Below are 56386 nucleotides of genomic sequence, written 5' to 3' on the forward strand. Positions count from 1 at the left end.
CCAAGGCCGCCGAGCGGGCGGGCTCGGGCCGGGTCCGGCTCACCCCGCAGCAGAAGCTGGTCGTGCTCGACGTCCCGGAGGCGCAGCTGGGGACGCTCCAAGCGGAGCTGGCCGAGCTGGGCCTGGAGTCGAAGCCGTCGCCGTGGCGGCGCAGCGTGATGGCGTGCACCGGGCTGGAGTTCTGCAAGCTCGCGATCGTCGAGACGAAGGCCCGCGCGCAGCAGCTCGTCGCGGACCTCGAGAAGTCCCTCGCGGACATCCAGGACGGCCTCGACACGCCGGTGACCGTGCACCTCAACGGCTGCCCCAACTCCTGCGCGCGGATCCAGACCGCGGACATCGGCCTCAAGGGCCAGATCGTCACCGACGCCGACGGCAACCAGGTCGAAGGCTTCCAGGTGCACCTCGGCGGCGGGCTCGGCCTCGACGCCGGGTTCGGCCGGAAGCTGCGCGGCCACAAGGTGACCGCGTCGGAGCTGACCGGGTACGTCGAGCGCGTCGTGCGGGCGTATGTGGCCGGGCGCGAAGACGGTGAGCGGTTCGCGCAGTGGGCCGCGCGCGCCGAAGAAAGTGCTCTCCAGTGACCTCCACCGAACGCGCCGTGCCGTACCACTGCCCGTACTGCGGCGACGAAGATCTGCGACCGGAAGAGAACGGCGGCTGGCTTTGTTCGGCCTGTCGCCGGGTTTTCTCGGTCAAGTTCCTCGGACTGTCCCTTCCGGAGGTGTCCCGATGACCGCCACTGCCGACTACAAGACGCTCGCCGAACGCGCGTCGAAAGAACTCGCCGAAGCGACCGCGGACGAGGCGATCCGCTGGACCGTCGAGACGTTCGGCGACGACTTCATCGTCGCGTCCAACATGCAGGACGCCGTGCTGATCGACCTCGCCACGAAGGTGAAGCCCGAGGTGGACGTCCTCTTCCTGGAGACGGGCTACCACTTCCCGGAGACCATCGGCACGCGCGACGCCGTCGAGGCGGTGTACCCGGGCGTGAAGATCGTCAACGCCCAGGCCGAGCAGAGCGTCGCCGAGCAGGACGCGGAGTACGGCGAGAAGCTGCACGACCGCGACCCGACGCTGTGCTGCAACCTCCGCAAGGTCGTGCCGCTGCGCAAGACCCTGGCGAACTACTCGGCGTGGATCACCGGCGTCCGCCGGGTCGACGCGCCGACCCGCGCGAACACCCCGATCGTCACCTGGGACGACCGCAACGGCCTGGTGAAGATCAACCCGATCGCGGCGTGGACCGACGACGAGTTCAACGGCTACATCCGGGACCACTCGATCCTCGAGAACCCCCTCGTCTCGATCGGCTACCTCTCGATCGGCTGCGCGCCCTGCACGGCTCGCGTGGAGCCGGGTCAGGACCCCCGCAGCGGCCGGTGGGCCGGGCAGAGCAAGACCGAGTGCGGACTGCACGGCTGAGGAAGGGACGCATGACGACCTTGGAGCCCGCGACCGATGCGGCACAGGACAACCTCGCGGCCTTGGAGTCCGAGGCCATCCACATCTTCCGGGAGGTGGCGGGCGAGTTCGACCGTCCGGTGATCCTGTTCTCCGGCGGCAAGGACTCGACGCTGCTGCTGCACCTGGCGATCAAGGCGTTCTGGCCGGCGCCGGTGCCGTTCCCGCTGCTGCACGTCGACACCGGGCACAACTTCGACGAGGTCATCGAGTTCCGCGACCGCGTCGTCGAGAAGCACGGGCTGCGCCTGGTCGTCGCGAAGGTCCAGGACTGGATCGACGACGGGCGCCTGGAAGAGCGCGCCGACGGCATGCGGAACCCGTTGCAGACCACGCCGTTGCTGGACACCATCGCGGAGAACAAGTTCGACGCGGTGTTCGGCGGCGGCCGCCGTGACGAGGAGCGCGCCCGGGCGAAGGAGCGGATCTTCAGCCTCCGCAACGCCTTCGGCCAGTGGGAACCGCGCCGGCAGCGGCCCGAGCTGTGGAACCTCTACAACGGCAGGCACCGCCCGGGCGAGCAGGTCCGCGTCTTCCCGCTGTCCAACTGGACCGAGGCCGACGTCTGGAACTACATCGCCCGCGAGAAGGTCGAGCTGCCGTCGATCTACTACGCGCACCAGCGCGAGGTGTACCTGCGCGACGGGATGTGGCTCGCCGAAGGCCCGTGGGGCGGACCGCGCCCGGGCGAGGAGGTCCGCGAGCGGACGGTCCGCTACCGGACCGTCGGCGACGGCTCGTGCACCGGGGCGATCGAGTCCACCGCGGCCACCGTCGAAGACGTCATCGCCGAGGTGTCGGCGTCCCGGCTGACCGAACGCGGCGCCACTCGCGCCGACGACCGGATGTCCGAGGCGGCCATGGAAGACCGCAAGCGTGAGGGGTACTTCTGATGAGTTCGCTGCTTCGCCTGGCCACGGCCGGGAGCGTGGACGACGGAAAGTCCACGTTGGTCGGCCGGCTGCTGTACGACACCAAGTCGGTGCTCGCCGACCAGCTCGACGCCGTCACGCGCGCGTCCGTCGACAAGGGACTGTCCACACCGGACCTTTCCCTGCTCGTCGACGGCCTGCGCTCGGAACGCGAGCAGGGCATCACCATCGACGTCGCCTACCGGTACTTCGCGACGCCGAAGCGGTCTTTCGTACTGGCCGATACGCCGGGACACGTGCAGTACACGCGCAACACGGTGACCGGCGCTTCCACCGCGCAGCTGGCCGTGCTGCTGGTCGACGCGCGCAAGGGCGTCATCGAGCAGACCCGGCGGCACGCGGCCGTGCTGGCCCTGCTCGGCGTGCCGCAGCTGGTGCTCGCGGTGAACAAGATCGACCTGGTCGGCTACGACGAGGCGACGTTCACGGTGATCGCGAAGGAGTTCGCTTCGCACGCCGAGACGCTCGGGTACCCGCGGGGTTCGGTGCTCGCGATCCCGGTCTCGGCGCTGGAGGGCGACAACGTCGCGACGCGCTCGGAGCGGACGCCGTGGTACTCCGGCCCCAGCCTGCTGGAGCACCTGGAGGACGTGCCGGTCGCGCCCGACCCGCACGACTCGGCACTGCGCTTCCCGGTGCAGTACGTGATCCGCCCGCGGACGCCGGAGTACCTCGACTACCGGGGCTACGCGGGCCAGATCGCCGCCGGCACGGTCCGCCCGGGCGACGAGATCGTCGTGCTGCCGCAAGGCATCCGCAGCCGCATCGAGCGCATCGACACCGCGGACGGCCCGCTCGAAGAAGCCGGCGCCGGAACGTCGGTGACGCTGCTGCTGGCCGACGACATCGACATCTCCCGCGGCGACCTGATCGCCGCCGCGGACGCGCCGCCGCGGGTCACCGACGAGATCACCGGCACGCTGTGCTGGCTGTCGTCGAAGCCGCTCAAGGCGGGCGCGCGCGTGCTCGTCAAGCACGGCGCCCGCACGGTGCAGGCGCTGGTGGGCGAGCTGCACGCGCGGTTCGACGAGCAGAACCTGTCCAGTGTGGACGCTCCGTCCTCGTTGGAGCTGAACGACATCGGCCTGGTCACGTTGACGCTGGCCGAGGAGCTGGGCGTCGACGACTACGGCGTCAGCCCGCGCACCGGCGCGTTCCTGGTCATCGACCCGAAGGACGGCGACACCCTCGCCGCGGGCCTGGTGGGTCAGCGCTTCTCGTGACACCGCCCCTGGTCGCCGTCGCGCACGGCAGTCGTGATCCCCGCTCGGCGTCGACCGTGCGGGCGCTCGTCGACGTCGTGCGCGCGCGGGCGCCCGGGCTGCCGGTGCACGAGTCCTTCCTGGACCTTTCCTCGCCCAACGTCACGGACGTGCTGCGGTCGCTGTACGCGGCCGGGCACCGGACGGCGGTCGTGGTCCCGCTGCTGCTGGGCAGCGCGTTCCACGCGCGGGTCGACCTGCCGGCATTGATCGACCAGGTCGTCGCCGAGTGCCCGGGCTTCCGCGTCGAGGCGTCGGCCGTGCTCGGCGCCGACCCGGCGCTGGAGGCGGTGGCCCTGGACCGGCTGGCCGCCGCGCCGCGCCGGCGGGGCACCGGCGTGCTGCTGAGCGCGGTCGGCTCGTCCAACGCGGCCGCCAACGCCGTCGTCGCTTCCCTGGCCGCACGCTGGGAACAACAGCTGGGTGTTCCGGTGAGCGAGGCGTTCGCTTCGGCCGCCCAGCCGGACATCCCCGCGGCCGCCGCCCGGCTGCGTGCCCGCGGCGCGCGGCACCTGGTCGTGGCGTCGTGGTTCCTGGCGCCGGGCCTGCTGCCGGACCGCATCGAGCGGCTGGCCCGCGAGGCCGATCCCCGCGCGCTCGTCGCGGCGCCGCTCGCCGACGATCCCCGCGTCGCCGACGTCGTCATCAGCCGGTACGCCACCGCGGTGAGCGGCTTGCTCCGCCAATACGCCTAGCTCAGGGCGCTCGCGACCGCCAAAAGGCGAGTCTTTTTCACATTTCTGTTACCCAGCGCGCATGGGAACGGTAAATCCTTGACGCGCTAGTTAACTTGCCGGTAACTATCTAAACGCTGCGCGGCTTTCTTTCCTCCCCTCCAAAACCGCAGGTAGGTGGATACAAGTGAAAGCACTTCACCTTTCCCAGCTCGGCGTTCTGGTCGCGGTCGCGGCCCTCCCGATCGCTCTCGCCGCCCCGGCTTCGGCGGCCACCACCGTCACCTTCGACTGCCAGGCCGACGCCCCGATCGTCGGGCCGCAGCAGGTGTCGCTCAACCAGGACACCGACGTCACCGCGCCCGCGACGGTCGCGCCCGGCGGCGCGTTCGACGTCGTCATCGACCCGGCGCCGAACACCGTCCCGGGCGACGTGAGCGGGAACAAGGTCAAGAACATCAACACGTTCGCGCTGAAGTTCCCGATCCCGGCGAACTCCAGCTTCGTCAGCGCGGACCTCGCGGGCGGCTCCGGGCTCGGCTCGACCGCGCCCACGATCGCCGTCGCGAACGGCGTCGCGACCCTCAGCTTCCCCGGCCCGATCGCGGGCGGCGCGACGTTCGAGCTGCCGACCGTGACCGCCCACCTGACCGCCGGCCAGTCGGGCACGATCGAGACGAAGCTGTCCGGCACGAGCTACAGCGACCCGGGCCTGACGTTCAAGGCGGTGGCGAGCACGATCATCGGCGACATCACCGCGCCGACGGCCTGCTTCCCCAACCCGAGCCCGGTCTTCACCACGACGACCATCGGCTGAGTGCCCGGGCCACCCCGCGGGTTCCCGCCCGCGGGGTGGCCCGCGTAACACCGGTGGCGCGCGGGGGATGTGCAAGGGTGTCGGTCATGGCTGACGAACTGGTGCACTACGACGTGGTGGGCGGCACCGCCACGATCACCCTGGACTCCCCGCACAACCGCAACGCGCTGTCGGCGCAGCTGCGCCGCGAGCTGTCCGCCTCGCTGGCCGCCGCGGCGGCCGACGACGCCGTCCGGGTCATCGTGCTCACCCACACGGGTCCGGTGTTCTGCGCGGGGATGGACCTCAAGGAAGCCCGCGGCGCCGGCGCGGGCGACCAGGGCGTGAACGAGTTCCCGAAGATCCTCGAGCAGCTGTGGACCAGCCCGAAGCCGGTGGTCGCCCGCCTGGCCGGCCCGGCCCGCGCCGGCGGCATCGGCATGGTGGCGGCGTGTGACATCGCCGTCGCGGTCCCGGAAGCGACGTTCGCCTTTTCGGAGGTCCGCATCGGCGTGGTCCCGGCGGTGATCTCCCTGACGGTCCTGCCGAGGCTGAACCCCCGCGCGGCGCACGAGCTGTTCCTCACCGGCGACACGTTCGACGCGCGCCGAGCGGTGGAGATCGGCCTGCTGAACTCGGCGACGTCCGACCTCGACGCCGAGGTGGCCCGGTTCGTCAAGGCGCTGGCCGCGGGCGGCCCGACGGCCCTGGCCGAGACGAAGGCGCTGCTGAGCCGCCCCCGCCCGGCGACGCCGTCGGAAGGGTTCGAGGAGATGATCGGGCTGTCGGCGAAGTTCTTCGCGAGTGAGGAAGGGCAGGAGGGCATCCTGGCCTTCGCCCAGAAGCGCAAGCCGAACTGGGTCCCCCAGGACTGAAGCGGTCACGCCGGAACCCGGGCCTGCTCGCGAGGAAGCAGTGCGAGCAGGCCCGTCACCCCGCCGCACGCCGCGGCCACGACGTACACCGGCGTCAAACCCCCGGCCTGGTAAGCGATCCCGAGCACCGCGACGCCGAGCGTCTGCCCGAACTGCCGGGTCGTCGTCAGGATTCCCGCGGCCATCCCCGTCCGGCCCGGCGGCGCCGCCGAAGCGATCGCCGCCCCCGTCGCCGGCCCCGCGATCCCCACCCCGATCCCGGTCACCGCGAGGCCGATCGGAATCCCGGCGACCAGCAGCACCAGACAGCCGGCCGCACCCAGCAGCACCCCGGTGCCCAGCAGGACCCGCGGCGGCAACCGGTGCAGCACCTTCCCCAGGAACGTCGACGTCAGGAACGACGCCACCGCGAGCGGCGCCATCGCGAGCCCGGCCTCGACCGGCGACAGCGAAAGGGCCAGCCACAGGGACACGTACACCAGCGCCGCGAAAGTCACCGTCGACGCCGCCGCGCACGCCACCACCGTCGCGAACCCGCCGTCGCGGAACAAACGCAGGTCCAGCAACGGATCCGGGCGCCGCTCGACGAGTCCGAACGCGACGAACGCCACCACCGAAACCGCCAGCGCCCCGATGGTGACCGGCGACGTCCACTGGCCCGAGCCACCCAATGTCAGCCCGTGCACCAGGCTCGCCGCCGCCACCGCGAACCACGCCGCGCCCGCGAAGTCGAACCGGCCGCCCCGCACCGGCGTGTCCCGCCCGATCGCGAACACCGTGAACGCCATCGTTACCAACGCGAGCGGCACGGTGACGAAGAAGATCGCCGCCCAGCCGAAGTACTCGGTCAGCACCCCGCCGACCACCGGCCCCGCAGCTGCGCCGAGCCCGTTCACCGCGAAGAAGACGCTGATCGCGGTCCCCCGCGAGCGCCCCTCGTAGCCGGCGGTGAGCAAGGCGAACCCGGTCACCGCGAGCGCCGCACCACCGACCGCCTGCACCCCGCGCGCCGCGATCAGCGTCCCGATGTCCGGTGCGAGCCCGCAAGCCAGTGACGCCGAGCCGAACACCGCCAGCCCGGCGAGGAACACCCGCCGCGGGCCCCAGCGGTCGGCGAGCGAGCCCGCCGCGAGCATCAGCACCGCCAAGACGAGCGTGTAGACGTCGGGCACCCACTGGAGCTGTCCCACCGACGCCGACAGGTCGGCGCCGATCCGGGGCAGCGCCACCGTCACGACGGTGGTGTCAAGCAGGAACAGGAACGAGCCCGCGCAGATCGCGAGCAACGGCCACCACTTGCGCATCGAATCTCCCTTCGTGTGCCTCGAAGGGTGCGGTCAGCGCGCCGATTGCCACCAGGAAAGTCGATAAATCCGCCGGATACCGTCAGCACTTACGATATTCGCATGGATACCGTCATCATGGACGATCTCGACCGCGGGCTCGTCCACGCCCTGCAGATCGACGGCCGCGCGCCGATGCGCACGCTCGGCCAGGTGCTCGGCGTCTCCGAGAACACGGTCGCCCGCCGCTACCGGCGGCTGCGGGACGCCGGTCTCCTCCGCGTCACGGGCGCGGTCAGCGGCGGCGAAGCGGGCTACACGACGTGGACCCTGCGCCTGCGCACGACACCCGACGCCGGGGCCGCCGTGGCGGACGCGCTCGCCGACCGGACCGACGTCTCGTGGGTGCACCTGCTCTCCGGCGGCACCGAGATCTCCTGCACCGTCCACGCACCGGACACGGCCGGGCGCGACGACCTCCTGCTGCGCAAGCTGCCGCGCGCCAACCGGGTCACCGCCGTCTCCGCGCACGAACTGCTGCACACGTTCGCGCTCCCGGACGGCTGGTGTGGGCTGCACTGCCTGTCACCCGAGCAGGTCGAACGCCTGCGCCCGCCCCCACCGGAAGGCACCGGCCTCGCACCGGAACCCGGCGACCGGGCCCTCCTCGACGCCCTCGCGCGGGACGGGCGCGCCGGCTACACGGCGCTGGCGGCGGCGACCGGCTGGTCCGACTCGACCGTGCGGCGCCGGATGGAGGTGCTGCGGCGGCACGGCACGCTGACCTACCACCTCGACGTCTCCCCGGCCCGCCTGGGATTCCGCTCCGAAACGCGGCTCTGGCTGGCGGTGGCGCCGGCGAACCTGGCCGAGGCGGGCGAGGCGCTGGCGGGCCACCCGGAGACGTCGTTCGCGGTCGCCACCACCGGCACCACGAACCTCACCGCGATGGTGAACTGCCGCGACGGCGGCGACCTCTACCGCTACCTCACCGAGCGCGTCGCCGGGCTCCCCGGCGTGCGGACGCTCGAAAGCGCGCCGGTCATCCGCACGGTCAAGCGCGCGGGGACGCCGCTCAGGCGTCCGGCAGCACGACCGTGAGCCGCCACGAACCGGCGCTGCGGCCGTTCGGCCCGAGTGCGCGCTGCGCGTCCGAGAGCACGCTGCGGATCGCCAGGTAGGTCTTGGGCTCGGCCTTGCGCAGCGCGTCCGAGCCCGGCCAGATCAGCACGTGCTCCCCCGGCGGCAGCCAGGACAGGTCGGTCAGGCAGTCGTAGAGGGCGTCGAGGTTGTTGCCGAAGTGGTCCGGAAAGGACAGTGCCTCGGCGAACGCGGCCAGCGTGCCGGCCTTGTCCACGGTGGGCCGCGAGTTCACCAGGTGCGGGTACGCGCCCCTCGCGAAGGCCTCTTCCGCGGCGGCCTTCGCCTGCTCCGAGGCGCTCATCGGGCCGGGTCCACGACGACGAACGACGCGTAGTGGTCGCCGGTGTAGTACAGCTCGTGGGCCTGGCCCGTGATCAGCCGCCGCGCGCCGCGGTCGGCGCTGCCGGGGGTCTTCACGGTGTACTCGTGGTAGTAGCCGGACTTCTTGCCGGGCAACCGCTTCTCACGGTTCTCGAACACGACGTCGTCGTTGCGCGGGTACGGGTACGGCCCGCCCTTTTCGATCAGCTTCCACGTGTCGCCGGCCTGCGGGGGCAGCGTCGAGAGCGCCTTGAGCGGCAGCCCGGAGTCCGCGCCCGGCACGGCCGCGCCGCCCTTCGCGGGGGCGGTCGCCGAGCTGCTCGTGGAGGTGCCCGGCGCCGGCTTCGAGTCGTCGCTGACGGCGTCCTTGACCAGCCAGCCCCCCAGCACCAGTACGAGGAGCCCGATCAGGGCGGCGGTGATCCGCCTACGGTTGAACATGGTGCGCCAGCCTAGGACGGGGTGTCGGAGCGGTCGTCGTCACGCCCCGGAGCGAGCCTGCGGGCGAACAGCCCGACGAGCTTGTCGAGCACCCACGCGGCGGCCAGGCACAGCGGTACGACGACCACCATGACCAGCACGAACTGGACCGGGAACCAAGCCTGGGCGAGCCACAGCTCGACCCCGTCCCACCAGTCGGCAAGCCCGTTGAACACGGTGTGAGCCTACGCGCGGTCTACTGCCGCCGCGCTTCCGGGGAGGTACGTTGCTGGACATGTTCGCCGTGTACGCGCAGGAACCCAACGCCGAAAGCCCCCTGGACTCGCTCGTCGTCGGCGAGCGCCCCGAACCCGACGTGCCGGACGGCTGGGTCCGCGTGCACGTCAAGGCGGCCAGCCTCAACATGCACGACCTCTGGACGCTGCGAGGCGTCGGGATCAAGCCCGAGCAGTTCCCGATGATCCTCGGCTGCGACGGCGCCGGGACCCTCGACGACGGCTCCGAGGTCGTGATCCACTCCGTGATCAACGCGCCGGGCTGGCAGGGCGACGACACCCTCGACCCGAAGCGGACGCTGCTCACCGAGAAGCACCAGGGCACCTTCGCCGACCAGGTCGTCGTGCCGGCCCGCAACGTCGTCCCGAAGCCCGCCGGGCTCAGCTTCGCCGAGGCCGCGACCATGGGCACGGCCTGGCTGACCGCCTACCGGATGCTCTTCGTGAAGTCCGGGCTGCGGCCCGGCCAGACGATGCTCGTCCAGGGCGCCTCCGGCGGGGTCTCGACGGCGCTGGTGCAGCTCGGCCGCGCGGCCGGGTTCCGGGTATGGGTGACCGGCCGCACTGAGGAGAAGCGCGCGCTCGCTTCGAGCCTCGGCGCGCACCAGACGTTCGAGTCGGGCGCGCGGCTGCCCGAGCGCGTCGACGCCGTGTTCGAGACCGTCGGCAAGGCGACCTGGTCGCATTCGGTCAAATCGCTCAAGCCGGGCGGGATCATCGTCGTCTCCGGCTCGACCAGCGGACCGGACGCGGGCGCCGAGCTGCAGCGCGTCTTCTTCCTCCAGCTGCGCGTCTCCGGGTCGACCATGGGCACCCGCGACGAGCTCGCGGACCTGCTCGCCTACCTCGACCTGACCGGGGTGCGGCCGCAGATCGGCGCCGAACTGCCCTTCTCCGAGGCCCCTAAGGGGTTCCGGGCGATGCTCGACGGCGACACCGCCGGCAAGATCGTCTTCACCCGCTAGACCCACGCTGAGCTGGGCGGATCGTCTTGTTCCGCCCGGCTCGGCATTAGGTGAATCCCTAACGTACTCAGTTCGAGATCTGGTCGTTAGCACCTGAATTTGACCAAAACCCAATGGTCGCAAGGTATTCTGTAGTCATGACCGCGACGAAGCGGCCCGACTCGGCTGGACCGGGCGGCCGGTCCAGCAGCGACCCGGACCCGATCCGGGTCTCCTTCCGGCGCTACGCCGGTGTCCGCACCCGCGTCCTGGAGGTCGGCGAAGCCGGCCCGGACCCGGACCTCCCCCGCCGCTCGCTGCGCCGCCGCGCGGCCACGCCCCACGTGCGGCCGAGCGCGCCGCGCCTGGTGCTGCTGCACGGCTACTGCGACAGCGCCGACACCTGGCGCCCTGCCCTGGAGCAGCTCGCGGCCGCCGGGATCCCGGCGGTCGCGGTCGATCTGCCCGGTTTCGGGGACGCGCAGCCGCTGCGGCCCGGCCCGATGCTGCCCCAGCTCGACGCGTTCACCACCGCCGTCGTCCGCGAGCAGGCCGTGCTCGGCTCGGTCGTGCTGGCCGGCAACTCCCTCGGCGGCACGATGAGCCTGCGCGCCGCGCAGAACAGCCGTCTCCCGATCTCCGGCGTCGTCTCGATCGCCGCACCCGGCTTCGTCGACTCGTGGCTGATCCGGACCGTGGCGCGCTACCCGTTCCCCCTGCGGCTCTACTCTGCGCTCCCGGTCCCGGTCCCGGGCTTCCTGGTGCGCAAGGTCGCCGAGCAGCTCGTCCCGCGGCTCCTCTACGCGAACTCGGGCGCGGCCGACGCGCTCCAGGTGCAACGCTTCACGGCCCTGTTCCCGGACTACCGCGCGACCAAGAGCCGGCTTGAGCAGGCCCGGCAGCTCGTCGCCGAGCTCGCCGACGCCTACCGCCTCGACTCGGTGAAGGTGCCGCTGCTGGTCGTCGCGTGCGGCAAGGACAAGCTCGTCACCGCCGCGTCCGGGCGGCAGCTGCACACGCTGGTGCCGCACAGCCGCCTGCTGGTTCGCGAGGACTGGGGGCACTGCCCGCAGCTGGACGACCCGGTCGAGATCGCGGAGCTGCTCACCTACTTCGCGGCGAGCGCGGTCCGGACCACCCAGGCCAAGCGCGCGGTCGAGACGGTGAGCGAGGACACCGCGGCGGGCTGAACGGCTCACGCTGTCTTCACACCGAGATCGCGGTAGGTTCCGGCGTTGGGTCCGTGATCCGGGCCCGTCCACCGCGACGTTCGGGAGATGATGATGTCCTCTCCAGTGGGTGCCGGCTCCGGCATCTTCCGGCGAAAGCCGATCGACCAGATCCAGGACACCTCGGAAAGCGGTGGCCTGAAACGCACCCTGGGCCTGTGGCAGCTGACCGCCATCGGCATCGGCGGCATCATCGGCGCGGGGATCTTCGCCCTCGCCGGCAGTGTCGCCCACGGCGACGACTCGGCGGGCATCCCCGGGGTCGGGCCGGCCGTGCTGATCTCGTTCCTCATCGCCGGCGTCGCGAGCGCGGCGGCCGCGTTCTCCTACGCCGAGTTCGCGGGCCTGATCCCCAAGGCCGGTTCGGCCTACACGTACGGCTACGCGGTGCTCGGCGAGGTCGTCGGCTGGTTCATCGGCTGGGACCTGCTGCTGGAGTACACCGCGATCGTGGCGGTGGTGGCCATCGGCATCTCCGGCTACTTCAGCTTCCTGCTCGGCCAGCTCGGCCTCGACCTGCCCGCCTGGATGCTCGGCGCCCCCGGCACCGGCCCCGGCCACAAGGTCGACCTCTTCGCCATGCTGCTGTGCCTGCTGATCGCCTACCTGCTCAACCGCGGCATCCGCAGCGCCGCCCGGTTCGAGACGGTGATGGTCGGGATCAAGGTCCTGATCGTGCTGGTGGTCATCCTGGTCGGCTTCTTCTACGTCAAGACGGGCAACTACACGCCGTTCGCCCCGGCCGGCTTCGGCGGCGCGGTGACCGGCGCGGCGACGGTCTTCTTCGCCGTCTTCGGGTACGACGCCATGAGCACCGCCGCGGAGGAGTCGAAGGACGCGCAGCGGCACATGCCGAAGGCGATCCTCTACTCGCTGGGGATCTCGATGGTGCTGTACGTGCTGGCCTGCCTGGTGCTGACCGGCATGCAGAAGTACACCGAGATCGACCCGAAGAGCGGCTTCTCGACGGCGTTCAAGTCGGTCGGCCTCTCCGGGCTGGCCACGGTGATCGCGATCGGCGCCATCGTCGGCATCCTCACCGTGCTGTTCACGTTCCTGATGGGCGCCACCCGCGTCGGCTACTCGATGAGCCGTGACGGCCTGCTCCCGCCGTGGTTCGGCAAGACGAACCCGAAGCGCCAGGTGCCGAGCCGGATGACGTGGATCCTCGGCGGCGCTTCCGCGATCATCGCCGGGGTGCTGCCGATCGGCGAGGCCGCCGAGCTGACGAACATCGGCATCCTGCTCGCGTTCGTCGTCGTCTGCGTCGCGGTGATCGTGCTGCGCTACAAGCAGCCGAACCTGCCCCGGACGTTCAAGACGCCGGGCATGCCGGTGGTCCCGGCCGTCGGCATCGTGTTCTCGATCTGGCTGATCACGTTCCTGCAGCCGGCGACCTGGATCCGGTTCGCGATCTGGTTCGCCATCGGCATGGTGATCTACTTCCTCTACAGCCGCCGGCACTCGCTCCTGAACCACACGCCGGCTGCTTCGTCCGCTTCGGACGTCGAGAAGACGGACTAGCGGATGCGGTCGAGGCGTGCGGCCGCGTCGCGCGCCTCGACCTTCAGCCGTTCGAGGATGACGGCGGCCGACGCGTCGTAGGCGAGCGGGTAGGTCTGGCCCGCCCACAGCGAAATCGCCTCCGGATCGCCGGCCTTCGCCGCCGCCTTCCGCACCGGCCCGGCGAGGCTGTTGAGCTGCGGGTAGGCCGCGGGCGCGCCTTCGGAGAGCGCGTCCATGAACCTGTTGACCAGCCCGCGTGCCGGGCGGCCGCTGAAGGCGCGCGTGAACGCCGTCTCGCGCTCGGCCAGCGCCAGGGCCTTGCGGTGGGCCTCGGAGGTCCCGGCTTCGTCGGCGCGCAGGAAGACCGTGCCCAGCTGGGCGGCGACGGCTCCCGCGGCGAGCACGGCGGCGACGTCCGCGCCGTGCACCAGGCCTCCGGCCGCGACCAGCGGCAGGTCGACGTGCGCCGCGACGAGCCGCAGCAGCGCGAGAACGCCGTATTCGGCGCCACCGCCCGGCAGGCGCGCGTCATCGGTGAACAGGGACCGGTGCCCGCCCGCTTCGAAGCCCTGCAGGACGAGCGCGTCGGCGCCGAGGTCCGCGGCCCGCCGCGCGGCTTCCGGGGTCGTCACCGTGACGACGACCGTGCTGCCGGCCTCGCGGAGCCGGACGACGTCCGACGGCGGCCCGAAGGTGAACGACACCACGGGAACCCGCTTCTCGAGCACGACGTCCAGCTTCGCGGGGTACGCGTCGTCGTCCCACTTCGGTTCGCCGAGTTCGACGTCGTATTCGCGGGCGAAGGCCTGCAGGCGCTCCTGGTGCGCGGAAACGTCGGCGCCGGTGTCGGGCTGCGGGACGAAGAGGTTGACGCCGAACTCGCGGCCGGTCAGCTCCCGCGTGCGGTCGATCTGCGCGGCGAGCGCCGCGGGCGTGAGCATGCCGGCCGACAGGAAGCCGAACCCGCCGGCCTCGCTGACCGCGGCGACCAGCTCGGGGGTGGTCGGCCCGCCCGCCATCGGGGCGGCGATGACCGGGAACGTCAGCTCGTCGAACATGCTCCCGAGCGTAATGGCCTCAGCCGGGCAGCAGCATCGTGTAGAGCTTCTTGATGAGCCCGTCTTCGACGAGGGCGACGTCGATGCCGCGCACGACCGGCGGTCCGCCCGCCGGACCGAGCTCCCAGGCGAGGTGGCCCAGGTCGTGGTTGACCAGCACCGGCCCGGCCGCGGCGAACACGAACCCCGGCGACTGGTCCAGCAGCCCCTTGGCCTTGGCGTTCAGCTCCTCGTGGCCGGTCGCGCTGCCTTCGGGATCGACGAACACGACGTCGGCGGCGTAGGTCGCCGCGATCGCCTTCGCGCGCCGTTCGTCGTCGCGTTCGTTGAACACCCCGAGCAGGTTGGCTTCCATCAGCTCGGCCACCGTCGCCATCACACGCTCCTCGTTCCGGGGGACGCCCACCATATTACGTGACATTTCACGTAAATGTCACGGGTGGTCGTCCGGGCGGGGCAGGGTGCCGTGCTCGACGAGCGCGTCGTAGACGCGGTCCAGCAAGGTCGCCAGCTGGGGCATCCCGTCCGGCCCGAGCGTGTCCAGGAACGCCTTCCGCACGAACTCGATGTGGTCCGGCCCGGCTTGGCGCAGCGCCTCCCGGCCGGCCTCGGACAAGGCGACGTCGACGGCCCGGCGGTCCTCGGCGTTGGCACCGGTCTCGACCAGTTCGCGTTCCCGCATCCGCTTGAGGTGGTGCGAAAGCCGGCTGCGTTCCCAGCCGATGCGGATCGCGAGGTCGGTGACCCGCATCCGGCCTTCCGCCTCGCTCGTGAGGGCGACCAGCACGTGGTAGTCGGCGAGCGAGATCCCGCTGTCGGCGCGCAGCTGCCGGTTCAGCTCGTACTCCAGGCGCAGGTGCACCTTCATGTACGCGTACCAGGCGGCCGTCTCGGCGGCCGTCAGCAGCGCGAACGGCGACTCCGGCGCGAGCTCTTCGGCCATGGCGCGAGCTTAACCACCCGACTTGGTCTAGACCATCGCCCGGGGAAATGCGACGATCCGGGCAGGTGCGACGGCGATGTCGCGCCCTTCCCGCCAGGAGGTCCCCCGGTGAAGACTCCCTTCGCGCGGCGGCTCGGCCGCGCGCTCGCCGTGCTGGCGCTGATCGGCGCCAGTACGACCGCAGCCCAGCTGGCCCCGGCCGCGGCGGCCACCCCGGCGCTGCAGTCGATCGTGCCCGTGCCTGCCTCGGTGACCCCGGCGGCCGGCGTCACGTTCCCGCTGGTCTCGACGACGAAGATCGTCACCGAAGCCGGCTCGGCGCCGGCCAAGGACGTCGGCACCTACCTGGCCGGCGTGCTGCGGCCGTCGACCGGCTTCGCGCTGCCGGTGTCCGACGCGCCCGCGTCCGTGCCGTCCGACAGCATCGCGCTGCTGCTGAGCGGCGCGCCCGCTTCCGTCGGCACGCAGGGCTACCAGCTCGTGGCGACGGCGTCTTCGGTCACCCTGCGCGCCCAAACGGCGGACGGGCTCTTCGCGGGCGTCCAGACACTGCGTCAGATGCTGCCGGGCCGGGTCGAAAGCCCCACGGCCCAAGCGGGACCGTGGACCGTCCCGGGCGCGACGATCGTCGACTACCCGCGCTTCGGCTACCGCGGCGCGATGCTCGACGTCGCCCGGCACTTCCACCCGGTGTCGACGGTGAAGCGGTACATCGACGAGCTGGCCCAGTACAAGATCAACAACCTGCACCTGCACCTGGCCGACGACCAGGGCTGGCGCATCCAGATCGACAGCTGGCCCCGCCTGACGACCTACGGCGGCAGCACGCAGGTCGGCGGCGGCGCGGGCGGCTACTACACGAAGGCGCAGTACACGGACATCGTGACCTACGCGGCCTCGCGCCACATCACGGTCATCCCGGAGATCGACATGCCGGGCCACGTGAACGCGGCGCTGGCGTCGTACGCGGAGCTGAACTGCAACGGCGTGGCGCCGGCGCTGCGGACGGACACGGCGGTGGGCTACAGCTCGCTGTGCATCTCGAAGGACATCACGTACACGTTCGTCGGCGACGTCCTGCGCGAGCTGGCGGCGTTGACCCCGGGCCCGTACCTCCACATCGGCGGCGACGAGGCGTCCTCGACGTCGGCGGCGGACTACGTGACCTTCGTGAACAAGGTGCTCCCCCTGGTGGCGGCCACGGGCAAGTCGGTGGTGGGCTGGCACGACATCGCGAAGGCCTCCCTGCCCGCTTCGGCTTCCCCGCAGTTCTGGGGAACCTCCACGTCGGACGCGGGGGTGTCGACGGCGGTCTCCCGCGGCAGCAAGGTGATCCTGTCGCCGGCGAACAAGGCGTACCTGGACATGAAGTACAACAGCTCGACCCCGATCGGCCTGTCGTGGGCGGGCTACATCGAGGTCCAGGACGCGTACGGCTGGAACCCGGGCGCGTACCTGTCGGGGGTCGGCGAGTCGGCGGTCCGCGGAGTGGAATCGCCGCTGTGGGCGGAGACAGTGGTGACCCCCGCGGACATCGACTACCTGGCGTTCCCGCGCCTGGCGGCGCACGCCGAGCTGGGCTGGTCCCCGTGGTCGACCCACGACTGGACGGCGTTCCGCACCCGCCTGGGCGCGCAGGCCCCGCGCTGGGTGGCGCAGGGGATCAACTTCTACCGGTCGTCGCAGGTTGCCTGGGACACCGGCGGGACGACGAACCCGGGCGCGTGCGCGGACCCGGCTTGGGCGGCGTCGCAGGTGTACACGGGCGGGAACGTGGTGTCGCACAACGGCCACAAGTGGACGGCCAAGTGGTGGACGCAGGGCGAGGAGCCGGGGACAACGGGCCAGTGGGGAGTGTGGACCGACAACGGCGCCTGCTGAAGCGTCTTGGCCCAGCCCGGGATGGGGTCAGCCCTCGTGACCCTCCGGGTCCCGGTCCACGAGCTGGTCGAAGAGGCGCGGGGTGCCGCCCACTCCGGGTGTCCACCACCGCGTTCCGGCGATCGGACGGCGATTTCCCGTCGGCGTGTGGCCGGCGCCGGGTTGTGCGGACGGTCAGCGCCGCACCGCACCCGGTGAAACCGGAACACAGGGTTCGCCCGGCGGGTTAAGTTGAGGCATGAGCGTTGATCTCGAGCAGGTTCGCGAGCTGTCGCTGCGGGAAAACGGCCTGGCCACCGTCGCCACGACGCGGGGCGACGGCACCGTTCACTCCTCCGTCGTCAACGCCGGTGTCTTCGCCGACCCGGTGACCGGCGCGCCCGGTGTCGCGTACGTCGCCGTCGGGCGGGCGCACAAGCTCGCGCTGCTGCGGCGGGCCGGGCACGCCACCGTGACCTTCCGCCGCGGCTGGAACTGGGTCTCCGTCACCGGCGCGACCCACCTCATCGGGCCGGACGACCCCGACCCCGCCTTCGACCCCGCGGGCCTGCCGAAGCTCCTGCGCGACGTCTTCGTCGCCGCCACCGGCACCCACGACGACTGGGACGAGTACGACCGCGTCATGGCCGAAGAGCGGCGGGTCGCGGTGTTCGTCACGGCGGACCGGATAATCGGCAACCCCTGACCCGCCCGGCCCGAGGAGTCGACCCGTTGCCCGAGTCCCCGCCCCGCGTCACCACGCCGGTCAAGGTCCTGATCGGCGTGCTCCTCGTCGCCGACGCCGGCTTCGGCGCGGCCCTGATCGCCGGCCTGGTGCGCGACCTCTCGCCGTGGCTGATCGGCGGCGCCTACGCGGCGACCGTGCTCCTCGCCGTCGTGGCCTTCCGTCTGTCGCGCGCCCGCACGCTCAAGCGCGGCTTCGCGGGCCTTCGCGACCTGACCGTCGGTGAGGAGGGCCTCCGCGTGCCCGCGGGCACCCTCAGCACGCGGCTGATCCCGTGGTCGCAGATCGCCGACGTCTCCACCCGCCGCTCGGCCCGGTTCGGCGACGGCTTCCTGCGCGACGCGCTCTGGGTCGACCTGATCACCGGCGAAGGCGTCGAGAGCTCGGTGCAGCGGTACGCGCCCCGCGGCCGCCTCGCACCGGCGCCGCCCCAGAGACGCCAGTTCGAGCAGACGGCGATCCTCGACCCGGCCCTGTTCGACGCGGTGGTCGACCGCGTCCGGAAGGAGCTGCGCCACCGGCAGCTCCACGCCCAGCTGCGCGGCACGCCCCGCATCCGCTGACGGTCAGCCGAGCCTCCCCAGGAGGTCCTTCGGCACGATCCGCACCGGGAACGGCCGCTCGGCCTCGAACGGTTCGTCACCGGCCGCCTTGCCGACCTGGTGGTAGTGGCCGTCTTCGTCCAGCTCGAACACGGTGAGCGCGGGCTCGACCGGATCGATCACCCAGTAAGCGGCCACGCCCAGCCGCTCATAGACCGCCTTCTTGGTGTTGAGGTCGTGGATCGCGGTACTCGGCGACAGCACTTCGACCGCCAGTACCGGCGGCACCGGGAGATCCTTCTCGGTGAAGTCTTCGTCCCGGCCGACCAGGACATCCGGCTGCAGCTCGATCTCGTCACCGTGATGCACCGCGAACGGCGCCCCGACGACCTCGAACTCGGGCGGGCACGAAGCCTCCAGGACGCCATAGAGCCGGTAGGCGATCTTCTGATGTCTTCTTCCCGGCGCGGGGCTCACGATGAGCACCCCATCGATGAGCTCGTAACGTCGGCCGTCATACGGGATCCCCTCGAGGTCGCGCACCGTCAAGGGGCCCGAATCGGTGGGATGCTCGATGTCCGCCATGACCGTCATGGTGCTCTCCTTTCGCTCTTCGCACCAGAGCGAACCAGACAGCACCGACAGAAACCGCCTCGAACACGGGTTCGGCGCCCATATTCACGCGGTGGCGTGAATATGGGCGCCGTTGTCACATCAGTGGAACAGTTACTTCTTGTTCTTCCCGGAGTCCTCAGTGGACAGTGCGGCGACGAAGGCCTCCTGCGGGACCTCGACCCGGCCCACGGTCTTCATCCGCTTCTTGCCTTCCTTCTGCTTTTCCAGCAGCTTGCGCTTACGCGAAATGTCACCGCCGTAGCACTTGGCCAGAACGTCCTTGCGGATCGCGCGAATGGTTTCGCGGGCGATGATCCGGGCGCCGATGGCCGCCTGGATCGGCACCTCGAAGTTCTGCCGCGGGATCAGCTCGCGCAGCCGGTTCACCATGCGGTTGCCGTAGTTGTAGGCGTCGTCCTTGTGCACGATCGCGGAGAACGCGTCCACGGCCTCGCCCTGCAGCAGGATGTCCACCTTGACCAGGTCCGCCGCCTGCGTGCCGGCCTCTTCGTAGTCCAGCGACGCGTAGCCGCGCGTACGCGACTTCAGCGTGTCGAAGAAGTCGAAGATGATTTCGCCCAGCGGCATGTTGTACCGCAGCTCGACGCGGTCCTCGGACAGGTAGTCCATGCCGAGCAGCTGTCCGCGCTTGTTCTGGCACAGCTCCATGATCGTGCCGATGAACTCCGACGGCGCCAGGATGCTGACCTTGCTGACCGGCTCCAGCACCTTGTCGATCTTGCTGCCGGTCGGCCAGTCCGACGGGTTGGTGACGTGGATTTCCTTGCCGTCGTCCAGCACGACGTCGTAGACCACGTTGGGCGCCGTCGAGATCAGGTCGAGGCCGAACTCGCGCTCGAGCCGGTCGCGCGTGATCTCCAGGTGCAGCAGGCCGAGGAAGCCGCAGCGGAAGCCGAAGCCCAGCGCCACCGACGTCTCCGGCTCGTAGTCGAGCGCGGCGTCGTTCAGCTGGAGCTTGTCCAGCGCCTCGCGCAGCTCGGGGTAGTCGGACCCGTCCACCGGATACAGTCCGGAGTAGACCATCGGCTTCGGTTCGCGGTATCCGGCCAGCGCTTCCTTCGCGCCGTTGCGCTCGGACGTCACGGTGTCGCCGACCTTCGACTGGCGGACGTCCTTCACGCCGGTGATCAGGTAGCCGACCTCGCCGACGCCGAGTCCCTTGCTGGCCTTCGGCTCCGGCGAGATGATGCCGACTTCCAGCAGCTCGTGGGTGGCGCCGGTGGACATCATCTTGATGCGCTCGCGCGGGGTGATCTTGCCGTCGACGACGCGGATGTAGGTGACGACGCCGCGGTAGGTGTCGTATACCGAGTCGAAGATCATCGCGCGGGCCGGTGCGTCCGCGTCGCCCTGCGGCGCCGGGACCGACTTCACGACCTCGTCGAGCAGCGCGCCGACGCCCATGCCGGTCTTGGCCGAGACCCGCAGCACGTCGTCCGGCTCGCAGCCGATGATGTGGGCCAGCTCACCCGCGTACTTGTCGGGGTCGGCCGAGGGCAGGTCGATCTTGTTGAGCACCGGGATGATCTGGAGGTTGTTCTCCAGCGCGAGATAGAGGTTGGCCAGCGTCTGGGCCTCGATCCCCTGCGCGGCGTCGACCAGCAGGACGGCGCCTTCGCACGCCTCCAGCGCCCGGGAGACCTCGTAGGTGAAGTCGACGTGGCCCGGGGTGTCGATCATGTGCAGGACGTGGTCCTGGCCGTCGACCTGCCAGGGCAGCCGGACGTTCTGGGCCTTGATCGTGATCCCGCGCTCGCGCTCGATGTCCATCCGGTCGAGGTACTGAGCGCGCATGGCCCGCTCTTCCACGACGCCGGTGAGCTGCAGCATGCGGTCGGCCAGGGTGGACTTGCCGTGGTCGATGTGCGCGATGATGCAGAAGTTCCGGATGAGCTCCGGAGGCGTGAAGGTCGTGTCGGCGAACGTCGTCACTCGAATGAGTCCTCGGAAAGTCGGGGATGGCCACCTCTATGCTCCCATGGCCCTCCGGGTGCCAGTGGGGGTCATCCCCGATGCGGGCTTCCGTGATCCGTGGTGCCCTCGAAGTATGAGCACTTCGCACCAGCCGGCACCCCCTCCCCAGCCGGAGACCAGCGGCTTCGCCCGCGTTCTCGACCGTGCGTTCGGTCACCCCTCCGGCCCGCTCGGCCGCCTCGGCGGCTGGGTGATGGCGCGGGGCAACGCCGCCACCGAGCAGCGCGTCGTCGACCTGGCCCGGATCGAACCGGACGAGACCGTCCTGGTCGTCGGCCCCGGCCCCGGCGTCGGCCTGGACGCCGCCGCGCGGCTGGCCGGGCGCGCCATCGGTGTCGACCCCTCCCCCGAGATGCTCGGGCTCTGCCACGAGCGCTGCGACGACCGCGCCGAGCTGCGCGAAGGGTCGGCGGCCCGCACCGGCGAGCCCGACGGGTCCGTCGACGTCGTGCTGACCGTCAACAACGTCATGCTCTGGGACGACCGCGCGGCCGGGTTCGCCGAGCTGCTCCGCGTGCTGCGGCCCGGCGGGCGGCTGCTGCTGTCCGCGCACGAGAAGTGGCTGCCCGTGAGCAGGCACGTCCTGGCCGACGAAGCCGCCGAAGCGGGCTTCGCCGACCTGCAGACGTGGACCTGGGACCCGCCCGGCTTCGCCGCGCTGGCCGCGCAGCTGCGCGCCGTCAAGCCCGTCTAACGGGTGTCCACCCGGATGGGGTGGCCCTCGGGCACCTCGACCAGCACGATCCGCGTGCCTTCCGGGTCGGCGATCCAGGCCTCGTCGAGGCCCCAGGGCTCGCGCTGGGCGCCCCGCACCGGCTCCAAGCCCCGTTCCTTGAGGTCGGCCAGGGTGCCGGCGAGGTCGCGGACCTGCAGCCAGAGCACCAGATCGGGCGACGCGCCCGTCTCGCCCCGGCCGGAGACCTCCAGGGAGCCGTGGCCGAGGAAGAACACCGTGCCGCCGGGGAACTCACGCTCCACGGCCAGGCCGAGGGTGTCGCGGTAGAACGCCGTCGTCGCCTCGGCGTCGCGCGCGCGGACGATCAGCCTGCTCTTCAGGACTTCCATCCGACCATCCCTACCGGACGCGCTCAGGCCGCCGCAATCGCGGCGATGCCGGACAGCACGATCACCGACCCGACGAGCCGCCGCACGGCGTCGCTTTCGCCCAGCACCAGCCAGGCGGCGAGGCCGCCGAGCACGATGCTCAGCTCCCGGGCGGGCGCGACCAGGCTGACCGGCGCCATCGTGAGGGCGAACAGCACGAGGATGTACGCGATCGGCGAAAGCAGCCCGACGACGAACACCTCACGGCGCTGCTCGCGCCAGATCCGCGTCACCTCCGCGCGACCGGCCAGCGCGCCGGGCAGGAGCAGCACGCTCTGCAGGACCGAGCCGAGGCCGAAGTAGACGACCGGCGGCACGCCGAGGCCGGTCACCGAGTGCGCGTCCCAGAGGGTGTAGCCGGCGATGACGGCCCCGGTCAGGAGGCCGTAGAGGATGCCGGCCTTGACGGCCTTCGGGTCGCCGCTCCGGCGGCCGGTGCTGATCACGAGCACCCCGGCGATCACCAGGAACGCGCCGAGCAGGCCGAGCCGGCCGGGCCGTTCGCCGAGCACGAGGACGGCGGCCAGCACCGACAGCAGCGGCCCGGTGCCCCGCGCGACGGGGTACACGACGGAGAGGTCGCCGACGCGGTACCCGCGCTGCAGCACGATGCCGTAGACGATGTGCAGCACCGACGTGACCACCGCGGCCACCAGCCAGCTCCACTGTGGACGGTCGTCTTCCACGACGAGCAGCACGACCGTGACCGGCAGCAGCACGACGGCGGAAGCGGTGTAGTAGAGCCAGACGAACTGGGTGCCACCGGAGGAGATCCGCTTGGCGGCCAGGTTCCACGCGGCGTGCACGACGGCGGCGACGAGGACGAGCGAGAGGGCGGTGGTGTTCATGGGACCCTTCGGGTTTTCGCGCGCGCGAAAACCGGGTCCTCCAGGCTTTTGCCCCGTCAGATGAACGACCGGCCGTCCGGGCCCGCCGATGGTGCCGCTCGGACCAGACCCGCCGGTCCTGGTTGTGTGGAGCGGGAGCGCGGACCGGCGGCGGAACCCTAGGCACTGCCGCCGCCCACGGTACTCCCGGCTCCGGCCGCCCGCGGCCCGGCTGTTAAAGTGGTCGCTCGCTGCCCGTGCGGCATTCCGTCATGGAGGAAACCCGCTTTCCGCGGGGCCACTTCAGCGCGGCGGCGATCTCACCGAGTGAAACAGGAGTTGCCCTATGGCCAACATCAAGTCGCAGATCAAGCGCATCACGACGAACGAGAAGGCGCGTCAGCGCAACCAGGCGATCCGGTCCTCGGTGAAGACCGCGATCCGCAAGGTTCGCGAAGCCGCCGAGTCCGGCGACAAGGCCAAGGCCGTCGAGCTGCAGCGCGACGCCGCCCAGAAGCTGGACAAGGCCGTCTCGAAGGGCGTCATCCACGCCAACCAGGCCGCCAACAAGAAGTCGGCGCTGGCGAAGCGCGTCAACGCGCTCTGAGCTGGTTGATTTCTGGGCTGTTTGATTTCCAAGAGAGCCCCGGCTTCGGCCGGGGCTCTCTTCATGCCCGGAGCTTGCGCGGCGCCGGCCCATTCCCGCGAGCGGCAGAGCCGCACCCGCCGGTCGCTTGCCGCGAGCCCTGAGCAGTACCCGCGTACGGCAACGCCGACCGCGCGAGACCCCGTCATGACCGCCCGCGCGGGAGCCGCGGTGGGCGCGGCGGGAGCCGGTGGGCGCGGCGGGAGCCGGTGGGCGCGGCTCGTTTCACCGCCGTCAGCGGTCGCCCTTGGCGGCCGCTACCTCGAGGACCGCGCGCTCCAACGCGTAGCCCGGGTCGGCCGCCACGCCCTTGACCTCGGCGTTCAGCCTCGCCACCACGCGCATCGCCGTCGCCAGGCCGTCCTGGTTCCAGCCTCGGACCTGGCCCTGGGCCTTGCGGATCTTCCACGGCGGCATGCCCAGCTCGCCGGCCAGCTGGTTCGGGTTGCCCCGGCCCGCGCCCGAGACCCGGGCGATCGTGCGGACCGCATCGGCCAGCGCGTCCGCCACCAGGACGTGCGGGACGCCCAGCTGCATCGCCCAGCGCAGCGACTCCAGCGCCGCCGAACGGTCGCCGCTCACGGCCTTCTCCGCGACCGCGAAGCCCGTCACGTCCGCGCGCCCGCGGTGGTAGCGATGGACTGCGTCCGCGTCGACGGTTCCGCCGGCGTCCGCCACCAGCTGCGTCGCCGCCGAGGAGAGTTCTCGCAGGTCGGACCCCACGGCGTCGATCAGCGCGGCGACTCCGCCCGGGTCGATCTTGCCGCCCGCGCGGCGCACCTCGTGCCGCACGAACTGCTCGCGCTCGGCCGGCTTGGTCATCTTCGGGCACTCGGTCACCTCCGCGCCGGCCTTCTTCAGCACCGCCGGGAGCGTCTTGCCCGCCTTGCTGCGCCCGCCGCCGGTGTGCACGACGACCAGCACGACGCCGTCCGCCGGGTCCTTCAGGTAGGACGCCACCGCGTCGGAGAGCTCCTGCGAGATGTCCTGCGCCGACTCCAAGACGATCACGCGACCCTCGCTGAACAGCGACGGGCTGACGAGTTCGGCCAGCTCGGGAGCTGTGAGATCCGACACCCGGACGCGAGTCAGCTCGGCCGTGGCGTCGAGCGCGCGGGACGCGGCGAGCGTCTCCCGCACGGCGCGCTCGATCAGCAGTTCTTCCTCACCCAGGACCAGGTGCAGCGGGGCCGGGGCGGTGGCTTGCGCGGTCACGGGTGGATCCTCTCACTTGCGGTCTCGTGCGCCCGCTCCGGTGATGTCGAGCGGCCACCATGGCACAGCGTGAGCGCCATGTCGTACGGTGTCCTCGAGGCGGCGCGCTTCTTGGCGCGCACCGACAACCGAATACCGCTCATCCAGAGGGGCAGAGGGAACGGCCCGACGAAGCCCCGGCAACCGGCGTACAGCCTGTCATCCCGCGATCGCGGGATAGCTGACGACCACGGTGCCAATTCCGGCCCGCTTCGGCGGGGCAGATGAGGAAAGGAACCTCGCGATGACCGCCACCCTCGGAACGACCTCCACCACGAAGACCCCGGATCTCGGTCCCGCCGTCGAACTGGTGTCGAAGGAAGAGGGCCACCGGCAGCCGCTCGCCCCGGAGTTCGTCTCCGCCGAGGACTTCTCGCCGCTCGAGGTCGCCTACGACTTCGGCCGCGTCCGCCGCGAAGACATCGAGGCCGGCCCCAAGAACATCTGGCGCTACAAGAAGCTCCTCCCGGTGCCGTCCAACATCGAAGAGATCCCGAACACCGAGCCCGGCGCGACCCGGCTGATCCGCGCCGACCGCCTCGCCAAGGAACTCGGCCTCAAGCGCTTGTGGGTCAAGGACGACACCGGCAACCCGACGCACTCCTTCAAGGACCGCGTGGTCGCCGTCGCGCTGGCCGCGGCCCGCGAGTTCGGGTTCGAGGTGCTCGCCTGTCCGTCGACCGGCAACCTGGCCAACGCGACGGCCGCCGCCGCGGCCCGCGCGGGCTGGCGGTCGGTCGTGCTGATCCCGAAGACCCTCGAGCGCGCCAAGATCCTCACCACCGCGGTCTACGACGGCGACCTGATCGCCGTCGACGGCAACTACGACGACGTCAACCGCCTCGCCACCGAGCTCGCCGGTGAGCACCCGAAGTGGGCGTTCGTCAACGTGAACGTCCGGCCGTACTACTCGGAAGGCTCGAAGACGCTGGCCTTCGAGGTCGCGGAGCAGCTCGGCTGGCGCATCCCGCCGCAGATCGTCGTGCCGATCGCCTCCGGTTCGCAGTTGACCAAGGTGGACAAGGGTTTCCGCGAGCTGGGCCAGCTCGGCCTCGTGGACGCCAGCCCGTACAAGGTGTTCGGCGCGCAGGCCACCGGTTGCTCGCCGGTGTCGGCCGCGTTCCGCGCCGGCCAGGACGTGGTCCAGCCGGTGAAGCCGGACACGATCGCCAAATCCCTGGCGATCGGCAACCCCGCCGACGGCCCCTACGTGCTCGACATCGTCAACCGCACCGGCGGCGCGATCGAGGACGTCACCGACGAAGAGGTCGTCGAGGGCATCCGGCTGCTGGCCCGCACCGAAGGCATCTTCACCGAGACCGCGGGCGGGGTCACCGTCGCGACGGCGAAGAAGCTGGTCGAGACCGGCAAGCTGGACCCGGACGCCGAGACGGTGCTCCTGATCACCGGCGACGGCCTCAAGACCCTCGACGCGGTCGAGAACCACATCGGCCCGAAGGCGACCGTGCCCGCGTCCGCCAAGGCAGTGAACGAGGCGCTCGGTTACTGACGTCCCCGCCGGGGCGGGTTCGCTGCCCGCCCCGGCGAGTGCCTCCTTTCGGGGTCTTATTGCGGACAGGGCGACTTCGCTCAACGGCGAGGCAGACCACGTGCTGGGCCGCCCGCTACGGCTGCGCCACCCGCATCGGTCCGGCCAACGCCGCAGGCTGTTCGTCAAAGCGATCAAGAAGCTCGATTACTGACCTCCGCAGCCGGGCGGGCTTGCGGAAGCCCGCTCCGGCTTCAGCGGCGCGGCGGGCCGCGCGGCTCGCCCCGTCGCGCTACCGCCGGGCCTGCCGGGTCGCCGAGCACCGCGGTGTCGCCGTCCATGTCGGTCCGGGTGACCAAGGCTCCGAGCGCCGTCAAGGTGTCCATTGTGGACTTGTTCGGGTGCCCGTAGGTGTTGCCCGCGCCCACGCTGACCAATGCCACCCGCGGCCCCACCGCCGCGAGGAATGCCGGCAACGAGTAGCGCGAGCCGTGGTGGGGGACCTTCAACACCTCCGCTTTCAGGTCGTCGCCGTCGGCCAGCAGGTCGGCCTGGGCCGCCAGTTCGACGTCGCCGGTCAGGAGTACCCGGCCGGCCGGGGTCCGTGCTCGCAGGACGACCGAGCTGTTGTTGATCGTCGTGCCGTCCTGCAGACCGGCCGAACGCTCCGGCACGTAGCGCGGGCCGAGCACGTCGAGCGACAGCCCGGGCCACGCCAGCCGCTCCCCCGGGCTCAGCTCCACCAGGGGCACCCCCTGCCGGCGAGCCTCCGCGGCGACCTGCCGCCACGCCCACTCCGGCGCCCGCCCCGGGCCGACGGCGATCCCGCCGACCGCCCGGCCGTCGAAGACCGATGTCAGCCCGCCGATGTGGTCGGCGTGCAGGTGGCTCAGCACCAGCAGCGGGATCCGGTCGACCGCCAGCCGGTGCAGGCACTCGTCGACCGGCCCCGGCTCGGGTCCGGTGTCCACGACGACCGCGCGTCCCGGCTCGGCGGTCGCCAGCACGACGGCGTCGCCCTGCCCGACGTCGCACTCGACCATCGCCCAGTTCGGCGGTGGCCACGCCGGCGCGAGCACCCGGACCGGAACGAAGACCAGCAGCGCGCCGACGACCAGCGCCGCCATTACCAGCCGCACGCGCCGGCGCCGGGCGGCCAGCACCAGCACCGCCAGCACGGCGGCCGCGAGCAGCCCGCCCGACCAGCCGCCGGGCCAGGCGACGACCGCGCCGGGAGCCCGCGCGCCGTGGCGCGCCACGGTGATCAGCCACCGGGCCTCCGGGTCGGCCAGGTGCACCAGGACCTTCCCGGCACCCGGCCACCAAGGCCCGATCACCGTCGCCAGCACGCCGAGCACCGTCGCGGGGGCCACGACGGGCGCGGCGAGGACGTTGGTCAGCACCGAAACCAGGCTCACCGTGCCCGCCATGCCCGCGATGACCGGCGCCGTCACGAGGAAGGCCGCCAACGGGATCGCCAGCCCTTCGGCGAATCCCGGCGGGACACCGCGACGAGCCAGCGCGACGGCCCAGCGGGGCGCGAGGAGGACCAGCCCGGCCGTGGCGAACACCGACAGCGCGAACCCGAAGTCCGTCGCCATCGCCGGATCCGTCACCACCAGCGCGGCCACCGCGAAAGCCAGTGCGGGCAACGCCGAGCCTCGCTTGCCCAGCGCCAGAGCCAGCAACGCGACCGCCGCCATCACCCCGGCCCGCAGCACGCTCGGCTCCGGGCCGACCAGGACGAGGAACCCCACCAGGCACGCACCGGCCGCCACCGCCGACAGCCGCGGCCCGAGCCGCACCAGCCGCAGCAAGAGCAGCACCGCGCCGCACGCCACGGCCAGGTTTCCCCCGCTGACCGCGGTCAGGTGAGCGAGCCCGGCGGTGACGAACTCCTGCTCGACCCGCGGCGACAGCCCGCTCGTGTCGCCCAGGACCAGCCCCGGCAGCAAGCCGGCCGGTTCCTCCTGCAGGACCTGGCACAGGTCGTGGAGTCCGGCGCGCAGCCCGGCCGCGGTCCGCTGCCACCACGGCGCCGGCCCGAGGTCTCCCGGCGGGCCGCGCACGGACAGCACCGCGACGGTCAGGTCCGAGCCGCGCGGTGACATGAGCAGGCCGCTCGCCGTCACCTCCTGGCCCGGCAGCAGCGAAGCCCACTGGGCGACCGGCGCCAGCAGCAGGACGCGTCCGGACGACGTCACGGGCCGACCGTCGACCGACGCCGTGCGGACGTCGGCCGTCAGCACCACCGATCGGGCACCGGCCTGCTGATCGGCGTAGCCGGCGCTGCGCACGGGCTTCGGCCGCTCGGCGACGACGACCCGCAGCGACGCGGGGAGCCCGTCGGCCGAGGCCGCGCGGAGGTCGTCGCGCTGCGCCTCCCGGATCCGCCAGGCGACCGGGCCCGCGGCGACCAGTCCCAGCACCAGCAGGGCAGCCGCCGCGCCGAGCACCCGGGGACGCCCCCGCGCCCGCCAGAGCAGCAGCCCGGCGACCACCGCCGAAGCGAGGCCGAGTGCCACCGCCGTCCACCAGCCCAGCAGCAGCCCGCCGAGGGCGGCCAGCCAGCACGCCAGCGCCGCCGGGACGAGTCGCATGTCCTGCCGGGTGTCGGTCGTGGGCAGGGTGCTCATCCGACCGTCACCTTCTCCCGCAGTTTTTGAAACTTGCTTTCGCCGATGCCGCCGACGTCGCGCAGTTGCTCGACCTTCGTGAAGCCGCCGTGCTCGGTGCGCCACTGGACGATCCGCTGGGCCGTCACCTCGCCGACGCCGGGCAGCGTGTCCAGCTGGTCTGCGCTCGCCGCGTTGAGGTCGACCTTCGCGTCCGCCGGGGCACCGGCCGGCGCGGCCGCGGGCGCCGGGATCCCGACCGCGAGCTGCTCGCCGTCGGTCACCCGGCGGGCGAGGTTGAGCGCGCTCAGGTCCGCGCCGGGCTCGGCCCCGCCGACGGCCCGCAGGACGTCCGCGACCCGGGCGCCCTGGACCACGGTGACCAGGCCGGGCGACCGGACCCGGCCGATCACGCTGACGACGAGACCCGCCTGGGGTGCGGCCCGGGCCGGTGCTTCGCTCGCCGGTTTCGCGCTGGGCAGTGCGGGCGGGGGCTCGGGTACCGGCGGGCCGCCGAAGAGCGCGACCGAGCCGAGGACGATCACCACGACCGACACGAGGACACCGGCGAACGCCCACCGGCGGCGGCCGGCACCGGCCGGACCGCCCGGCAGCCAGCGCCGGACCAGCCGGCCACCGGGCCCGACCGTGCTCGCGTCGGGCGAGAGCTGGTCGGCCAGCCAGGCGAGCCGGTCGTTGACGGGGAGGCCCGGATCCCGGGCGGGCTGCTCGAACACACGATCGACGTTAGGGCTCGCGGGGTGGCGTCCGACAGGGGTGCCGCCGCGTCCTGTGGACAACCGGGGTGATGTGGACGGATCCACCCCGCCCGGGCCGGGAACGGCCGTTTCCGTCGTACCCGGGTGGCATGCTGGAGGGTTCGGCGCGCCGGCGGGCTAGCTGCGGGACGGGACCGTCCGCTGGACGACCACCCCGAGCACCCCGGGCCCGGTGTGGGCTCCGATCACCGCCCCCAGCTCGGAAACCACGCACCCCGCCGAGCGCGGCACGGCCTCTTCCAGCCGGTTCGCCAGCTCGACCGCCCGCTCCGGCGACGCGAGGTGGTGAACGGCCAGCTCGACGTCGTCGTCCCGGGCGGCCTGGGCGGCGAGCTCGACCAGCCGCGCGAGCGCCCGGTTCATGGTGCGGACCTTCTCCAGCGGCAGGATCCGGCCTTCGGACATGTGCAGCACCGGCTTCACCGCCAGTGCCGTGCCGAGCAGCGCGGCCGCCGGCCCGATCCGCCCGCCGCGACGCAGGTGGTCGAGGGTTTCCACGACGAACAACGTCGACGAGCAGCCGGCCGCGGTCACCGCGGCGGCTTCGACGGCGGCCGCGTCGGACCCGGCCGCGGCCGCGGAGGCGGCGTGCAGCGCGGCGAACCCGAGCCCCATCGCGGTGGTGCGCGAGTCGACCACGCGGACCCGGTCCGGCCCGACTTCCTGCGCGGCCAGCACCGCCGCTTCCCAGGTGCCCGACAACTCGCGCGAGAGGTGCACCGAAACGATCGAGTCCGCGCCGTCGGCGAGCGCCGCGCGGTACTCGTTGACGAACTCCGTGGGCGTCGGCCGGGACGTCGTGACGATCTTGTGCTGGCTCATCGCCTCGGCGACCGCCGCGGGGCCGGTCTCGACGCCGTCGAGGGAGACCACGCCGTCGACCAGGACGTGCAGCGGCACCACCCGGACCGCGTGCCGTTCGGCGAAGCCCTCCGGCAGGTGGGCGGTGGAATCCGTGACTACGGCGACCGACACGCCGTCAGCCTACGTGGCCGGGGGCCAGCACCGGCTTCATCAACACGGACATCGCGTCGCCCACCGCGGCGTGCCCCTGCCAGCCCCAATGCATGCCGTCGGGGTTGCCTTCGCCGCTCAGGACGTGCTCTCCGACAACGGCTTCGAGGTCCAGCAACGGCACCCCCGACCGCGCGCCCCAGGCCGCCATCGCGGCCGCCGCGGCCGGCCGCGCGGTGTGCACGCCACCGTAGGCCGCCGCGCGGTGCACCGAGGGCAGCATGCTGAAGATCGGCAACTCCGGCCGCAGGACGCGCAACGCGCCCACCGCCGTGTCGAGGTACTGCACGGTGAGCTTGGCCGGCAGCACGACGGGACGGCCGCGGAAGGCGACCGAAAGCCGGGGCTGCGCGTCCAGGTAGGCCTTGCGCACCACGCGTCGCACGGGGTCGGGCCGCAGGTACTTCAGCCCGGTGCGCAGGTACGTCGGCAACGGCGAAGGCAACGTGTCCATGCTGCCGACCGCCAGCACGACCGCGTCGACGTGGTGCAGATCGGCCCAGACCCGCGGGTCGCCGGTCAGCGACCACCAAGCGTCGCGGGCGGTCCAGCCGATCCCGGCGACCAGGTCGGCGGTGCCGCCCAACGCGGCCGCGGCCACGTTGGGCCACAGCCGCGGTTCGTCCGCGGCGCAGGGTCCTTCGGGACCGTGAAAGCTCAGCGAATCGCCGAACACGAGCAGGCGCGGCCCCATCGGCTAGCCGTGCATCCCCGCGTTGTAGGCCTGCAGCCGCCACTTCCCGTCGCGCGCGCCCAGCTCGACCCAGTGGCAGTTCGAGATCCCGCCCAGCGACGGCCAGGTCTCCACCGGCAGGTTCAGCAGCCGCGCGGTGAGCGCCGTGATCAGCCCGCCGTGCGCGGCCAGCAGCACGGTGTCGCCCACCGCAGAGTTGGCCTGCTGCAGGTCGCTGACCACTTCGCCCGCGCGGTCGGCGACGTCGAGGCGGTTCTCCCCGCCCGGCGGCGCCCAGGTCGCGTCCTTGCGCCAGCGGTCGCGTTCACCGGGGTAGGCCGCGTCGACCTCCGCGCCGGTGAGCCCCTGCCATTCGCCGAGGTGCGTCTCGCGCAGCCGCTTGTCGATCCGCAGCGGGACGCCGATCGCGTCGGTGAGCACGGTGGCCGTGTCGGTGGCGCGGCGCAGGTCGGACGCGATGACGAGGTCCGGGGAGAACCGGGCCAGCGCGGGGACCGCGAACCGGGCCTGGTTCCAGCCGACCGGTGTCAGCGCCGAATCGAGGTGTCCCTGCATCCGCCCGGCGGCGTTGTAGTCCGTCTCGCCGTGGCGCCAGAGCACGAGCCGCCGGGGGCTCACGGGACGTCCGGGTCCTCGTCGGCGGGCGGCTCTTCGAGACCGGCCACCTCGATGCGCGGGCAGTCCTTCCACAGCCTTTCGAGGCCGTAGAACGTGCGCTCCTCGACGTGCTGGACGTGCACGACGACGTCGACGTAGTCGAGCAGGACCCAGCGGCCCTCGCGGGCGCCCTCGCGGCGGACCGGCTTGTGCCCGCTCTCCCGCAGCTTCTCCTCGACATTGTCGACGATCGCGCCGACCAGGCGCTCGTTGGACGCGGAGGCGATGACGAAGGCGTCGGTGATGACGAGCTGCTCGGACACGTCCAGCACGACTACGTCGCTGGCCTTCTTGTCCGCCGCCGCGTGTGCGGCCGCTACGGCCAGCTCTCGTGCCTCGGACGTGGCTGCCACGGTGCTCCTTCACAGATCGGGTTCGCCCGAGAAGAGTACCCGCCGCGACCAGCGGTGCTTCAGTCGCTCTTCCGGTAGAGATCCTTCTTCGCGATGTAGCGGACGACGCCGTCGGGAACGAGGTACCAGACCGGCTCCCCGCGCTCGACGCGATCGCGGCAGCCGGTCGACGAGATCGCCATCGCGGTGACCTCGACGAGGCTCACCTTGCCGCTGGGCAGGTGGTGCGAATTGAGCCGGTAGCCGGGCCGCGTGACGCCGATGAAGTGCGCGAAGTCGAACAGCTCGTCGGCCTTGTGCCAGGTCAGGATCTGCTCGAGGGCGTCGGCGCCGGTGATGAAGAAGAGCTGGTCGCCGGGGTACTCGGCGTGCAGGTCGCGCAGGGTGTCGACGGTGTAGGTCTGGCCGGCGCGGTCGATGTCGACGCGGCTGACCGAGAAGACCGGGTTGGACGCGGTCGCGATGACCGTCATCAGGTAGCGGTCCTCGGCCTTGGTCACCCGGCGGCTGGTCTTCTGCCAGGGCTGACCGGTGGGGACGAAGATCACTTCGTCGAGCCCGAACCGGGACTGGACCTCGCTGGCCGCGACGAGGTGGCCGTGGTGCACGGGGTCGAACGTGCCGCCCATGACCCCGATCCGCCGTGGTGACATGACTCGGGAGCCTATACATCGCGCGCGCGAGGCGTCGGGTGCTGTCCGCCACCTCGCCCGACCGGGTCGCAGATGTGATTCAGGTCACATAACCACCCGTATTCGACACGAACGGTCCGTTCGCGCCGCCGCCGATTCCCGGATCGTCGGTGCCATGGGGTAGACGTGGGGACGTGGACACGACCAGCACCACCCCAGCCCTCCGCGACCGCGCCGAGACCCTCCTCCGGGCCCTGGCCGGCGATTCGGCGAAGCTGCGCGAAGACCAGTGGACGGCCATCGAGGCCCTGGTCGCGCAGCGACGGCGCGCGCTGGTCGTGCAGCGCACCGGCTGGGGCAAGTCGGCGGTGTACTTCCTGGCCACGGCGCTGCTGCGGGAACAGGGCAGCGGGCCGACGGTCATCGTCTCGCCCCTGCTCGCCCTGATGCGCAACCAGATCTCGGCGGCGGCGAAGGCCGGGATCCACGCGGCGACCATGAACTCCGCGAACGCGCAGGAGTGGGACCAGGTGCAGGCCTCGGTCGCGGCCGGCGAGGTGGACGTCCTCCTGGTCAGCCCCGAACGGCTGAACAACCCGGACTTCCGCGACAACGTCCTGCCGAAGCTGACCGCGAGCACCGGGCTGCTGGTGGTCGACGAGGCCCACTGCATCTCCGACTGGGGGCACGACTTCCGGCCGGACTACCGGCGCCTGCGCACGCTGCTGGGCGACCTGCCCGACGGCGTGCCGGTGCTGGCGACCACGGCGACGGCGAACGACCGCGTCGTCACCGACGTCGCCGAGCAACTGGGTCTCGGCACGGGCACGGACACGCTCGTGCTGCGCGGCACCCTCGACCGGGAGAGCCTGCGGTTGTCGGTGTGCCGGCTGCCGACGTCGCAGGCGCGGCTGGCCTGGCTCGCCGAGCACCTGGCCGAGCTGCCCGGGTCGGGGATCATCTACACGCTGACCGTGGCGGCGGCGCACGACGTCGCGTCGCTGCTGAAGGACCGTGGTTACCCGGTGGCGGCGTACACCGGCAAGACCGACCCGGCCGACCGGCAGGCGGCCGAGGACGACCTGCTCGGCAACCGCGTCAAGGCGCTGGTCGCGACGTCCGCGCTGGGCATGGGGTTCGACAAGCCGGACCTCGGGTTCGTCGTGCACCTCGGGGCACCGTCGTCGCCGATCGCGTACTACCAGCAGGTCGGCCGCGCCGGGCGTGGCGTCGAGCGCGCCGAGGTCGTGCTGCTGCCCGGCGAGGAGGACAAGGCGATCTGGGCGTACTTCGGGTCGCTCGCCTTCCCCGACGAGCTGCGGGTGACGCAGGTGCTGAACACCCTCGCCTACGCCGACCGTCCCCTGTCGACGGCCGCGCTCGAGCCGTCGGTGGAGCTTTCCCGGTCACGGCTGGAAATGGTGCTCAAGGTCCTGGACGTCGACGGCGCGGTGCGGCGCGTGAAGGGCGGCTGGACGAGCACGGGTCAGGACTGGGAGTACGACCGCGGGCGGTACCGGCGGGTCGCGGAGGCCCGGGAGCGCGAGCAGGCCGCGATGCTCGGCTACCTGGCGGCCGACGGCTGCCGGATGGAGTACCTGCGGCGCCAGCTCGACGACCCCGAGGCGGCGCCGTGCGGGCGGTGCGACAACTGCACCGGCAAGCACTGGGACACGACGGTCGCCGACGACGTCGCCGAAGCGACCCGGGAACGGCTGCAACGGCCGGGCGTCGAGGTCGCGCCCCGGAAGCAGTGGCCCACCGGGATGTCCTCTTTGGACGTTCCGGTGTCCGGCCGGATCTCGGCCGACGACCAGGCCGAGCCGGGTCAGGTGCTCGGGCGGCTCACCGACGTCGGGTGGGGCAACCGGTTGCGGGAGCTCGTCGGCGCGACGGCGGCGGACACCGACGTACCCGACTCGGTGTTCAAGGCCTGCGTCCAGGTGCTCGCCGGGTGGAAGTGGGCGGAGCGTCCGGTCGCGGTGGTGGCGGTGCCGTCGTCGACGCGGCCGCAGCTCGTGTACAGCCTCGCGACGCGGCTGGCCGACGTCGGCAAGCTGGACTTCCTGGGCGCGCTCGACGCGGACGGGCCCCCGCCGCGTCAGGCGAACAGCGCGCAGCGGCTGGCCGACCTCTGGCGGCGGATGAGCATGCCGGCCGACCTCGCGGCGACGCTGCCGGCCGGGCCGATCCTGCTGGTGGACGACGTCATCGACACGGGCTGGACGATGACGCTGGCCGCGCGGCTGCTGCGGCGGGCCGGGGCGCCCGCGGTGCTGCCGTTCGCGCTGGCCAGCACGGCGTAAGGGAGGAAGTCACCAATCCGGACGGACGACTCGCGTACCCGGACGGACGACTCGCGTACCTAAACGGACGACTCGCGTGCCTGGAGGGCCGGGTCGCGTGGCTGGGCAGTCGGGTTGCGTGGCTGGAGGGTCGGGGCGTGCCTGGAAGTCGGGGTGGCGGGGTAATCGGGCAGTGGGGATCTTTCGCACCGCGAACGAATGTGGCAAAGTCCCGTTCCACCTTCGGGTGACGTGGAGGCCGCCATGACCGAGTCCACCGTGCAGGCATCCCAGCGGCACCGGCTGCCGGTGCGCAAGCTGTTCGCGGCGAGCGCGGGCAATGCGCTGGAGTGGTTCGACTGGACGATCTACGCGACGTTCAGCATCTACTTCGCCGGCGCGTTCTTCCCCGCCGGGAACGACACCCTCGCCCTGATCAACACGTTCGCCACCTACGCGCTCGCGTTCTTCTTCCGCCCGCTCGGCGGAGTGCTGCTCGGGCGCTTCGCGGACACGCGCGGCCGCAAGCCCGCCATGATCCTCACCATCCTGCTCATGGCCGGCGGCTCGGTCGCGATCGGGCTGCTGCCGACGTTCTCCCAGGTCGGCTGGCTCGCCCCGATCCTGCTGCTGCTCGCCCGCATCGCGCAGGGGCTGTCGCTCGGCGGCGAAGTGTCGAACGCGTCCGCCTACCTCGGCGAGATCGCTCCGCCGGAGCGTCGTGGCCGGTACTCGGCGTTCTTCTACATCTCGACCGGGTCGGCGGTGCTGATCGCGACCGTGCTCGGGTTCGTCCTGGCCCGCACGCTGGACAAGGCGCAGCTCGCGTCCTGGGGCTGGCGGCTGCCGTTCCTGCTGGGCGGCGTCTTCGGCGTGGTCGGGCTGTGGCTGCGCCGCAGTCTCGCCGAGACCGAGCTGTTCGAGCGGACGAAGGCCAAGGCGCGCAAGCTCGAGCGGCCGTTGCTGACGACGCTCACGCACCACCCCAAGGCCGTCGGCAGGCTCGTCGGCTTCACGATGCTCTCGACCCTTTGCTACTACACGTTCTTCAGCGCGCTCACGTCGTTCGCGGTCAAGAACCGGCACGCCGACGCGGATTCCGTGTTCCTCGCACTCTCCGTCGGCACGGCGTTGTTCATCGCCCTGCAGTACCCGATGGGCGCGCTCGCGGACCGGGTCGGGCGGAAGCCGCAGCTGCTCGTCTGGTCGGGGGCGACCGCGGTCGTCGTCGTGCCGCTGTCGACCTTGATCGGCCCGAGCATCGGCGGGCTGCTCGTCGTGTTCTGCGTCGGGCTCGGGCTGTACACGGCGATGACGTCGATCGCGCCGGCCATCATGAGCGAGCTGTTCCCGACCGAACTGCGCGGGCTGGGGATCGGCGCTTGGTACAACCTGACCGTCGCGATCTTCGGCGGCACCGCGCCGCTGCTCATCACCGTCTTCGGCGCGGTCTCGCCGACGCTCTACTTCTGGTACGTCGCGGCCGGCGCGGCGATCGCGTTCGGCGTCATCCTCACGTTGCCCGAGACCAAGGGCAGCGAGCTGCGGTAAACCCTTCGTCACCGCCCGGTCACGCTCGCTACGCTGCGTGCTCCGAGACCGAGCCGAAGGAGGGACACCGTGCAGACCGCCGACGTTACCGAGGAGCTGGCGCGCCGCGTGGTGGCCGCCGCCGGCAAAGCACTGGACGTCGACCTGACGCCGGAGCAGGCGCTGATCCAGGCGTCGCCGCGCGAAGGCGTCGACTACCAGGGCAACCTCGCGATGAGCCTGGGCAAGCGGCTCGGCCGCCCACCGCGCGAAGTCGCCGAAGCCATTGCCGGAGCGCTGGAACTCGACGGCATCGCCGACCCACCCGAAGTCGCCGGGCCGGGTTTCCTGAACTTCGTGCTGCGCAAGGAATGGTTGGAGTCACGCACTGCCGCGCTGCTCGGCGATCCACGTCTCGGCGTGCCCGAAACGACCGAGCCGCGGCGGATCGCGCTGGACTACAGCAGCCCGAACGTCGCGAAGGAGATGCACGTCGGGCACCTGCGCACGACGGTGATCGGCGACGCGCTCGCGCGCCTGCTGCGGTTCGCCGGCCACGAAGTGTTGCCGCACAACCACCTCGGCGACTGGGGTACGCCGTTCGGCATGCTCATCGAGCACCTCCTCGACGTACCGGCCGGGCACCGCGCCATCGCCGACCTCGACGCGTTCTACCGCGAAGCACGGCAGAAGTTCGACAGCGACGAAGGGTTCGCGACGCGGGCGCGCGAGCGCGTCGTGCTCCTGCAGAGCGGCGACGAAGAAACCCTCGCGGTCTGGCGGGAGCTGGTCGCCGAATCGACACGGCACTTCGACGAGGTCTACGCGCTGCTCGGAATTTCCTTGACGGACCAGGACATCTACGGTGAGAGCTTCTACAACCCGTACCTCGCCGCGGTGGTGGACGACCTCGAGAAAGCCGGGCTGACCGAGGTCAGCGACGGCGCCGTCTGCGTGTTCCCCGACGGGTTCCGCAACCGCGAGGGCGACCGGCTGCCGCTGATCGTCCGCAAGCGCGACGGCGGCTACGGGTACGCCGCGACCGACCTGGCCACCGTCCGGTACTGGACGGCCGAACGCGGCGCGACCGACCTCCTCTACGTCGTCGGGACGCCGCAGGCACAGCACTTCGCGATGCTGTTCGCCGTCTGCCGCGCGGCCGGCTGGCTGACCGGGCACGCCGAGCACATCGGCTTCGGCACGGTGCTGGGCGCGGACGGCAAGACCATGCGGACCCGCTCCGGCGACACGGTCAAGCTGGCCGACCTGCTCACCGAAGCCGTGACGCAGGCCGCCGCGGTCGTCGCCGAACGCAGTGAGCTGGACGCGGCGGAGCAGGCCGAAGTCGCGCGTGCGGTCGGCATCGGCGCGGTCAAGTACGCCGACCTGTCCGGCGACCGCGAACGCGACTACGTCTTCGCCTGGGACCGGATGCTCGCCAAGGAGGGCAACACCTCGGTGTACCTGCAGTACGCGCACGCGCGGACGCGGTCGATCCTGCGGAAGGCGGGCGGGCTGCCCGACGGTGCGGAAATCACGCTCGAAGCGCCGGCAGAACGAGCGCTGGCGCTGAAGCTGCTCAGGTTCGGCGAAGCACTGAAGGCCGCGACAGACGGCTACGCGCCACACAAGCTCTGTACGTACCTGTACGAGACGGCGGTCGCGTTTTCCCGGTTCTTCGAGGAATGTCCGGTCCTGAAAGCGTCCTCATCGGACCTGCGCGCGTCCCGGCTGAGGTTGACTACGCTGGCGTCGCACACGCTCGCGCTCGGGCTCTCCCTGCTCGGCATCGAAGCGCCCGACCAGCTCTAGCGGAGATCACCTTGGAACTGCCCGGCGACCTGCTCGCGCTGCTGCGCGAGCCCAGCCTCTGCTTCCTGTCCACCTTGATGCCCGACGGCTCGCCGCAGCTCACCCAGACCTGGGTGGACACCGACGGCACGCACATCCTCGTCAACACCGTGCTGGGCCACCAGAAGCAGCGCAACATCGAGCGTGACCCGCGGGTGGCACTCAACGTCGCCGACCGCGAGCGGCCGTCGCGCTACTACGCGATCCGCGGGCAGGTCATCGACACGACCGAAGACGGCGCCGTCGAGCACATCGAGAAGCTGGCTCAGCGCTACCTCGGCGGCCCGTACCCATGGTGGGGCGGGCGGGACCAGACGCGGCTGCTGCTCACGATCAAGCCCGATCGGGTGACGCCGTGATCATCGTCGCCGGCTGGCTGCAGGTCGCTCCCGAAGAGCGTGACGCCTACGTCGAGAGCTGCGCCGAAGCCGTCCGGCTCGCGCGGGAGGCACCCGGCTGCCTGGAGTACGCGCTGGGTGCCGACCTGCTCGACCCCGGCCGGGTGACCGTCTACGAGCGCTGGGAGTCCGACGAGGACCTCGAGCGCTTCCGCGGGTCCGGGCCGTCGGACGAGCAGACGGCGCAGATCCTCGACGCGTCGGTGGCGCGCTACCGGATTTCGGCGGTCGAGGCGCCGTGATCGGCCAGTAGCGCCACCAGTTCACCGGCCAGATCGCGGCCGATCGGCTCCCGCGTCGCGAGGAGCCGGTACCAGAGCGTGCCGAACACGACGTCGATCACCGTGCGGGAGCTGACTTCCGCCGGCAGTTCGTCGCGCTCGCGAGCCCGTTCGACGATGGAGCCGAGCGCCTCGCGACGGCGGTCGAGGAAGTCCTCGCGGAACCGCTTGCCGAACTCCGGGTCGATCTGCGCCTGCGCCATCAGCGCGCGCAACGTGTCCGCCACCTGCGCTTTCCCGCCCAGCTCGAACGTGCTGCCCAGGAAGCCGGCGAGGTCGGCGCGGAACGTCCCCTCGTCCGGGATCGGCACGTACAGGTCCGCTTTCGTCGCGAGCGCGTCGAGCAGGACGTCGGCCTTCGACGGCCACCAGCGGTAGATCGTCTGCTTGCCGACGCCGGAGCGCGCGGCGATGCCTTCGACGGTCAGCGTGCCGTAGCCCGCCTCCGCGACGAGGTCGAGCGTCGCGGCGAGGATCGCCAGCCGGCTCTGTTCGCTGCGCTTGCGGCCGGGACGGGACTGGTCGGTCATGGGATCCGATGGTAGCGTCCATTTCGAAACGAGACGTACCGGTTCGAAATGGGGAACAGACATGAGCATCGCTCTCGTGGCCGGCGGCACTTCGGGCATCGGCCTGGCGACCGCGCGTCGGCTGCACGAACAGGGTTACGACGTCCACGTGACCGGACGTGGCAAGGAACGTCTCGACGACGTCGCGGCGAGCGACCCTTCCTTGACGGGACACCAGGCCGACGGCGGTGACGCCGGGGCGATGGCCGCGCTGGCGGAGTCGCTCGGCACGGTGGACGTGCTGGTGGTGAGCCTGTCCGGCGCCGAGGGGATGGGGCCGATCGCGTCGCTGGACCTGGCGATGCTGCGGCGGGCGTTCGACGCGAAGTTCTGGGCGCACCTGACGACGATCCAGGCCGTGCTGCCGCACCTGGCCGCGGACGGGTCGATCACGCTGCTCGGCGCGATCAGCGCGCACGCGGCGATGCCGGGGACCGCGGGCATCGGCGCGCTCAACGCGGCGGTGGAAGCGCTGGTCAAGCCACTGGCGGTCGAGCTGGCGCCGCGGCGGGTGAACGCGGTTTCGCCGGGGGTCGTCGACACGGCCTGGTGGAGCGGCTTCCCGGCGGAGGTGCGCGAAGGGTTCTTCGCGCAGACGGCGGCTTCGATCCCGTCCCGCCGGGTCGCGACGGCGGACGACGTCGCCGAGGTGGTGGCGCTGGCAGCGACGAACCGCAACCTGAGCGGCACGATCCTGGAAGCCGACGGCGGCGCCCGCCTGGTCTCGGTCGGCTGAGGCCCGGCGCGACGGAGCATCACCCGTGATCAGCGAGGCATCACGTGTGATCGGAAGGGCATCACGCGTGACTGGAGGGGCATCGCACGTGATTGGGAGGGCATCACGCGTGATTAGAGAGTCGACACGCGTGATTGAAGGGTCGACACGGTGATGCCCGCCGGATCACGCGTGATGCCTGCTCAATCACGGGTGATGCCCGCCGGATCACGGGTGATGCCCGCCGGATCACGGGTGATGCCTGCTCGATCACGAGTGATGCCCGGTGGGTCACGGGTGATGCCTGCGGGGACGCGGGGTGGGGGTTAGCGGCGGAGGGGGACTAGGTCGTCGGCGTGGACTACCTCGCGGCGTTGTTCTGGGGGGAGTTCGGGGGTTGAGCGGCCGACCAGGTCCGGGAGCTCGGTCGCGTCGAACGCCACCACTCCGCGGGCCACCGGGCGGTCCTTCGCGTCCACCAGGTCGACCACGTCGCCGGCCTGGAAGTCGCCCTCCACGCCCGTGATGCCCGCCGCCAGCAGCGACCGGCGGCGGCGGACCACCGCCGTCACCGCGCCGTCGTCCAGGCGGAGCTTGCCCGTCGTGTCCGCCGCGTAGCCCAGCCAGAAGCGGCGGGCCGACAGGCGGGTGTCCGCCGGGGCGAACGCTGTGCCTGGGGAGGCGGAAGTCAACGCCGCGGAGGCTTCCGACGCCGCCGCCAGCAGGACCGGGATGCCCGCGCCCGCCGCCGTGCGCGCCGCCGCCAGCTTCGACACCATGCCGCCCGTGCCGAGGCCGGAGCTGGACATGCCGACCGAGATCCCGTCCACATCGGACTCCGAGAGGACCTCGGTGAGCTTGCGGGTGGCCCCTTCGCGGGGGTCGCCGTCGTAGAGTCCGTCCACATCGGACAGCAAGATCAGCGCGTCCGCGCCGATCAGGTGGGCCACCAGGGCCGCCAGGCGATCGTTGTCGCCGAAGCGGATCTCTTCCGTGGCCACCGTGTCGTTCTCGTTGACCACCGGGACCGCGCCGAGCGCCAGCAGCCGCGAGAACGTCCGCTGCGCGTTGCGGTAGTGCGACCGGCGGACGACGTCGTCGGACGTCAGCAGCACCTGGCCGACCGTCAGCGAAAACCGCCCGAACGACTCCGCGTACGCGTGCGCCAGCGCCAGCTGCCCGACGCTCGCCGCCGCCTGCTGCGTCGCGAGGTCGCGCGGGCGCTTGCCGAGCGAAAGCGGGGCCAGCCCGGCCCCGATCGCGCCCGACGAGACGAGCACGATCTGGGTGTCCCGGGCGACGCGGTCCGCGATCGCGTCGACCAGCGCGTCCAGCCGGGCCGCGTCGAGCCCGCTGCCCGCCGTGGTCAGGGCCGACGAACCGACCTTGACGACCAGCCGGCGAGCAAGAGCGATGGCTTCCCGCGTGCCGCTCACGCGTCGAGGTCCAGGTCGTCGCCTTCCGGCTCGTCCGAGCCGTCGCGCCGGATCCGGCGGGCTTCCTTGCGCTCGGCCGCGCCGACCCGGTCGTGGTTCTCGAGGCGGACGTCGGTGCCGCGCCCGGACAGGTGCATCGCGACGCTCGGCGTCGTCGGCTCCCACTCGAACTGGACGTCGCCGATCGTGACCGGGCTGCCCGGCCGCGCGCCGAGCTTCGCCAGCTTGTCCTCGACGCCGAGGCGGTTGAGCCGGTCGGCCAGGTAGCCGACGGCCTCGTCGTTGCCGAAGTTGGTCTGGCGGATCCACCGCTCCGGGCGGACGCCGCGCACGATGAACGCGCCCTCCTCCTCGGGGTCGAGCTCGACGGTGAAGCCGGTGTCGTCGACGGCGAGCGGCCGCAGGACGATCTTCTCCGGCTCCAGCACGGGCTGCATCTCGCGGTACTGCTCGACCACCTTGGCGAGCGCGAACGTCAGCTCGCGCAGGCCCTTGCGCGAGGCCGTCGAGACCTCGAACACCTGGAGGCCGCGCGCTTCCAGCTCCGGGCGGACGAACTCGGCGAGCTCGGCGGCCTCCGGGACGTCGATCTTGTTGAGCACGACCACGCGCGGGCGCTCCTCGAGCTTCCCGCCGAGACCCGGGGTGTACTTGGACAGCTCCGCTTCGAGAGCGTCCACATCGGACAGTGGGTCGCGGCCCGGCTCCAGCGTCGCGCAGTCGACGACGTGAACCAGCACGGCGCAGCGTTCGATGTGGCGCAGGAAGTCGAGACCCAGGCCCTTGCCCTCGGACGCGCCGGGGATCAGGCCGGGCACGTCGGCCATCGTGAACACCGTCTCGCCGCCGGTGATGACGCCGAGGTTCGGCACCAGCGTGGTGAACGGGTAGTCGGCGATCTTCGGCTTGGCCGCGGACAGCACCGAGATCAGCGACGACTTGCCGGCGGACGGGAAGCCGAGCAGGCCGACGTCGGCGACCGAGCGCAGCTCCAGCACGAGGTTGCGGGCCTCACCCGGCTCGCCCAGCAGCGCGAACCCGGGGGCCTTGCGGGCCTTCGACGACAGCGACGCGTTGCCGAGGCCGCCGCGGCCGCCCTGCGCCGCGACGAACGTGGTGCCCGGGCCGATGAGGTCGGCGACCATCTCGCCGTCCTCGGTGAACACGACGGTGCCGGACGGCACCTTCATGACCAGGGTCTCCCCCGCCGCGCCCGCGCGGTTGCCGCCCTGGCCCATCTTGCCGCTGCCCGCCTTGGCGTGCGGGCGGAAGTGGAAGTCGAGCAGGGTGTGCACGTTGGGGTCGACGACCAGCAGGACGTCGCCGCCGTTGCCGCCGTTGCCGCCGTCCGGGCCGCCGAGCGGCTTGAACTTCTCGCGGTGTACCGAGGCACAGCCGTTGCCCCCGTCACCGGCGGTCAGGTGGATGACCGCGCGGTCCACGAACCGGGACGCCATGACTTGCCTCTATTCACTCGCGAAACCAAAGGGGTACTGACAAAACAAACGAGGGGTGGCGCCGGATATTCCGGCCCCACCCCTCGTCAGAGGTCTAGCGTAGAAGCCGAAACTCAGGCTTCGACAGGCACGACGATGTTGATCGTCTTGCGACCACGCTTCTCGCCGAACTGGACCGCACCGGCGGCTAGCGCGAACAGCGTGTCGTCGCCGCCGCGGCCGACGTTCACGCCGGGGTGGAACTTGGTGCCACGCTGGCGGATCAGGATCTCGCCGGCGTTGACTTCCTGGCCGCCGAAGCGCTTGACGCCGAGGCGCTGCGCGTTCGAGTCACGACCGTTGCGGGAGCTGGACGCACCCTTCTTGTGAGCCATGGCTCAGCCCTCTTTCTGAAAAAGCAGATCCGGAAGTTCTTACAGGGAGATGGCGGTGACCTCGACGCGGGTCAGCTTCTGCCGGTGACCCTGACGCTTGTGGTAGCCCGTCTTGTTCTTGAACTTGTGGATCCGGATCTTCGGACCCTTGGTCTGCTCGACGACCTTGCCGGTGACCGAGACCTTCGCCAGCGCGTCGGCGTCCGTGGTGACATCGCCACCGTCGACGTACAAAACGGCGGGGAGGATGTGCTCGGTGCCCGGCTCGCCCTCGAGCTTCTCGACCTCGACGACGTCGCCGACGGCCACCTTGTACTGCTTGCCGCCGGTCTTGACGATCGCGTACGCCGACACGGAAGTCTCCTGCATTACTCGACAATGGGTGGGGGCCCGCACGATCGGCCCACCTCCGGGGAGGCGGTCCTGCACTCGCGCAGCGACCTGCTCTGGTGGCAGGCCGTACTACAGGTTACGTGGGGTGCCCCGGTGCGTTACCACCGGGGTCCCCAAGTCGTTCACTGGCTCTGGTCGGAGGCGTGCACCGGCGGACCTGCCGGGCGCGACGCGGCCCGGCGCGACCGACGCCGGGTGGGGCGCGTGGCCGGCTCGGGCACCTCGACGTCGAGGTCGGCGGGCTCCGAAGAGCCCACAGCAGACCCCGCAGCGTCCGTTACCGGCTCTTCGGCCGGCTCGGGCGCCGAGGTCCGCTCGACCGCCGGCTCCTCCTGCGGCACCGGGGCCTCGTCCGCCTCGGTGGTCACCGGGACGCCCGCGACCTCGGTGGCCGGCTCCACGACGGCCTCCTGACGCGTCTCTTCGGCGGCCTCCGCGGCCTCGGCCGTGTCGGTCACCTCCGGGACGTGCCCGTTGCCGTTGAGCGCGCCGTGGTCGTGGTCCTTGGCCGCCTTCGAGGCGTTGGCCATCGCCGCCACCGCGGACGCGACCGACGCGCGCTGCTCCGGCGGCGGGACCGCGTGGACCTCGGCCTTGGCGGCCTCGGCCTGCTCCTTGGCGGCCTCGTCGCCCTTGCCGCGGCCCCGCGACCGGCGGGAGCTCTTCTCCCCGCCGCCGCCGCCACCGCCGTTGTTGCCGCCGCCGTTGCCGTTCCCGCCGTGGGACTGCGAGCCGCCGGCCGTGCGCTGCACCTCGGTCGAGACGAGCACGCCCCGGCCCTTGCAGTGCTCGCACGGCGTCGAGAACGCCTCCAGCAGGCCGGTGCCGATCTTCTTGCGGGTCATCTGCACCAGGCCGAGCGAGGTGACCTCGGCGACCTGGTGACGCGTGCGGTCGCGGCCGAGGCACTCGGTCAGGCGGCGCAGCACCAGCTCGCGGTTGGACTCGAGCACCATGTCGATGAAGTCGATCACGATGATGCCGCCGATGTCCCGCAGCCGGAGCTGGCGGACGATCTCCTCCGCCGACTCCAGGTTGTTGCGGGTCACCGTCTCCTCGAGGTTGCCACCCGAACCGGTGAACTTGCCGGTGTTGACGTCGATGACCGTCATCGCCTCGGTGCGGTCGATGACCAGGTAACCGCCGGACGGCAGCCAGACCTTGCGGTCGAGCGCCTTGGTGATCTGCTCGTCGATCCGGTGGTCGGCGAACGCGTCACCGGTGCCGGTGTAGCGCTTGACCCGGTCGGCGAGCTCCGGCGCGACGTGGCTGACGTAGCCGTTGATGGTCTCCCAGGAGCGGTTGCCCTGGATCTCCAGCTTGGCGAAGTCCTCGGTGAAGAGGTCACGCACGACCTTGACCAGCAGGTCGGGCTCTTCGTAGAGCATGGTCGGAGCGCCGCCCTTCTTGCCGGAACCGGCGGCGGCCTTCTCCTTGATGACGTCCCACTGGGCCTTCAGGCGGTCGACGTCGCGGCCCAGCTCCTCCTCGCCGATGCCCTCGGAGGCGGTGCGGATGATGACACCCGCGTCCTCCGGGACGATCCGCTTGAGGATGTCCTTGAGCCGGCGGCGCTCGTTCTCCGGCAGCTTGCGGGAGATGCCGGTGGCGCCGCCCGCGGGGACGTACACCAGGAAGCGGCCGGGCAGCGAGATCTGCGTGGTCAGCCGGGCGCCCTTGTGCCCGACCGGGTCCTTGGTCACCTGGACCAGCACGGAGTCGCCGGTGGACAGCGCCTGCTCGATCTTGCGGGCCTTGCCCTCGAGCCCGGCGGCGTCCCAGTCGACCTCGCCGGCGTAGAGCACGGCGTTGCGGCCGCGGCCGATGTCGATGAACGCGGCTTCCATGCTCGGCAGCACGTTCTGGACGCGGCCGAGGTAGACGTTGCCGACGATCGAGCCGGAGCCCGACTGCGTCACGAAGTGCTCGACCAGGACGCCGTCCTCGAGCACGGCGATCTGCGTCGAGTCGCCCTTCTCGAGGACGACCATCTCGCGCTCGACGGACTCGCGGCGGGCGAGGAACTCGGCCTCGGACAGGATCGGCGCGCGGCGGCGGCCGGCCTCGCGGCCGTCACGGCGGCGCTGGCGCTTGGCCTCCAGCCGCGTCGAACCGCGGACGCTGCGCACCTCGTCGCGCGCCGGGCGCTCGCGCTCGGCCTGCTCGGCCTTGGCCTGGCGGACGTGGGTGACGGTGTTGGGCGGGTCGTCGGTGGTCTCGGCGTCGTCGCCGTCCGAGCCCTTGCGGCGACGGCGGCGGCGACGGCGCTTGCTGCCGCCTTCACCGTCGTCACTGTCGGCGTCGGACTCGTCGGTGGCGCCTTCGGACTCCTCGGCGGTGTCGGATTCGTCCTTCGCGGGCTTTTCGTCAGCGTTGCGGGAGCGGCGACGCGCGGGCGGCTGCTCCTCGGCCTGGCTGTCGTCGCCCTCGTTCTCGGTCTCGTCGCTGCCGTCGGCGCCCTTGCCCCGGCCACGGCCGCGGCGGCCACGACGGCGGCGACGGCGGCTGTTGGCGTCGTCACCGTCGTCGTCACCGGAGTCGGTGACCGGCGTGGTGTCCTCGGCCTCTTCCTCGGCGCTCTCCGGCTCGGCCTGCTGCTTCACCGGGGCCGGCGGCTCCGCGAACGGGTCGGCGGGCTTGCGGGCCGGCTTGGTGGCCGCGGGCTCCGGCGGCAGGAAGACCGGCGAGGGCGCGGCGAACACCGGCAGGTGCGCGCGGGTCTTCTGCCGCGGGCGCGGCTTCTCGGCTTCGGCAGCCGGCACCTCGGCCACCGGCGGGACGGCGGAGCGGCGGGACTCCGGCTCGGCCTTCGCCGGTGCCACCTCGACGTCGCCACCGGAAGCGGGCGCGACCTCGACGTCACCGCCGGAAGCCGGCGCCGCCTCGACGTCGCCGCCCGAGAAGGCTTCGGCGACCTTGTGCGCGACGTCCCTGGTCACGCTCGACTGCGCGCTGCGCACGCTCTCGCCCAGCTCGGTGAGCTTGGCCATGACATCCCGGCTGTTCTTCGCGAGCAGCTTGGCCAGCGCGTGCACCCGGATCCGGGCAGGCAGGTCGGCCAGTGGACCGCTCGTGGGTGTGGCGGGATTCCCGCCGGTCTGCTCGGCGGGTGTTTCCGCGTTCGACATGTGTCTCCTCCGCCCCCGGGCGCGTCTGCCGGTGTTCACCGGCAGGGACGCGGCCGCGCAGGGGCCCCTTTCTGTTCGTTCCGCCGTGGTGGTCACCAGCGGCGGGAATCCTGGCCCGACAACCGGGCGCCGCACCACCGCCTCGGTGGCGCACAACCCGGTCAAAGGTCTGCTCGGCGGTATGCGTGGCCAGGCTGTCGCAACCCCCGGGCCGCCCGCCACGTCGTCCAGCCGCCCGGCTCGCGGGCGGCGACGCGTCGCGGGAGTTCACGCACATCACCGGGCCACAACACCGCAGGCAGCACCTCTCACATGCGCCCCGCGGCCCGGTGGCCTCCCCGAGTATCCCACACCGGGTGACTGCTCCGGTGTACTCGGTACCTCCGCCCACGCCGCCGGGCGCGCCGCGGGGCCCACCGGCCGGGGGAACTTGGCCGTAGCGCTTGTCCGCCGGGCACGGGGTGGCTACCGTGCGGCTCGGGGTGACCGGGATCTCGCGCGCCGGCACCCGCGGTTCCTGCATCCGGTGGGAGGTCCGGTGTCCCTGCTGGCGCGGCCCCTGCGGGCGGCCGTGTGCACCGTCCTGGTGCTTTCGGGATGCGTCACCGCCGGTCCGGCGGCGGCCGACGAGCCCGCCTGCGGCCACGGCCGGAACCTCCGCTACGTCGTCACCTTCGACCGCGGCACGCCCGAGTCCACCGCTCGCGCGCGGATCACCGGCGCGTGCGGGGCCACCACCGTCTACTACCCGCAGATCGCCGTCGCCGTCGCCACCTCGGGCGACTCTTCGTTCGGCGCCCGGATCGGGCTCGACCAGGCGTTCAGCGCCCAGGCCGAGCGGCTGGCCGCGCAGCGCGCCACCGAGGTCAGGCCGCAGCCCGCGCGCGCGACGCTGCCCGTCACCGACCCGGCTCGCGTTCCCACCGCGGATCTCAGCGACCGGCAGTGGGATATGCGGATGATCAACGCGGGCCGCACCCCGGGCGTGTCGGACGTCTCGCGCGGAAGCCGCGACGTCGTCGTCGGCGTGCTCGACTCCGGCATCGACCCGGACCACCCGGACCTCAGCGGCGCCCTCGACCGCGACGACTCCGCCGGCTGCCTGACCGGCGCCCCGGACCGGTCACCGTCGGCCTGGGTGCCGACGACGTCGGTGCACGGCACGCACGTGGCGGGGATCATCGCGGCGGCCGACGACGGCCGCGGCGTGACGGGTGTGGCGCCCGGGGTCAGGGTGGCGTCGGTGAAAGTGATCGACGACCGCGGCTACGCCGACCCGGAGGCCGCGGTGTGCGGGCTGATGTGGGCGGCGTCACGGCACATGAAGCTGACCAACAGCAGTTTCTTCGTGAACCCCTGGACGCTGTCGTGCATCCGCGGCGACGACCGCGGGGTGGTGCACGAAGCGCTGGCGCGCGCGGTCGAGTACAGCACTTCCGCGGGCACGCTGAACGTCGCGGCGGCGACCAACGAGGCCGTCGACCTGACGCCGTCGGCGCGGTCCGGCTCGCCCGGGGCGGGTTCGGGGTGCGAGGCGCTGCCGGCGGCGCTGCGGGACGTCGTCGCGGTGTCCGCCGTCGGCTCGGACCGGGTGAAGGCGGGCTACAGCTCGTACGGGCTCGGCGTGATCGACGTCACCGCGCCCGGCGGAGAGACGGGCGAGTGCGTGCTTTCGACGGTGCCCGGCGGGTACGCGCCGCTGTGCGGGACGTCGATGGCCGCGCCGCACGTCACCGGGGTGCTGGCGCTGCTGGCGTCCACGCACCGGGATGCGGGGCCGCGGCAGCTGCGGCGGACGCTGGACGCCCAGGCGATGCCGATGCCGTGCCCGGCCGACTACGACCTCACCGGCGACGGGACCCAGGACGCGTACTGCGCGGGGTACGAGGGGTTCAACGGCTTCTACGGGCACGGGATGGTGGACGCGCTCGCCGCCGTCGCGCCGCGGGGACGGCCCGACCCGGCCCGCTGAGCCGCACGCGAACGGACGACACGCGTACCCGGGCGGACGACACGCGTACCTGGATGGACGACACGGGGTCAGGTCAGGAGGAGCTTCGCGATGCGGCGCGTCGAGGCCCAGAGGCCCAGCGCGCCCAGGGCCAGCAGGTAGGCCAGGTTGACCAGCATGCTGCCGGAGAGCAGGCCCGTCGCTAGGCCGCGCATCAGCTCGATCGCGTGGTACAGCGGGAGGCAGCGGACCACCCACTGCAGCGGCTCCGGGTACACCGACAGCGGGAAGAACGTCGTCGCGAACAGGAACATCGGCATCAGCGCGAGGGCGATGTAGTCGAACTGGGCCGTCGACTTCAGGAACGTCACCAGCGCCATGCCGATCGCCGAGAAGGCCAGCCCGACCAGGAGCGCCGCCGGGACCATCAGCAGCGCCCACCACGACGCCAGCAGCCCCATCGCCGCCGCGATCGCGAGGAACGCCACGGCGTAGATGCCGCCGCGGGTCATCGCCCAGCCGATCTCGCCGAGCGCCACGTCCAGCGGGCCGATCGGCGTCGCCAGCATCGCGTCGTACAGCTTCGCGTAGCGCAGCTTGAAGAACAGGTTGTACGTCGACTCGAACACGGCGCCGTTCATCGCCGACGTCGCCAGCAGCGCCGGCGCCACGAACGCGACGTAGCCCATCGGGCGGCCGTCCGGGCCCGCCACCTCGGTGACGAGCTTGCCGAATCCCAGCTGGAACGCCAGCAGGTACAGGAACGGCTCGGCCGCGCCGGACAGGAAGATCAGCCAGCTGTTGCGGTAGACCCGCACCGACCGCTCGACGAGCATGCGCGCGCGGCCCGCGTACAGCCCGGGCGGCAGGATCCGCAGCAGCAGCCCGGCCCGCGCCGGCGGAGCTTGGACGCTCACCATCAGACCACCAGCCTCCGGTAGAAGGCCCGGTGCGCGACCGCCCACCCGGCCGCGAACATCGCCGCGAGCACCGCGAAGTGACCGAGCATCGCCCAGCCGCCGACTCCCCCGACGCTCACGCCGCGGGCGAGCTGCGTGCCGTGCCACAGCGGGGAGAGCCAGGCCAGCCAGCGGATCGCGCCCGGCAGCTGCGCGATCGGGAAGAACGTGCCGGAGAACAACGTCATCGGCATCAGGATGAAGCGGAAGACGATGCCGAAGCGCTGGCCTTCGTCGAACGTCCGCGCCGCCATCGCGGTCACCGGCGTGCTGCAGGCGAGGCCCGTGACGGTGCCGGCGACGATCACCAGCAGCACGCCGGGGCCGGTCCAGGCGCCGAAGAACACCGCGACCAGCGCGTAGATCGCGCCGGCGAGCGTCAGCCGCAGCGTCGTCCAGATCAGGTGGCCGCCGAGCACCTGGCCCGGCGACACCGGGGTGGCGGTGACCGCCAGGTAGTCCTTCTGCCACTTGAACCCGGACAGGACGGGGTAGCTCGATTCGCCGACGGCCTGCTGCGCGGCGCCGGCGGCGAGCAGGGCCGGGGCGATGTACTGGAGGTAGGACAGGCCGCCGGTGGCCGCGCCCGGCCGCACCTGCGACCCGAAGCCGAGCCCCATCGCGGCGAGGAACAGCACCGGCTGGAGGCCGGTGGAGTACAAAGTGGACACCCAGTGCCGGCGGTACCAGGTCCAGTACCCTTCGACGCGCAGCCAGGCGCCGTGCCACGTCCCGACGACGCGGCCGGTGGGCTCGACGGTGGTCATCGCCACCTCCGCAGGGTGGGTCTCGCGGCGGCGGCGGGGCGAGCGGAGACCGAGCGGCGACCGGCCTCAGGCACGCGTGGGGCGGTGCCCGAAACCTGCACCGGGCGCGGGAAAGGCCCACTCGCCGCCCAGCCGTACGCCGGGGCTCCGGAGGCAAGCGAGCGCGGCAGGACACCACCGATCGGCCCGGCGGGCGGCGGCGCGGTCAGTTCGTTCCGCATCAGTCGACCAGCGTCCGGCCGGTCAACCGCAGGAACACGTCCTCCAGCGAACTGCGGCGCACCAGGCTCGACAACGGCCGTACTCCGCGCGCGTGGGCGTGCTCCAGGGTGTCTTCGCCGTTGTCGCTGTAGAGCAGCACCCGGTCCGGCAGTACCTCGATGCGCTCGGCCAGGCCCTCCACCTGCTGCGCCGACGCCACCTGGTGGCCCGACGCGAACCGCAGCTCCACGACCTCCCTCGTCGAGTACCGGCTGATCAGCTCCGACGGCGACCCCTCCGCGGCGATCCGGCCGTGGTCCATCACCACCAGTCTGTCGCACAGCTGCTCGGCTTCGTCCATGTAGTGCGTCGTGACGATCAGCGTCGTGCCCTGTTCCTTCAGCCGGAACAGGCGGTCCCACAGCAGGTGGCGGGCCTGCGGGTCGAGCCCGGTCGTCGGCTCGTCGAGCAGCAGCAGCTCCGGGTCGTTGACCAGCGACCGCGCGATCGTCAGCCGGCGTTTCATGCCGCCCGACAGCGGGTCGACCTTGTCGGCCGCGCGGTCGCTCAGCTGCGCGAACTCCAGCAGCTCGTCCGCCTTGGCCCGCGCCGCCGCGCGGGACAGCCCGAAGTACCGGGCGTAGATCACCAGGTTCTCCCGGACCGTCAGCTCGACGTCCAGGTTGTCCAGCTGCGGCACCACGCCGAGGCGCGCGCGGATCCGCGGCCCGGCGACCTCGGGATCCAGCCCCAGCACGCGGAGGTCGCCGTCCGTGCGCGGCGACACGCACGCGATCATCCGCATCGTCGACGACTTGCCGGCGCCGTTCGGGCCGAGGAAGCCGAACGCCTCCCCGCGCCGCACCTCCACGTCGATCCCGCGCACGGCCTCGAACTCGCCGAAGCGCTTCACGAGTGCCTTCGCCTGCACCAGCGCCGGTTCCCGGTCCTCCGATTCGTCCACACCCCGACCATACGAGCGGGCACCGACAAAAACCGAACGGTTTAACCCCGGACCGTCACGACCAGCGTCCGCGTCACCCCGTTGACCGTCACCGAAAGCCGCGCGACGCCCGGCCGCAACGCCGTCAGGACGCCGGAAGCCGGGTCGAACGCGACGACGCCCCACGAGACCGTCCAGTCGGCGCTCACCGGGTACGACACCGGCACGTCGCGGGTCCCCTGCCGCAGCGTCGCGCGGACCTCGGCGCGCTCACCGCGCTTCAGCGAGGAAGGCCCGGACAAGGTCAGGGAGTCGACGTTCGGCCGCGTCTCGAAGCGCACGGGCTGCGCGTGGTCGGCCGGGTCGACGCGCAGCAGCGTCCAGCCGACGAACCCGCCGTCGCCGGGCGCGGCCGCGGGTGCCTTGCCCGAGTTGCCGTTGACCAGGTACGGCACGCCGTCCACCCGCGACAGCGAGAACACGCCGGCGTGCGAAGCCACCGAAGCGGCCGGCTTTCCGGACGCCTGCTCGAACCCGGTCAGCCACCGGGTCAGCAGCGTCGCTTCCTTCCGGTCGCCGAGCTGGGAGTTCCCGGTCGGGCTCGGGTCCTTCACCGGGTGGTGCATGGCGACGACGACGCCGCGGACCGACCGGTCCCCCGCCGCCGAGTCGAGAGCGTCCCGCAGCATCCGGACCTGGTCGAACCCGCCCGCCCGCAGCGAGCCGCGCGAGGAGTCCATCAGCACCAGCCGGATGCCGTGCACGTCGACGACCCGGTGCGTCACGCCGAACGCCGCCTGGAAGTTGGCGAGCCCGTTGCCGCCTTCGGCTTCGTGGTTGCCCGGCACGTAGTACCAGGGCACCTTGCCGTCCAGTTCCTCGGTGATCACCTGCTTGGCGAGCACGAAGTCGGGTGCCGTGCCGCGGTCGACGAAGTCGCCGTTGATCAGCACCAGGTCCGGTTTCGCCGCGACGGCTTCGCGCAGGGCGCGGCGGGCCTGGGCGACCAGCGGGCCGGCCGGGTCGTCCGCGGTGAACTGCGCGTCGCTGACGACCGCGACGCGCAGGCCGCCGGTCAGCGTGCCGTCGGTGACCAGCGTCGGGTCACGCGGCGCCGGATCGGCCGGCACCGCCGTCGTCGGCGCCACCTCGAAGGTCAGGTCGTCGAACACCAGGTGACCTTCGTACTGCTGGTCCGGCACGTTTTCCACGGCGTAGAAGCGCGCCAGCCGCTGGCCGTCCGGCAGCCCGGCCGGGACCGCGGCGGTGACGTACCGCCAGCCCGTCCAGTCGACGCTCAGCGACAAGTCCACGATGGACGCGACGTTCGCCGCGTCGCGCAGCTCCGCCCGCAGCCACGCGCCCTTGCCGTCGCCGTTCACCCACAGCCCGATCTTCTGCGTGCCCGCGGGAACCACGAGCGGAGAAGACGGCGTCACGTACGCGGCGCGCGTCGCGGTCGTGCCGGTGAGCCGGTAGTCCAGCGCGAGACCGGCGCCGCCGGCGCGCCCGGGCGCCGCGGACAGCGCCGCGCCGACGACCGCCGGGAACACCGTGGCCGTCCAGCCCGCCGGCCCGTCCAGCGGCGACGCGACCTGCGCCACGGTCCCGACCGACGCCGCCAGGTGCGTGGTCAGGCCGCCCGCCGAAGCGGTGATCGCCGAAGCGCCGGACGCGGTCAGCGCGGTCACCGCGTACCCGTCCCCCGACGGCTCGACCCGCACGACGGAGTGGTCGTAGTCGAGCTTGACGTCGTCGGGCTCCAGCCAGGTGCCGTAGCCGTCGGCGTCGTAGCCGTAGACCTCGAACGTGCTCTTCGCGCCCGCACCGGACAAGGCGACCTGCTCGGTGCTCGTGCCGAGCCGGACCGGCTTGCCCAGCACCGAAAGCGCCGTCTTCCCCGCCGCGCGACCCGAGCGCGCCACGACGTCGACGGCGCCCGCACCGTGCCCGGTGACGACCCCGCGGGTCACGGTGGCCCGCCGCGGGTCCGACGTGCTCCAGCGCGGGTCGGCGGCGACCGCCGCCCCGGTTTCGTCGTGGCCGTCGGCGACCAGGTGCCGGGTCAGGCCGGACAGGACGCGGTTCGCGTCGCCGGTCGCGACGGCCGGCGTCGGCGAGAACGCCGTGAGCTTGCCGCTGCCCGGCACGGTCGCGAAGCCGATCCCGTTGGGCACCAGGCGTTCCCCGCCGTCCGACGGCGCGTTCCGGACGCTCGGCGCGGCTTCGCCCTCGTTGCGCGCCAAGAGGGTCGACGAGCCGCCGCCGTCGAGGTTGATCGCGTCGTCGGCGCCGAGGCTCTTCATGTGCCGCGCGAGTTCCAGCTCGGTCATGCCGCGGCTGTCGGCCTGGCGTCCGTCCACAGTGGCCAGCCACAGCCGCTTGCCGTCGGCGGAGAAGCCGACCGCCGTCCGCGGATGCATCGCGACGTCGTCGACGGGCTGCACGACGCCGTCGCGCAGCAGGACTTCGTTGCCGCCCACGGCGACCGCGATCTTCCCGGCGTCCGAGCGCGGCGCGTACGTGACGTCCACCGGGTCGCCCGGCTCGATCGCCGCGAGGGCGTCCGCCCCGGCTTCGCGGGCCAAGAGCAGCGTGGTCCCGGCCGCGATCGGGCCGTCCGCGGGCCGCTCGCGCACGGCGGTGACGACACCGTCGCGCAGCTCGACCTCGCGCACCCGGGAGGCCCCGGCCACCGAGGTCGCGCGGCCGGAGGCGCCCCACAACGGCGTGTAGACGCCGATCGCGTCCGTGTCGAGCACCGGGCTGTTGAAGTTCGTGGCCTTGACGGTGCCGCCGGGCAGCGTCACGGCGGCTTCGAGGAACACCGAGGCCAGCTGGGCCTTGCCCGCGTCGGTGATCGCGGCGGTGTAGTTGTGGCCGGCCGCCGGTGCGGTCTGCAGCTGCCCGTGGTCGATGCCGACGTCGATCGGCGCGCCGGTGGCGTTGATGTCGAAGAAGTCGCCGTTCACGCCGGCGACCGCGCCGGTGCGCGCGAGCTGCTGCGAAAGCGGCGTGCGCGCGGACACCGTGCCAGGGCTCAGGTACGCCGGCTTCAGGACCTTGCTGCCCAGGTCGACGGCGAGGGTGTCGCCGCGGATCCAGCCCGCCGGGTCGAACCGGTCGAACTGGGTGAGGTTCAAGCCGGGCGCGACCTCGGTGGTCGCGCTGCCGGTGACGAGCCCGTCGTCGGGATCCGCGGCGGCGAAGGTCGCCGGAGCCTGGTGGTCGGACGACGCGGCGGGCGCGGCCTCGACCGGCGGCGTGCCGAGCGGCGCCCGGAGCGGATCGGCGTGGGCGGGAACGGCGAACGCCGTCGCGACCAGGGCGACGAACGGCAGCACTACGCGGTAACAACCGGAGCTTCGCCCCGAGCCGGGGGCTCCGCCACCCGGACCCCCGAAAAGAGAGTGTGACTTCTTCACCAGGTACCCCAGTATCGAGTGAGAGTGAGCCCGACCAGCACAGCGCAGCGGCACGGCCGGCGGAAGGCTTCCCGGTGAACGCCGCCTGAATGGTCTAGAACAGCTACCGGGTCAGGCGGTGAAAGGGGCCTTGAGGAGCTGGTCGGCGATCGCGGTGTCACCGCTGACGCTCGGCGGGGTCGCCGTTCGCTTCCACAGGTGCAGCAGGAGGTCCCGGGCCGGCGCCTCGGCGGTCGCGGCGGGTTCGGTCGCCGGGCCGAGCGCGGGCGGTTCGCCCGGGTGCAGCGTCCAGACGTCGCCGGTGTCGGTGGCGCGCAGCGCGAGGGGCGCGGTCAGCGACGGCGCGGCGTGCCAGCGCGTGACGCGCGGGAGCCAAGCGGTCAGGACCTCGTCGACGCCGTCCGCGGCCACGGCCGGGTCCAGTGCGTGGTCGCTGCCCGAGTCGGCGAGGTGGACGGCGGTTTCGTGCACTTGGCGGCGGAACCAGAACGCCTTGGTCTTTTCGGTACCGCCGAAGTGCCAGCACCGGTCTTCGGGGACGGCCGCTTCGAGCGCCTCGAGCAGCAGTGCGGCGCTTTCGGCGTACCAGGACGCCAGGTCGGCGCCCGCGCCGGTTTCGAAGTCCTGCGGCTGCACTTCGCCGGTGGTGACCACGGTGGCGGCCCAGCGGTGCACGTTCCCGAGGTGGGTGCCGAGGTCGGCCAGGGTCCAGCCGGCGCAGTCCGGCACCGCGGCAGCCGCGTCGGCGGTGTG

55 protein-coding genes and 1 riboswitch (2 of these 56 cut by a window edge) are annotated in these 56386 nt (G+C 72.0%); of the genes, 25 read left to right on the forward strand and 30 right to left on the reverse strand.

The genetic code is table 11. The annotated features are described in order from the left end of the window. The 8 genes from ABZ342_RS07610 to ABZ342_RS07645 all read left to right on the forward strand — a co-directional run. A protein-coding gene (locus tag ABZ342_RS07610; RefSeq protein WP_360469884.1) for a nitrite/sulfite reductase crosses the window boundary here: on the forward strand, positions 1–584 show its final stretch. It extends 1105 nt beyond the left edge of the window; the window shows 584 of its 1689 coding nt (coding positions 1106–1689); its start codon lies off the left edge, out of view; it ends in the stop codon at positions 582–584. Then, entirely contained in the window at positions 581–736 is a 156-nt protein-coding gene (locus ABZ342_RS07615) for an Insertion element protein (RefSeq protein WP_155545716.1), read from the forward strand. The genes ABZ342_RS07610 and ABZ342_RS07615 overlap by 4 nt, the downstream gene beginning before the upstream one ends. After that, positions 733–1428: a phosphoadenylyl-sulfate reductase gene (locus ABZ342_RS07620; RefSeq protein WP_360469888.1), complete on the forward strand. Its 696-nt coding sequence runs from the start codon at positions 733–735 to the stop codon at positions 1426–1428. The genes ABZ342_RS07615 and ABZ342_RS07620 overlap by 4 nt, the downstream gene beginning before the upstream one ends. Before the next feature lie 11 nt (positions 1429–1439). Beyond that, entirely contained in the window at positions 1440–2360 is a 921-nt protein-coding gene (gene cysD, locus ABZ342_RS07625) for a sulfate adenylyltransferase subunit CysD (RefSeq protein WP_360469894.1), read from the forward strand. Then, a complete protein-coding gene (locus ABZ342_RS07630) occupies positions 2360–3622 on the forward strand; it encodes a GTP-binding protein (RefSeq protein WP_360469897.1) in 1263 nt (420 codons plus the stop codon). The genes cysD and ABZ342_RS07630 overlap by 1 nt, the downstream gene beginning before the upstream one ends. Next, the gene (locus ABZ342_RS07635) at positions 3619–4356 is read left to right on the forward strand and encodes a CbiX/SirB N-terminal domain-containing protein (RefSeq protein WP_360469900.1); all 738 of its coding nucleotides are present in this window, start codon (positions 3619–3621) and stop codon (positions 4354–4356) included. The genes ABZ342_RS07630 and ABZ342_RS07635 overlap by 4 nt, the downstream gene beginning before the upstream one ends. A 166-nt stretch (positions 4357–4522) precedes the next feature. Continuing rightward, positions 4523–5152, forward strand: a complete 630-nt coding sequence (locus ABZ342_RS07640) for a cyclase (RefSeq protein WP_360469903.1) — start codon at positions 4523–4525, stop codon at positions 5150–5152. 86 nt (positions 5153–5238) lie between these two features. Then, a complete protein-coding gene (locus ABZ342_RS07645) occupies positions 5239–6006 on the forward strand; it encodes an enoyl-CoA hydratase family protein (RefSeq protein WP_155545710.1) in 768 nt (255 codons plus the stop codon). A gap of 5 nt (positions 6007–6011) precedes the next feature. Here ABZ342_RS07645 and ABZ342_RS07650 read toward each other — a convergent pair whose 3' ends face one another. Next, positions 6012–7310, reverse strand: coding sequence for an MFS transporter (locus ABZ342_RS07650; protein WP_360469907.1), 1299 nt, complete (start codon positions 7308–7310; stop codon positions 6012–6014). Positions 7311–7412: 102 nt separating this feature from the next. On the opposite strand from ABZ342_RS07650, the gene ABZ342_RS07655 reads away from it, so the two are divergent. Further along, on the forward strand, positions 7413–8390 hold the full coding sequence (locus tag ABZ342_RS07655; protein WP_360469910.1) for an Lrp/AsnC family transcriptional regulator: 978 nt from the start codon (positions 7413–7415) through the stop codon (positions 8388–8390). Here ABZ342_RS07655 and ABZ342_RS07660 read toward each other — a convergent pair. From ABZ342_RS07660 to ABZ342_RS07670, 3 genes are read right to left on the reverse strand one after another with little or no spacing between them, the layout of a single operon-like run. Continuing rightward, positions 8365–8733 (reverse strand): barstar family protein, encoded by a 369-nt coding sequence (locus ABZ342_RS07660; protein ID WP_155545707.1) that lies wholly within the window; start codon positions 8731–8733, stop codon positions 8365–8367. The two genes, ABZ342_RS07655 and ABZ342_RS07660, sit on opposite strands and share 26 nt — an antisense overlap. Then, complete coding sequence (locus ABZ342_RS07665) at positions 8730–9194, reverse strand: ribonuclease domain-containing protein (protein WP_360469913.1); 465 nt, start codon at positions 9192–9194, stop codon at positions 8730–8732. The genes ABZ342_RS07660 and ABZ342_RS07665 overlap by 4 nt, the downstream gene beginning before the upstream one ends. Positions 9195–9205: 11 nt before the next feature. After that, the gene (locus ABZ342_RS07670) at positions 9206–9409 is read right to left on the reverse strand and encodes a hypothetical protein (protein WP_086676857.1); all 204 of its coding nucleotides are present in this window, start codon (positions 9407–9409) and stop codon (positions 9206–9208) included. Positions 9410–9468: 59 nt separating this feature from the next. Here ABZ342_RS07670 and ABZ342_RS07675 point away from each other — a divergent pair, with 59 nt between their 5' ends. The 3 genes from ABZ342_RS07675 (at position 9469) to ABZ342_RS07685 (ending at position 13166) form a co-directional block, all read left to right on the forward strand. Next, a complete protein-coding gene (locus ABZ342_RS07675) occupies positions 9469–10434 on the forward strand; it encodes a zinc-binding dehydrogenase (RefSeq protein WP_360469915.1) in 966 nt (321 codons plus the stop codon). 137 nt (positions 10435–10571) lie between these two features. Continuing rightward, positions 10572–11603: an alpha/beta hydrolase gene (locus ABZ342_RS07680; RefSeq protein ID WP_155545704.1), complete on the forward strand. Its 1032-nt coding sequence runs from the start codon at positions 10572–10574 to the stop codon at positions 11601–11603. A 93-nt stretch (positions 11604–11696) separates the two neighbouring features. After that, the gene (locus ABZ342_RS07685; protein WP_196425549.1) at positions 11697–13166 is read left to right on the forward strand and encodes an amino acid permease; all 1470 of its coding nucleotides are present in this window, start codon (positions 11697–11699) and stop codon (positions 13164–13166) included. Here ABZ342_RS07685 and ABZ342_RS07690 read toward each other — a convergent pair. The 3 genes from ABZ342_RS07690 to ABZ342_RS07700 are packed head-to-tail and all read right to left on the reverse strand — an operon-like array spanning position 13163 to position 15149. Further along, complete coding sequence (locus ABZ342_RS07690; protein WP_360469920.1) at positions 13163–14206, reverse strand: nitronate monooxygenase; 1044 nt, start codon at positions 14204–14206, stop codon at positions 13163–13165. The genes ABZ342_RS07685 and ABZ342_RS07690 overlap by 4 nt on opposite strands. Before the next feature lie 19 nt (positions 14207–14225). Next, complete coding sequence (locus ABZ342_RS07695) at positions 14226–14582, reverse strand: nuclear transport factor 2 family protein (protein ID WP_155545702.1); 357 nt, start codon at positions 14580–14582, stop codon at positions 14226–14228. A 57-nt stretch (positions 14583–14639) separates the two neighbouring features. Further along, complete coding sequence (locus ABZ342_RS07700) at positions 14640–15149, reverse strand: MarR family winged helix-turn-helix transcriptional regulator (protein WP_360469924.1); 510 nt, start codon at positions 15147–15149, stop codon at positions 14640–14642. Positions 15150–15257: 108 nt separating this feature from the next. Between ABZ342_RS07700 and ABZ342_RS07705 the strand changes: the two genes are divergently transcribed. The 3 genes from ABZ342_RS07705 to ABZ342_RS07715 all read left to right on the forward strand — a co-directional run bounded on the left by ABZ342_RS07705 (position 15258) and on the right by ABZ342_RS07715 (position 18317). Continuing rightward, entirely contained in the window at positions 15258–17030 is a 1773-nt protein-coding gene (locus tag ABZ342_RS07705) for a family 20 glycosylhydrolase (protein ID WP_360469927.1), read from the forward strand. Between the two features lie 238 nt (positions 17031–17268). After that, entirely contained in the window at positions 17269–17715 is a 447-nt protein-coding gene (locus tag ABZ342_RS07710; RefSeq protein ID WP_155545699.1) for a pyridoxamine 5'-phosphate oxidase family protein, read from the forward strand. A gap of 26 nt (positions 17716–17741) precedes the next feature. Continuing rightward, positions 17742–18317 carry a PH domain-containing protein gene (locus tag ABZ342_RS07715; protein ID WP_360469930.1) on the forward strand — a complete coding sequence of 192 codons (576 nt, stop codon included), beginning with the start codon at positions 17742–17744 and terminating at the stop codon, positions 18315–18317. A 3-nt stretch (positions 18318–18320) separates the two neighbouring features. Here the strand turns inward: ABZ342_RS07715 and ABZ342_RS07720 are convergent, their stop codons facing one another. Both ABZ342_RS07720 and lepA read right to left on the reverse strand, forming a co-directional pair. Then, positions 18321–18890, reverse strand: a complete 570-nt coding sequence (locus tag ABZ342_RS07720; RefSeq protein ID WP_360469932.1) for a Uma2 family endonuclease — start codon at positions 18888–18890, stop codon at positions 18321–18323. Positions 18891–19022: 132 nt separating this feature from the next. After that, positions 19023–20864 (reverse strand): translation elongation factor 4, encoded by a 1842-nt coding sequence (lepA, locus tag ABZ342_RS07725; RefSeq protein WP_155545696.1) that lies wholly within the window; start codon positions 20862–20864, stop codon positions 19023–19025. A 115-nt stretch (positions 20865–20979) separates the two neighbouring features. On the opposite strand from lepA, the gene ABZ342_RS07730 reads away from it, so the two are divergent. Further along, positions 20980–21600, forward strand: a complete 621-nt coding sequence (locus tag ABZ342_RS07730; RefSeq protein ID WP_360469936.1) for a class I SAM-dependent methyltransferase — start codon at positions 20980–20982, stop codon at positions 21598–21600. Here the strand turns inward: ABZ342_RS07730 and ABZ342_RS07735 are convergent. Both ABZ342_RS07735 and ABZ342_RS07740 read right to left on the reverse strand, forming a co-directional pair. Next, positions 21597–21971, reverse strand: a complete 375-nt coding sequence (locus ABZ342_RS07735) for a VOC family protein (RefSeq protein ID WP_155545694.1) — start codon at positions 21969–21971, stop codon at positions 21597–21599. The two genes, ABZ342_RS07730 and ABZ342_RS07735, sit on opposite strands and share 4 nt — an antisense overlap. Before the next feature lie 23 nt (positions 21972–21994). Then, entirely contained in the window at positions 21995–22858 is an 864-nt protein-coding gene (locus ABZ342_RS07740) for a DMT family transporter (protein WP_360469939.1), read from the reverse strand. 325 nt (positions 22859–23183) lie between these two features. On the opposite strand from ABZ342_RS07740, the gene rpsT reads away from it, so the two are divergent. Beyond that, positions 23184–23444, forward strand: coding sequence for a 30S ribosomal protein S20 (rpsT, locus tag ABZ342_RS07745; protein WP_155545692.1), 261 nt, complete (start codon positions 23184–23186; stop codon positions 23442–23444). A 273-nt stretch (positions 23445–23717) separates the two neighbouring features. On the opposite strand, the gene holA is transcribed toward rpsT, so the two are convergent. Continuing rightward, positions 23718–24698: a DNA polymerase III subunit delta gene (gene holA, locus ABZ342_RS07750; protein ID WP_155545691.1), complete on the reverse strand. Its 981-nt coding sequence runs from the start codon at positions 24696–24698 to the stop codon at positions 23718–23720. A 136-nt stretch (positions 24699–24834) separates the two neighbouring features. Then, a riboswitch (SAM riboswitch) is annotated at positions 24835–24968 on the forward strand. Positions 24969–24981: 13 nt separating this feature from the next. On the opposite strand from holA, the gene thrC reads away from it, so the two are divergent. After that, complete coding sequence (thrC, locus tag ABZ342_RS07755) at positions 24982–26247, forward strand: threonine synthase (protein ID WP_360469943.1); 1266 nt, start codon at positions 24982–24984, stop codon at positions 26245–26247. A 233-nt stretch (positions 26248–26480) separates the two neighbouring features. On the opposite strand, the gene ABZ342_RS07760 is transcribed toward thrC, so the two are convergent. From ABZ342_RS07760 to nadD, 7 genes are all read right to left on the reverse strand, one after another. Beyond that, on the reverse strand, positions 26481–28862 hold the full coding sequence (locus tag ABZ342_RS07760; protein ID WP_360469946.1) for a ComEC/Rec2 family competence protein: 2382 nt from the start codon (positions 28860–28862) through the stop codon (positions 26481–26483). Further along, complete coding sequence (locus ABZ342_RS07765) at positions 28859–29578, reverse strand: ComEA family DNA-binding protein (RefSeq protein WP_360469949.1); 720 nt, start codon at positions 29576–29578, stop codon at positions 28859–28861. Before ABZ342_RS07765 ends, ABZ342_RS07760 begins: the two co-directional genes overlap by 4 nt. Positions 29579–29737: 159 nt before the next feature. After that, positions 29738–30595, reverse strand: coding sequence for a DegV family protein (locus ABZ342_RS07770; protein WP_360469951.1), 858 nt, complete (start codon positions 30593–30595; stop codon positions 29738–29740). Between the two features lie 4 nt (positions 30596–30599). Then, complete coding sequence (gene octT, locus ABZ342_RS07775; protein WP_360469953.1) at positions 30600–31328, reverse strand: diglucosylglycerate octanoyltransferase; 729 nt, start codon at positions 31326–31328, stop codon at positions 30600–30602. Positions 31329–31331: 3 nt separating this feature from the next. Continuing rightward, positions 31332–31946, reverse strand: coding sequence for a histidine phosphatase family protein (locus tag ABZ342_RS07780; protein ID WP_360469955.1), 615 nt, complete (start codon positions 31944–31946; stop codon positions 31332–31334). Then, positions 31943–32338, reverse strand: coding sequence for a ribosome silencing factor (gene rsfS / locus ABZ342_RS07785; RefSeq protein WP_003067112.1), 396 nt, complete (start codon positions 32336–32338; stop codon positions 31943–31945). The genes ABZ342_RS07780 and rsfS overlap by 4 nt, the downstream gene beginning before the upstream one ends. A 59-nt stretch (positions 32339–32397) precedes the next feature. Further along, a complete protein-coding gene (nadD, locus tag ABZ342_RS07790) occupies positions 32398–32991 on the reverse strand; it encodes a nicotinate-nucleotide adenylyltransferase (protein WP_155545684.1) in 594 nt (197 codons plus the stop codon). 173 nt (positions 32992–33164) lie between these two features. On the opposite strand from nadD, the gene ABZ342_RS07795 reads away from it, so the two are divergent. The 5 genes from ABZ342_RS07795 to ABZ342_RS07815 all read left to right on the forward strand — a co-directional run bounded on the left by ABZ342_RS07795 (position 33165) and on the right by ABZ342_RS07815 (position 39276). After that, positions 33165–35276 (forward strand): RecQ family ATP-dependent DNA helicase, encoded by a 2112-nt coding sequence (locus ABZ342_RS07795; protein ID WP_155545683.1) that lies wholly within the window; start codon positions 33165–33167, stop codon positions 35274–35276. A gap of 243 nt (positions 35277–35519) precedes the next feature. Further along, on the forward strand, positions 35520–36806 hold the full coding sequence (locus ABZ342_RS07800) for an MFS transporter (protein ID WP_360469960.1): 1287 nt from the start codon (positions 35520–35522) through the stop codon (positions 36804–36806). Positions 36807–36875: 69 nt separating this feature from the next. Further along, complete coding sequence (gene argS / locus ABZ342_RS07805; RefSeq protein WP_360469963.1) at positions 36876–38597, forward strand: arginine--tRNA ligase; 1722 nt, start codon at positions 36876–36878, stop codon at positions 38595–38597. An 11-nt stretch (positions 38598–38608) separates the two neighbouring features. Beyond that, positions 38609–38995 carry a PPOX class F420-dependent oxidoreductase gene (locus tag ABZ342_RS07810; RefSeq protein WP_360469966.1) on the forward strand — a complete coding sequence of 129 codons (387 nt, stop codon included), beginning with the start codon at positions 38609–38611 and terminating at the stop codon, positions 38993–38995. After that, positions 38992–39276, forward strand: a complete 285-nt coding sequence (locus ABZ342_RS07815; protein WP_360469969.1) for an antibiotic biosynthesis monooxygenase family protein — start codon at positions 38992–38994, stop codon at positions 39274–39276. The genes ABZ342_RS07810 and ABZ342_RS07815 overlap by 4 nt, the downstream gene beginning before the upstream one ends. Here the strand turns inward: ABZ342_RS07815 and ABZ342_RS07820 are convergent. Continuing rightward, positions 39246–39845, reverse strand: a complete 600-nt coding sequence (locus ABZ342_RS07820) for a TetR/AcrR family transcriptional regulator (RefSeq protein ID WP_360469971.1) — start codon at positions 39843–39845, stop codon at positions 39246–39248. The two genes, ABZ342_RS07815 and ABZ342_RS07820, sit on opposite strands and share 31 nt — an antisense overlap. Before the next feature lie 61 nt (positions 39846–39906). Here ABZ342_RS07820 and ABZ342_RS07825 point away from each other — a divergent pair, with 61 nt between their 5' ends. Then, positions 39907–40620, forward strand: coding sequence for an SDR family oxidoreductase (locus tag ABZ342_RS07825; RefSeq protein ID WP_360469973.1), 714 nt, complete (start codon positions 39907–39909; stop codon positions 40618–40620). Between the two features lie 305 nt (positions 40621–40925). Here the strand turns inward: ABZ342_RS07825 and proB are convergent, their stop codons facing one another. From proB to ABZ342_RS07850, 5 genes are all read right to left on the reverse strand, one after another. Next, the gene (proB, locus tag ABZ342_RS07830; RefSeq protein ID WP_155545676.1) at positions 40926–42035 is read right to left on the reverse strand and encodes a glutamate 5-kinase; all 1110 of its coding nucleotides are present in this window, start codon (positions 42033–42035) and stop codon (positions 40926–40928) included. After that, positions 42032–43492: a GTPase ObgE gene (obgE, locus tag ABZ342_RS07835; RefSeq protein WP_360469977.1), complete on the reverse strand. Its 1461-nt coding sequence runs from the start codon at positions 43490–43492 to the stop codon at positions 42032–42034. Before obgE ends, proB begins: the two co-directional genes overlap by 4 nt. 113 nt (positions 43493–43605) lie before the next feature. Next, positions 43606–43866, reverse strand: coding sequence for a 50S ribosomal protein L27 (gene rpmA / locus ABZ342_RS07840; RefSeq protein WP_155545674.1), 261 nt, complete (start codon positions 43864–43866; stop codon positions 43606–43608). Between the two features lie 39 nt (positions 43867–43905). After that, positions 43906–44220: a 50S ribosomal protein L21 gene (gene rplU / locus ABZ342_RS07845; RefSeq protein WP_003067132.1), complete on the reverse strand. Its 315-nt coding sequence runs from the start codon at positions 44218–44220 to the stop codon at positions 43906–43908. A 161-nt stretch (positions 44221–44381) separates the two neighbouring features. Beyond that, entirely contained in the window at positions 44382–47387 is a 3006-nt protein-coding gene (locus ABZ342_RS07850; RefSeq protein WP_360469980.1) for a translation initiation factor IF-2 N-terminal domain-containing protein, read from the reverse strand. Positions 47388–47925: 538 nt separating this feature from the next. Between ABZ342_RS07850 and ABZ342_RS07855 the strand changes: the two genes are divergently transcribed. Then, positions 47926–49359, forward strand: coding sequence for a S8 family serine peptidase (locus ABZ342_RS07855; RefSeq protein ID WP_360469983.1), 1434 nt, complete (start codon positions 47926–47928; stop codon positions 49357–49359). Positions 49360–49427: 68 nt separating this feature from the next. On the opposite strand, the gene ABZ342_RS07860 is transcribed toward ABZ342_RS07855, so the two are convergent. From ABZ342_RS07860 to ABZ342_RS07880, 5 genes are all read right to left on the reverse strand, one after another. Beyond that, a complete protein-coding gene (locus ABZ342_RS07860; RefSeq protein ID WP_360469985.1) occupies positions 49428–50258 on the reverse strand; it encodes an ABC transporter permease in 831 nt (276 codons plus the stop codon). After that, the gene (locus ABZ342_RS07865; RefSeq protein WP_360469988.1) at positions 50258–51064 is read right to left on the reverse strand and encodes an ABC transporter permease; all 807 of its coding nucleotides are present in this window, start codon (positions 51062–51064) and stop codon (positions 50258–50260) included. The genes ABZ342_RS07860 and ABZ342_RS07865 overlap by 1 nt, the downstream gene beginning before the upstream one ends. Positions 51065–51284: 220 nt before the next feature. Beyond that, on the reverse strand, positions 51285–52229 hold the full coding sequence (locus ABZ342_RS07870) for an ABC transporter ATP-binding protein (protein WP_155545669.1): 945 nt from the start codon (positions 52227–52229) through the stop codon (positions 51285–51287). Positions 52230–52270: 41 nt separating this feature from the next. Further along, the gene (locus ABZ342_RS07875) at positions 52271–55552 is read right to left on the reverse strand and encodes a phosphodiester glycosidase family protein (RefSeq protein ID WP_360469991.1); all 3282 of its coding nucleotides are present in this window, start codon (positions 55550–55552) and stop codon (positions 52271–52273) included. Between the two features lie 192 nt (positions 55553–55744). Beyond that, on the reverse strand, positions 55745–56386 hold the 3' portion of the coding sequence (locus ABZ342_RS07880) for a maleylpyruvate isomerase family mycothiol-dependent enzyme (RefSeq protein WP_360469994.1). 78 nt of this gene lie beyond the right edge of the window; 642 of the gene's 720 nt are visible here — the last part of the coding sequence; the start codon falls outside the window, past its right edge; its stop codon occupies positions 55745–55747.

It is taken from the genome of Amycolatopsis sp. NPDC005961, from assembly GCF_040629235.1.
GTDB lineage: Bacteria > Actinomycetota > Actinomycetes > Mycobacteriales > Pseudonocardiaceae > Amycolatopsis > Amycolatopsis camponoti.

Bases quoted from the DNA above. Each gene is read 5' to 3' on its own strand.
- rpsT (WP_155545692.1), top strand. From the start codon at position 23,184: ATGGCCAACATCAAGTCGCAGATCAAGCGCATCACGACGAACGAGAAG.
- ABZ342_RS07850 (WP_360469980.1), bottom strand. From the start codon at position 47,387: ATGTCGAACGCGGAAACACCCGCCGAGCAGACCGGCGGGAATCCCGCC.
- ABZ342_RS07695 (WP_155545702.1), bottom strand. From the start codon at position 14,582: ATGGCGACGGTGGCCGAGCTGATGGAAGCCAACCTGCTCGGGGTGTTC.
- cysD (WP_360469894.1), top strand. From the start codon at position 1,440: ATGACGACCTTGGAGCCCGCGACCGATGCGGCACAGGACAACCTCGCG.
- ABZ342_RS07760 (WP_360469946.1), bottom strand. From the start codon at position 28,862: ATGAGCACCCTGCCCACGACCGACACCCGGCAGGACATGCGACTCGTC.
- ABZ342_RS07660 (WP_155545707.1), bottom strand. From the start codon at position 8,733: ATGAGCGCCTCGGAGCAGGCGAAGGCCGCCGCGGAAGAGGCCTTCGCG.
- octT (WP_360469953.1), bottom strand. From the start codon at position 31,328: ATGGGGCCGCGCCTGCTCGTGTTCGGCGATTCGCTGAGCTTTCACGGT.
- nadD (WP_155545684.1), bottom strand. From the start codon at position 32,991: ATGTCACCACGGCGGATCGGGGTCATGGGCGGCACGTTCGACCCCGTG.
- ABZ342_RS07735 (WP_155545694.1), bottom strand. From the start codon at position 21,971: ATGGAAGTCCTGAAGAGCAGGCTGATCGTCCGCGCGCGCGACGCCGAG.
- ABZ342_RS07665 (WP_360469913.1), bottom strand. From the start codon at position 9,194: ATGTTCAACCGTAGGCGGATCACCGCCGCCCTGATCGGGCTCCTCGTA.
- ABZ342_RS07645 (WP_155545710.1), top strand. From the start codon at position 5,239: ATGGCTGACGAACTGGTGCACTACGACGTGGTGGGCGGCACCGCCACG.
- ABZ342_RS07620 (WP_360469888.1), top strand. From the start codon at position 733: ATGACCGCCACTGCCGACTACAAGACGCTCGCCGAACGCGCGTCGAAA.
- ABZ342_RS07675 (WP_360469915.1), top strand. From the start codon at position 9,469: ATGTTCGCCGTGTACGCGCAGGAACCCAACGCCGAAAGCCCCCTGGAC.
- ABZ342_RS07650 (WP_360469907.1), bottom strand. From the start codon at position 7,310: ATGCGCAAGTGGTGGCCGTTGCTCGCGATCTGCGCGGGCTCGTTCCTG.
- ABZ342_RS07655 (WP_360469910.1), top strand. From the start codon at position 7,413: ATGGATACCGTCATCATGGACGATCTCGACCGCGGGCTCGTCCACGCC.
- ABZ342_RS07820 (WP_360469971.1), bottom strand. From the start codon at position 39,845: ATGACCGACCAGTCCCGTCCCGGCCGCAAGCGCAGCGAACAGAGCCGG.
- ABZ342_RS07710 (WP_155545699.1), top strand. From the start codon at position 17,269: ATGAGCGTTGATCTCGAGCAGGTTCGCGAGCTGTCGCTGCGGGAAAAC.
- obgE (WP_360469977.1), bottom strand. From the start codon at position 43,492: ATGGCGTCCCGGTTCGTGGACCGCGCGGTCATCCACCTGACCGCCGGT.
- ABZ342_RS07865 (WP_360469988.1), bottom strand. From the start codon at position 51,064: ATGACCACCGTCGAGCCCACCGGCCGCGTCGTCGGGACGTGGCACGGC.
- ABZ342_RS07685 (WP_196425549.1), top strand. From the start codon at position 11,697: ATGTCCTCTCCAGTGGGTGCCGGCTCCGGCATCTTCCGGCGAAAGCCG.
- thrC (WP_360469943.1), top strand. From the start codon at position 24,982: ATGACCGCCACCCTCGGAACGACCTCCACCACGAAGACCCCGGATCTC.
- ABZ342_RS07740 (WP_360469939.1), bottom strand. From the start codon at position 22,858: ATGAACACCACCGCCCTCTCGCTCGTCCTCGTCGCCGCCGTCGTGCAC.
- ABZ342_RS07720 (WP_360469932.1), bottom strand. From the start codon at position 18,890: ATGACGGTCATGGCGGACATCGAGCATCCCACCGATTCGGGCCCCTTG.
- ABZ342_RS07690 (WP_360469920.1), bottom strand. From the start codon at position 14,206: ATGTTCGACGAGCTGACGTTCCCGGTCATCGCCGCCCCGATGGCGGGC.
- ABZ342_RS07825 (WP_360469973.1), top strand. From the start codon at position 39,907: ATGAGCATCGCTCTCGTGGCCGGCGGCACTTCGGGCATCGGCCTGGCG.
- ABZ342_RS07700 (WP_360469924.1), bottom strand. From the start codon at position 15,149: ATGGCCGAAGAGCTCGCGCCGGAGTCGCCGTTCGCGCTGCTGACGGCC.
- ABZ342_RS07680 (WP_155545704.1), top strand. From the start codon at position 10,572: ATGACCGCGACGAAGCGGCCCGACTCGGCTGGACCGGGCGGCCGGTCC.
- ABZ342_RS07800 (WP_360469960.1), top strand. From the start codon at position 35,520: ATGACCGAGTCCACCGTGCAGGCATCCCAGCGGCACCGGCTGCCGGTG.
- ABZ342_RS07860 (WP_360469985.1), bottom strand. From the start codon at position 50,258: ATGGTGAGCGTCCAAGCTCCGCCGGCGCGGGCCGGGCTGCTGCTGCGG.
- ABZ342_RS07730 (WP_360469936.1), top strand. From the start codon at position 20,980: ATGAGCACTTCGCACCAGCCGGCACCCCCTCCCCAGCCGGAGACCAGC.
- rpmA (WP_155545674.1), bottom strand. From the start codon at position 43,866: ATGGCTCACAAGAAGGGTGCGTCCAGCTCCCGCAACGGTCGTGACTCG.
- ABZ342_RS07630 (WP_360469897.1), top strand. From the start codon at position 2,360: ATGAGTTCGCTGCTTCGCCTGGCCACGGCCGGGAGCGTGGACGACGGA.